51 protein-coding genes and 1 tRNA gene (1 of these 52 running past the window's edge) are annotated in these 56,714 nt (G+C 69.5%); 26 read left to right on the top strand and 26 right to left on the bottom strand.

Features of this window, described 5'->3' with window-relative positions:
• On the bottom strand, positions 1-1,194 hold a 1,194-nt coding region (locus QHF89_RS07845; RefSeq protein WP_284720211.1), incomplete at its 3' end, for a squalene/phytoene synthase family protein.
• A gap of 298 nt (positions 1,195-1,492) precedes the next feature.
• Here QHF89_RS07845 and QHF89_RS07850 point away from each other — a divergent pair.
• A complete protein-coding gene (locus QHF89_RS07850) occupies positions 1,493-1,939 on the top strand; it encodes a hypothetical protein (protein ID WP_136967506.1) in 447 nt (148 codons plus the stop codon).
• Between the two features lie 4 nt (positions 1,940-1,943).
• Here QHF89_RS07850 and QHF89_RS07855 read toward each other — a convergent pair whose 3' ends face one another.
• Positions 1,944-2,321, bottom strand: coding sequence for a sensory rhodopsin transducer (locus QHF89_RS07855; RefSeq protein WP_136967507.1), 378 nt, complete (start codon positions 2,319-2,321; stop codon positions 1,944-1,946).
• A gap of 108 nt (positions 2,322-2,429) precedes the next feature.
• On the opposite strand from QHF89_RS07855, the gene QHF89_RS07860 reads away from it, so the two are divergent.
• Positions 2,430-3,332: a hypothetical protein gene (locus tag QHF89_RS07860; RefSeq protein WP_136967508.1), complete on the top strand. Its 903-nt coding sequence runs from the start codon at positions 2,430-2,432 to the stop codon at positions 3,330-3,332.
• 8 nt (positions 3,333-3,340) lie between these two features.
• Here QHF89_RS07860 and QHF89_RS07865 read toward each other — a convergent pair whose 3' ends face one another.
• The 3 genes from QHF89_RS07865 to QHF89_RS07875 all read right to left on the bottom strand — a co-directional run bounded on the left by QHF89_RS07865 (position 3,341) and on the right by QHF89_RS07875 (position 6,152).
• Positions 3,341-4,222, bottom strand: coding sequence for a DUF4241 domain-containing protein (locus QHF89_RS07865; protein ID WP_284720212.1), 882 nt, complete (start codon positions 4,220-4,222; stop codon positions 3,341-3,343).
• Between the two features lie 86 nt (positions 4,223-4,308).
• On the bottom strand, positions 4,309-5,160 hold the full coding sequence (locus QHF89_RS07870; protein ID WP_136967510.1) for a BtpA/SgcQ family protein: 852 nt from the start codon (positions 5,158-5,160) through the stop codon (positions 4,309-4,311).
• Positions 5,157-6,152 (bottom strand): carbohydrate kinase family protein, encoded by a 996-nt coding sequence (locus QHF89_RS07875; RefSeq protein ID WP_136967511.1) that lies wholly within the window; start codon positions 6,150-6,152, stop codon positions 5,157-5,159. The genes QHF89_RS07870 and QHF89_RS07875 overlap by 4 nt, the downstream gene beginning before the upstream one ends.
• Before the next feature lie 167 nt (positions 6,153-6,319).
• Here QHF89_RS07875 and QHF89_RS07880 point away from each other — a divergent pair, with 167 nt between their 5' ends.
• The 3 genes from QHF89_RS07880 (at position 6,320) to QHF89_RS07890 (ending at position 8,617) form a co-directional block, all read left to right on the top strand.
• Entirely contained in the window at positions 6,320-6,976 is a 657-nt protein-coding gene (locus QHF89_RS07880) for a glutathione S-transferase family protein (RefSeq protein WP_136967512.1), read from the top strand.
• Positions 6,977-7,043: 67 nt separating this feature from the next.
• The gene (locus QHF89_RS07885; RefSeq protein WP_136928385.1) at positions 7,044-8,123 is read left to right on the top strand and encodes a phosphotransferase family protein; all 1,080 of its coding nucleotides are present in this window, start codon (positions 7,044-7,046) and stop codon (positions 8,121-8,123) included.
• Between the two features lie 26 nt (positions 8,124-8,149).
• Positions 8,150-8,617 (top strand): hypothetical protein, encoded by a 468-nt coding sequence (locus QHF89_RS07890; protein ID WP_284720213.1) that lies wholly within the window; start codon positions 8,150-8,152, stop codon positions 8,615-8,617.
• Here the strand turns inward: QHF89_RS07890 and QHF89_RS07895 are convergent, their stop codons facing one another.
• A complete protein-coding gene (locus QHF89_RS07895) occupies positions 8,618-9,211 on the bottom strand; it encodes a superoxide dismutase (RefSeq protein ID WP_136928383.1) in 594 nt (197 codons plus the stop codon). It abuts the gene before it with no gap.
• 173 nt (positions 9,212-9,384) lie between these two features.
• On the opposite strand from QHF89_RS07895, the gene QHF89_RS07900 reads away from it, so the two are divergent.
• A complete protein-coding gene (locus QHF89_RS07900; RefSeq protein WP_136967514.1) occupies positions 9,385-12,489 on the top strand; it encodes a serine/threonine-protein kinase in 3,105 nt (1,034 codons plus the stop codon).
• On the opposite strand, the gene QHF89_RS07905 is transcribed toward QHF89_RS07900, so the two are convergent.
• The 6 genes from QHF89_RS07905 to QHF89_RS07930 form a co-directional block, all read right to left on the bottom strand.
• Positions 12,459-13,310: a hypothetical protein gene (locus QHF89_RS07905; protein ID WP_136967515.1), complete on the bottom strand. Its 852-nt coding sequence runs from the start codon at positions 13,308-13,310 to the stop codon at positions 12,459-12,461. The two genes, QHF89_RS07900 and QHF89_RS07905, sit on opposite strands and share 31 nt — an antisense overlap.
• A 105-nt stretch (positions 13,311-13,415) precedes the next feature.
• Positions 13,416-15,332: a cellulase family glycosylhydrolase gene (locus QHF89_RS07910; RefSeq protein ID WP_284720214.1), complete on the bottom strand. Its 1,917-nt coding sequence runs from the start codon at positions 15,330-15,332 to the stop codon at positions 13,416-13,418.
• Positions 15,333-15,565: 233 nt separating this feature from the next.
• Positions 15,566-17,314 carry a sigma-54-dependent transcriptional regulator gene (locus tag QHF89_RS07915; RefSeq protein ID WP_136967517.1) on the bottom strand — a complete coding sequence of 583 codons (1,749 nt, stop codon included), beginning with the start codon at positions 17,312-17,314 and terminating at the stop codon, positions 15,566-15,568.
• 1 nt (position 17,315) lies between these two features.
• Entirely contained in the window at positions 17,316-19,346 is a 2,031-nt protein-coding gene (locus QHF89_RS07920; RefSeq protein WP_136967518.1) for an SUMF1/EgtB/PvdO family nonheme iron enzyme, read from the bottom strand.
• Positions 19,347-19,455: 109 nt separating this feature from the next.
• The gene (locus tag QHF89_RS07925) at positions 19,456-20,046 is read right to left on the bottom strand and encodes a hypothetical protein (protein ID WP_136967519.1); all 591 of its coding nucleotides are present in this window, start codon (positions 20,044-20,046) and stop codon (positions 19,456-19,458) included.
• An 8-nt stretch (positions 20,047-20,054) separates the two neighbouring features.
• Entirely contained in the window at positions 20,055-21,119 is a 1,065-nt protein-coding gene (locus QHF89_RS07930) for a PAAR domain-containing protein (RefSeq protein ID WP_136967520.1), read from the bottom strand.
• Positions 21,120-21,305: 186 nt separating this feature from the next.
• On the opposite strand from QHF89_RS07930, the gene QHF89_RS07935 reads away from it, so the two are divergent.
• Positions 21,306-22,073: a hypothetical protein gene (locus tag QHF89_RS07935; protein ID WP_136967521.1), complete on the top strand. Its 768-nt coding sequence runs from the start codon at positions 21,306-21,308 to the stop codon at positions 22,071-22,073.
• A 341-nt stretch (positions 22,074-22,414) separates the two neighbouring features.
• On the opposite strand, the gene QHF89_RS07940 is transcribed toward QHF89_RS07935, so the two are convergent.
• The 4 genes from QHF89_RS07940 to QHF89_RS07955 all read right to left on the bottom strand — a co-directional run bounded on the left by QHF89_RS07940 (position 22,415) and on the right by QHF89_RS07955 (position 27,545).
• The gene (locus tag QHF89_RS07940; RefSeq protein ID WP_284720215.1) at positions 22,415-22,858 is read right to left on the bottom strand and encodes a hypothetical protein; all 444 of its coding nucleotides are present in this window, start codon (positions 22,856-22,858) and stop codon (positions 22,415-22,417) included.
• A gap of 123 nt (positions 22,859-22,981) precedes the next feature.
• Positions 22,982-23,686, bottom strand: a complete 705-nt coding sequence (locus QHF89_RS07945) for a hypothetical protein (RefSeq protein ID WP_136967522.1) — start codon at positions 23,684-23,686, stop codon at positions 22,982-22,984.
• A gap of 157 nt (positions 23,687-23,843) precedes the next feature.
• A complete protein-coding gene (locus tag QHF89_RS07950) occupies positions 23,844-24,665 on the bottom strand; it encodes an STAS domain-containing protein (RefSeq protein ID WP_136967523.1) in 822 nt (273 codons plus the stop codon).
• Positions 24,666-24,737: 72 nt separating this feature from the next.
• Entirely contained in the window at positions 24,738-27,545 is a 2,808-nt protein-coding gene (locus QHF89_RS07955; protein ID WP_284720216.1) for a PAS domain-containing protein, read from the bottom strand.
• Between the two features lie 282 nt (positions 27,546-27,827).
• On the opposite strand from QHF89_RS07955, the gene QHF89_RS07960 reads away from it, so the two are divergent.
• A complete protein-coding gene (locus QHF89_RS07960) occupies positions 27,828-28,391 on the top strand; it encodes a YybH family protein (protein ID WP_136967525.1) in 564 nt (187 codons plus the stop codon).
• On the opposite strand, the gene arfB is transcribed toward QHF89_RS07960, so the two are convergent.
• Complete coding sequence (arfB, locus tag QHF89_RS07965; protein WP_284720217.1) at positions 28,392-28,847, bottom strand: alternative ribosome rescue aminoacyl-tRNA hydrolase ArfB; 456 nt, start codon at positions 28,845-28,847, stop codon at positions 28,392-28,394.
• 111 nt (positions 28,848-28,958) lie between these two features.
• On the opposite strand from arfB, the gene QHF89_RS07970 reads away from it, so the two are divergent.
• Complete coding sequence (locus tag QHF89_RS07970) at positions 28,959-32,531, top strand: nucleotide-binding protein (RefSeq protein ID WP_136967526.1); 3,573 nt, start codon at positions 28,959-28,961, stop codon at positions 32,529-32,531.
• 5 nt (positions 32,532-32,536) lie between these two features.
• On the opposite strand, the gene QHF89_RS07975 is transcribed toward QHF89_RS07970, so the two are convergent.
• Together QHF89_RS07975 and QHF89_RS07980 are read right to left on the bottom strand one after the other, a co-directional pair.
• Positions 32,537-33,334: an NlpC/P60 family protein gene (locus QHF89_RS07975; protein ID WP_136967527.1), complete on the bottom strand. Its 798-nt coding sequence runs from the start codon at positions 33,332-33,334 to the stop codon at positions 32,537-32,539.
• 53 nt (positions 33,335-33,387) lie between these two features.
• Complete coding sequence (locus tag QHF89_RS07980) at positions 33,388-33,876, bottom strand: GAF domain-containing protein (protein WP_136967528.1); 489 nt, start codon at positions 33,874-33,876, stop codon at positions 33,388-33,390.
• 158 nt (positions 33,877-34,034) lie between these two features.
• On the opposite strand from QHF89_RS07980, the gene QHF89_RS07985 reads away from it, so the two are divergent.
• Positions 34,035-34,517, top strand: coding sequence for a hypothetical protein (locus QHF89_RS07985; RefSeq protein ID WP_136967529.1), 483 nt, complete (start codon positions 34,035-34,037; stop codon positions 34,515-34,517).
• Positions 34,518-34,682: 165 nt separating this feature from the next.
• Here the strand turns inward: QHF89_RS07985 and QHF89_RS07990 are convergent.
• The 3 genes from QHF89_RS07990 to rpsU form a co-directional block, all read right to left on the bottom strand.
• Positions 34,683-34,757 (bottom strand) — tRNA-Pro (locus QHF89_RS07990).
• Between the two features lie 117 nt (positions 34,758-34,874).
• On the bottom strand, positions 34,875-35,942 hold the full coding sequence (locus QHF89_RS07995; RefSeq protein ID WP_136967530.1) for a glycosyltransferase family 4 protein: 1,068 nt from the start codon (positions 35,940-35,942) through the stop codon (positions 34,875-34,877).
• Positions 35,943-36,058: 116 nt separating this feature from the next.
• Positions 36,059-36,283, bottom strand: a complete 225-nt coding sequence (gene rpsU, locus QHF89_RS08000; RefSeq protein WP_136928365.1) for a 30S ribosomal protein S21 — start codon at positions 36,281-36,283, stop codon at positions 36,059-36,061.
• A 335-nt stretch (positions 36,284-36,618) separates the two neighbouring features.
• Here rpsU and QHF89_RS08005 point away from each other — a divergent pair, with 335 nt between their 5' ends.
• The 7 genes from QHF89_RS08005 to rpiA all read left to right on the top strand — a co-directional run bounded on the left by QHF89_RS08005 (position 36,619) and on the right by rpiA (position 41,480).
• The gene (locus QHF89_RS08005) at positions 36,619-37,119 is read left to right on the top strand and encodes a Fur family transcriptional regulator (protein ID WP_284720218.1); all 501 of its coding nucleotides are present in this window, start codon (positions 36,619-36,621) and stop codon (positions 37,117-37,119) included.
• Positions 37,120-37,173: 54 nt separating this feature from the next.
• Entirely contained in the window at positions 37,174-37,596 is a 423-nt protein-coding gene (locus QHF89_RS08010; RefSeq protein ID WP_136928364.1) for a rubrerythrin family protein, read from the top strand.
• A 118-nt stretch (positions 37,597-37,714) separates the two neighbouring features.
• Positions 37,715-39,094 carry a heterodisulfide reductase-related iron-sulfur binding cluster gene (locus QHF89_RS08015; RefSeq protein ID WP_136967531.1) on the top strand — a complete coding sequence of 460 codons (1,380 nt, stop codon included), beginning with the start codon at positions 37,715-37,717 and terminating at the stop codon, positions 39,092-39,094.
• 20 nt (positions 39,095-39,114) lie between these two features.
• On the top strand, positions 39,115-39,690 hold the full coding sequence (locus QHF89_RS08020; RefSeq protein ID WP_136928362.1) for a DUF3501 family protein: 576 nt from the start codon (positions 39,115-39,117) through the stop codon (positions 39,688-39,690).
• A gap of 4 nt (positions 39,691-39,694) precedes the next feature.
• Positions 39,695-40,120, top strand: coding sequence for an acyl-CoA thioesterase (locus tag QHF89_RS08025; protein WP_136967532.1), 426 nt, complete (start codon positions 39,695-39,697; stop codon positions 40,118-40,120).
• Positions 40,117-40,791, top strand: a complete 675-nt coding sequence (locus QHF89_RS08030) for a phospholipase D family protein (protein ID WP_284720219.1) — start codon at positions 40,117-40,119, stop codon at positions 40,789-40,791. The genes QHF89_RS08025 and QHF89_RS08030 overlap by 4 nt, the downstream gene beginning before the upstream one ends.
• Positions 40,788-41,480: a ribose-5-phosphate isomerase RpiA gene (rpiA, locus tag QHF89_RS08035; RefSeq protein WP_284720220.1), complete on the top strand. Its 693-nt coding sequence runs from the start codon at positions 40,788-40,790 to the stop codon at positions 41,478-41,480. Before QHF89_RS08030 ends, rpiA begins: the two co-directional genes overlap by 4 nt.
• On the opposite strand, the gene argH is transcribed toward rpiA, so the two are convergent.
• Positions 41,464-42,762 carry an argininosuccinate lyase gene (gene argH / locus QHF89_RS08040; RefSeq protein ID WP_136967534.1) on the bottom strand — a complete coding sequence of 433 codons (1,299 nt, stop codon included), beginning with the start codon at positions 42,760-42,762 and terminating at the stop codon, positions 41,464-41,466. The two genes, rpiA and argH, sit on opposite strands and share 17 nt — an antisense overlap.
• On the bottom strand, positions 42,759-43,721 hold the full coding sequence (locus tag QHF89_RS08045) for a hypothetical protein (protein ID WP_136967535.1): 963 nt from the start codon (positions 43,719-43,721) through the stop codon (positions 42,759-42,761). Before QHF89_RS08045 ends, argH begins: the two co-directional genes overlap by 4 nt.
• A 102-nt stretch (positions 43,722-43,823) precedes the next feature.
• Between QHF89_RS08045 and fni the strand changes: the two genes are divergently transcribed.
• From fni to trpA, 8 genes are all read left to right on the top strand, one after another.
• Positions 43,824-44,921, top strand: a complete 1,098-nt coding sequence (gene fni / locus QHF89_RS08050) for a type 2 isopentenyl-diphosphate Delta-isomerase (RefSeq protein ID WP_136967536.1) — start codon at positions 43,824-43,826, stop codon at positions 44,919-44,921.
• An 85-nt stretch (positions 44,922-45,006) separates the two neighbouring features.
• Positions 45,007-45,861: a GAF domain-containing protein gene (locus QHF89_RS08055; RefSeq protein WP_136967537.1), complete on the top strand. Its 855-nt coding sequence runs from the start codon at positions 45,007-45,009 to the stop codon at positions 45,859-45,861.
• Between the two features lie 3 nt (positions 45,862-45,864).
• Complete coding sequence (locus QHF89_RS08060; RefSeq protein ID WP_136928355.1) at positions 45,865-46,242, top strand: response regulator; 378 nt, start codon at positions 45,865-45,867, stop codon at positions 46,240-46,242.
• Positions 46,239-46,910, top strand: a complete 672-nt coding sequence (locus QHF89_RS08065; RefSeq protein ID WP_136967538.1) for a phosphoribosylanthranilate isomerase — start codon at positions 46,239-46,241, stop codon at positions 46,908-46,910. Before QHF89_RS08060 ends, QHF89_RS08065 begins: the two co-directional genes overlap by 4 nt.
• A gap of 43 nt (positions 46,911-46,953) precedes the next feature.
• A complete protein-coding gene (locus tag QHF89_RS08070; RefSeq protein WP_136967539.1) occupies positions 46,954-48,351 on the top strand; it encodes a right-handed parallel beta-helix repeat-containing protein in 1,398 nt (465 codons plus the stop codon).
• A 138-nt stretch (positions 48,352-48,489) separates the two neighbouring features.
• A complete protein-coding gene (locus tag QHF89_RS08075) occupies positions 48,490-50,592 on the top strand; it encodes a M13 family metallopeptidase (protein ID WP_136967540.1) in 2,103 nt (700 codons plus the stop codon).
• A gap of 83 nt (positions 50,593-50,675) precedes the next feature.
• The gene (trpB, locus tag QHF89_RS08080) at positions 50,676-51,878 is read left to right on the top strand and encodes a tryptophan synthase subunit beta (RefSeq protein ID WP_136967541.1); all 1,203 of its coding nucleotides are present in this window, start codon (positions 50,676-50,678) and stop codon (positions 51,876-51,878) included.
• Positions 51,878-52,714: a tryptophan synthase subunit alpha gene (gene trpA, locus QHF89_RS08085; protein WP_136967542.1), complete on the top strand. Its 837-nt coding sequence runs from the start codon at positions 51,878-51,880 to the stop codon at positions 52,712-52,714. The genes trpB and trpA overlap by 1 nt, the downstream gene beginning before the upstream one ends.
• Here trpA and QHF89_RS08090 read toward each other — a convergent pair.
• Together QHF89_RS08090 and QHF89_RS08095 are read right to left on the bottom strand one after the other, a co-directional pair.
• Positions 52,711-53,640 carry a GGDEF domain-containing protein gene (locus tag QHF89_RS08090; protein WP_136967543.1) on the bottom strand — a complete coding sequence of 310 codons (930 nt, stop codon included), beginning with the start codon at positions 53,638-53,640 and terminating at the stop codon, positions 52,711-52,713. The two genes, trpA and QHF89_RS08090, sit on opposite strands and share 4 nt — an antisense overlap.
• Before the next feature lie 137 nt (positions 53,641-53,777).
• Positions 53,778-54,443, bottom strand: coding sequence for a metallophosphoesterase family protein (locus tag QHF89_RS08095; protein WP_232379432.1), 666 nt, complete (start codon positions 54,441-54,443; stop codon positions 53,778-53,780).
• A 189-nt stretch (positions 54,444-54,632) separates the two neighbouring features.
• Between QHF89_RS08095 and glnE the strand changes: the two genes are divergently transcribed.
• Positions 54,633-56,714, top strand: the 5' portion of a protein-coding gene (gene glnE / locus QHF89_RS08100; RefSeq protein WP_136967544.1) for a bifunctional [glutamate--ammonia ligase]-adenylyl-L-tyrosine phosphorylase/[glutamate--ammonia-ligase] adenylyltransferase. The gene runs 894 nt beyond the window's last position; the window shows 2,082 of its 2,976 coding nt (coding positions 1-2,082); the start codon lies at positions 54,633-54,635; its stop codon lies beyond the right edge, outside the window.

The raw sequence follows: 56,714 nt of genomic DNA on the forward strand, positions 1-56,714 counted from the left end.
CCTCCGCGCGCGGAGCAGCGGCATCGTCGCGCGCCCGGACACGCCCGCGGGCGTGCTCGGCCCGGCCTCCGCCGCGCGGGCGAACAGGGCGTGGAGCGCCGCGTCGCTCTCGGCCGCGCGCCGCGCGCCGGCGAGCACCTCGGCCACGAGGCGTTTGTCGATCTTGGGCTCACGTCCGCGGACGAGCGTGTTCTCGCCCCGCTCCACCTCGCGCAGCGTGGCGATCGCCAGCGCGAGCGGCACCGCGCAGAACGCGCGCACCTCCGCGCCCTCGCGGCCGGGCCAGCAAAGCGTGTACTCGACCGCGGCGTCGAGGTGCCCCCGCGCAATCGCGCACACCTCCGACACGGCCGCGAGGCCGCCCGCGCGCGCCTCGGGCGAGAGCAGGACGTCCCGACGAACCCCGTGCCGGGCGAGCACGTCCTCCGGCAAGAAACACGCGCCGCGATCGAGATCCTCGGCGACGTCTTTCAGCACGTTCACCATCTGCAGGCCGAGCCCGAACCGCGTCGCGCGGCTCCGGGCCGCCTTGCGGACCTCCTCGCTCGCCCCGGGCACCGTGCGCTCGAAAAGCGAGGTGAGCAGCTCGCCCACCGTGCCGGCCACGAAATAACAATATCGTTCGAGGTCGCGCACGTCGCGGATGCGCGTCTTCCCTTCGGCGTCCGCGCGCCCCGCGTACTCGCGCATCCCCAGGCTCATCTCCAGCACCCACGGCCGGATCGCCTCCTGATCGGCGGCGGGCAGGCCACGGAACACGCGAAACACCGCGCCCGCGCCCTTGCAGAGCGCGCGATCCGCCTCGGCCATGCCGAGGGCCTCGTCCGCGAATCGAGCCTCGAATTCGGACAAGGACCCCGCCTCGCCTCGCATGAGCGCGTCGAACGCGTCGAAGAGCGATACGCGGGTCTCGGGCGGGATCGGATTCGCGTCCTCGATGCTGTCGACGACCCTGCACAGGAGATATGCGGCGCAGAGGGATTCGGAGAGCGCCTCGGGCAACGACAGGATCGAGAGCGCGAACGTCCGCGAGACGCGCGGCAGCGTCTGCACGCAGAAATCGCGATCGGCGACCCTCTGCGCGGCGAGCGCCTCCAGCGCGGCGGCCATGGCCCCGCTCCCGTCCTCGGACGAACCAATCCACCGCCCCGCCGCGCCCGCGTCGCGGAGCCCAGAAACGTCATGCCTCGCCATTCCGTGCCGCTCCCTGTAATGCCGGCGCCTCGTGGTCTCGGCTGTCAACGAAGTAATCGAAGAATCAGTCTCAAGTGTTTGTGTACTGCATTGCCGTCTTCACGGTTCGGTCCGATCGTCCGACTTTGCAGAGAGGCCGTACATGGCGCATGGAGGGCAATCGTGTCAAGGGGACGTGGCCTACGTTCGCGCGCTTTTTTTTGCTCAGGCGGTACGAGCGCGAAGTCTTTTTCGCATCGGCCTGCCTTTCCGGCGCGGCCGATACGCGCTCGCCCGACCATTGCATGCGTGGACGGACATGAGCACGAGGAGCGCCTTGTCGTGGGCTGCGCTCGTCGCCTCGCTCGCTGCCTGTGAGCGCGACGCGCCCACCATTTCTAGCGATCCCCGCGGCGCGCGCCTGCAAACCGCGGGGCTCGTCCCGGTCCAGACGGAGGAGGAGTTTCCCGCGCTCGGCTGCTACGAGCGCGCGCGGGATCGCACGCTGCTCGCGCAGAACGATGCGTATCTCCTGTGCATCGGCGCCACATCGGACGCGCCGATCGCCTGCTACGAGCGGGCCTCGGCCGGGCTCCTGCTCTCCGCGCAGGCGATAGAACTCTGCCGTTGCGCCGAGTCACTCGCGCCGATCGCGTGTTATGAACGCGCCACGCAAGAGACCACGCTCACGCAGCCCGCCATCCTCGCGCTTTGCAGCGCGACCGCGATGCAGCGGCTCTACCCGAATTGCACCCCCGTCCGCTGACGGCTCACATGCCGCAGCGCTCGGCGTGCGCGATCGTCGTCATCGCGCCCGCGCCGCCGGCGCCGACGCGCGTGTATTGCACGACGATAGGCACATCCGACTCGATCACGCTCGCGAAATCCGTTCCGATCGGCAGCGGCTCCGGGCCTTCGAGGTCCTGCCAGCGGACACGCCGGCTCCGTTCGGGCAGCAGCGTCAGGCGGTAGGGCCCGGCCGGCACGCGGTGCTCGAAGTACACCATGATCTCCACGTGCGCCTCGTGCATGGAGGCATTGAGCAGCCAGAGCACGTCGTTCGCGCCGTCGCTCTCCGCGCCGCCCGCCCGCCTCGCCACATGCCCCTCCGCGACCGACCACCGTTTGCACCCCGCCGGCTTGCTCATCCAGGTCCCCCTCGTCCGGGCGCTCCCGCCCGAGAAAGGCCGCGTGCAGCGCCCGTGCCCGCGCCCCCGCGTTCCCTTCCTCCGAGCTTGCCTGTATGCTGCGTCGAAATGTTCGTCCGCGTCGGGCTCCTCGTCCTCTCGTTCGTCCTCGGCGTTGGTTGTCGGGACGAAAGCGCGTCCCCGACGAAGGACCCGGAGGCCACGCCGTCCGTCTCCCCTCCCGCGAGCGTGGCCATCGCGCCGCCGAGCGCCGCGCCGTCGCCCGCCGCGCCGACGCTCCCCGTGCTTCCGCCCCGCAAAGTGGCGAGCAAGACGCTCGTGGACGGGAGCCTCCTCGGGGAGTTTTCCTTCGAGCGCGCCGCGGGCGACGAGGGCATGGCCTGGCTCGCCGCCGAGGATGCTTGCGTTGCCGCGGGCAAACACCTCTGCACGGCCACGCAATGGCAGGCCGCTTGCGAGGCCGATCCGGCCGTCGCCGCGGTCGAGACCTGGACCCTCACGCCCGAGCGCGACGCGGGGTTTTTCGTGCGCGGTGGCGGGGCGGGGTGCGGCCGAAAGACCGTCGCCCCCGGAGCCCAGGCGAGCCCCTTCCGCGCCGGCGCCTGCTGCACGCCCGCGCTCGCCGCGGCGGGCCGCGATATCCAGCCGGCCATGCTCCGGGCCATGGCGAAAAACGTCCTCGACCTCGAACGGACGTTGAATGCGCGTCGCGCCTCCGCGCTCGCGGGTTTCTTCGACGAGCGCGTGCGCGTCTTCCTCAAGGAGAAATCACGCGCCGAGGCTGTCGGCGTCTTCGAGCACGAGTTTGGCAAATACGAAGATTACGCGACGGTGCACGAACTGTGCGATTTCTCCGCGGACGATACGACATACACCGCCGATTGCCGCAAGATCACGCGGTTCGGCGGCAAGATCGGCCTCGTGCTCACGCGGTACCTCTTCGTGGGCGGCTCGGGCAAACTGCGCTCGATCACCGATCCTGCCGTGTACCGCGCATTCGCCGAGCCGTAGCCGGTTTCTCAACCCTCCGGCCAGCGCACGTCCGGAAACCGCTTTTCCGAGAGGTCGATCACCGACACGATTTCCACCGCCGCGCCGCTCGCGTCGAGCCCCCAGTACGTCGGGACCACCTGATCCCCGCCGAGCCCGAACGCGACGATGTTTCCGACGGTCCCTTTCCATTCCGCATGACCGAGGCTCCCGCCTTGCGCGCCGCGCGTCGCCCGGAGCGCCTGGATGAGCTCGCCGCTGTTTCGCTCGGCGCGGCCGTCAGGGATGGAGTCCTCATGGACGACGCCGTTGCGCACGGACCTTCGTACCTGGGCCGGCGGCGTGTATTCGGCGAACACGCTCGCATCCATGAAGCAGCCCGTCGCGGCGTCGGACGGATACCCCGTGCGCGCGCCGGGGCGGGACGGCCTGGGAGTCTCTCCCGCGACCGCCGCCGTCTCCCATCGCGTCGGGCGGCCTGGGCCGAAGACGACACGCGCGAGGAGCAGCTCATGGGCGCGGCCTCGCTCGTCGTCCTGGAGGAGCAGCTCGACGGGGTAACGCCCCGGCGGGACGGCGCGCGAAAGCACCTGGTTGGCCGAGAGGTTCGCGAGCGGATCCCCCGCCATGAGTTTTCCCGTCGGCACCACGAGCATTCCGATGCCCAGGCGACGTGTGGGCACGGGGACGAACTCGTCGGTCTCCTCGTCACGCTCGCGCAGCGGCGTGCCCGTGAAAAGGTCGTGGAAATCGATTTGCGACGGCGCAGGGACGCTCGCCTTCGGGCGCTCCTGCGACGCCAAGGGATTGCCCGGAGGCGTGGGCGCCGCGGTCACGACCGGCGAAGTTTCCCGAGGCGCAGGCGGCGCAGGCGTGGACGAGGCGCTGCACCCGGTAAGCGGGATCAGCATCAATCCCGTGGCCAGCGATAACGTCGATGGACCTAAGTGTCGAGGGGGGCGCACGGCGGGCGAGGGTAGCTCGAAACGTCGTGACATCAACCAGCGGCGCGCGCGGCCTGCACGAACCTCCGCACGCGCTCTGGATCGACGGGCTCCTCGATGCGCCCGTTCTCTTTGATGCTCGACCCCACGATCACGCCGTCGGCCGCGCCGAGGAAAGCGGTCACGTTCTCCTCGGTCGCGCCGCTGCCGATGAGCACCGGCGAATCCCCGGCGAGCGCCTTGGCCTCCCGCACCTTCGCGAGATCCGGCGCGTCCCCGGTCATCTTCCCCGACACAATGAGCGCGTCGGCCCCGGAAAACCGCGTCCATTCGATGTGCGTTGCGAGATCGATGCCGGGGAACCTGACCGAATGTTTCTTGTCGACGTCGGCAAACAGCTTGATGTGCTCAGCGCCGAGCTCCTTGCGCCGCCGCAAAAGCTCCGCCGCGCACCCCTCGTCCCACGAGCCCGCCTCCCACACGCCCGCGCCCGCGAGCATGCATACCCGGACGAACTTCGCGCCCGCGGCAATCGCGATTCCGAGCAGCGCGACGCCGCCGTTGTGCACGAGGTTGATGCCGAGCGGCAAGGGCACGGCTTGCCCCACGGCCCGCGCCACGACGGCGTGCGCCGCAATGCTCTCGGGCGCGACGTGGGATCCGGCCCGGAAGGGGACGTCCCACATGTTCTCCACGATGATCCCGTCCACGCCGCCGTCGGCGAGCGCGCGTGCGTCGCGGATCGCGCTCTCCAGGATGACCTCCATCCCGTAGCCCGCATACCCCGGCGCGCCGGGCAGCGGCCAGCAATGCACCATGCCGAGGACGGGCTTTTTCGTGCCGAAGAGGTCCCCGAGATCCCGGAGCTTGAGCGCGTCGAGGCGCGCCTTCCACGGAGGCGTCATGTCTCTCTCCCGATCGATGGTTTTTCGTCCGTGAACAATGTCTGCAAAACTGCAAGCTCGCCGTCGTGCGTGGAGAGCACTTGCAAGAGCTCCTCCCGCCCCGGCAGCGATGCCGCCGCGCCGAGCCGGCTCACGACGTGCGCGCCCGCGGCGTTGCCCATCCTGCCCGCATGTTCGAGGGTGGCGCCGCGGCGCCACGCGTAAAGGAATGCCGCGACGAACCCATCGCCGGCGCCCGTCGTGTCGCGCACGTCGGCGGGGAATGCAGGCAGGAACGTTCGTGCGGACCCTTCGGCCACGACGGCGCCGTTCGCCCCGAGCTTGCCCACGACGAGCGGCACGCCCGCCGCGAGGAGCGCTGTCGTGGCGGCCTCGTGGGAGGCATGATGATCCGGCGGGGCGAGCGCGCCGAGCTCGCTCGTATTGCCGAAGAGCACGGAGAACCGCGAGGCGAGCGCGAGGAGGTCCGCGGCGCGGGTTCGGACGAGCGGCAGGCAAACGTCGAGCGAAATGGGGATTTGGCGACGGCGTGCTTCTTCCATCAATGTGAGCGTCGTCGTCCCCTGCTCACCTTCGAGGAGCGCGTGCCCCGCCACGTGCAGGTGCACGACCTCCTCGAACACCGCCGCGAAATCGGGGCACGCGACCGCGGTGTTCGCGCCGCGGAAGCTCAAAAATGTCCGCTCGCCCCCGGGGGAAATGGCCACGATGCAGTGCCCGGTGGCCTGCGTGGGGTGTGTCTCGACGAACGAAAGATCCACGCCGGCTTGCTTCGCCGCCTGGAGCGCGACGTCGGCCCCCGGATCCCGCCCGACCGCCGTGACGAGCCGGGCGCGCGCGCCGAGCTTGGCGAGCGCCGTCGCCACGTTCGCGCCCGAGCCGCCGCTGCTGTACCCGAGCGCCGTCATCGCCACGTCGTCGCCCTCGTCCGGGAAACGCGCGAGCGTGCTGCTGAGGTCTGCGTTGGCGTCGCCGACGACGAGAAAAACCATGGGGGCGGCGAGCCTAGCGCGGAACCCATCCCCCGACCATCCCGTTCAAAAGAGCGAGCATCCGCGTGGTTTTCGCGCGCCCCCTTCCCACGAACCCACCCTCCGATCCATCCTGCATGCGTCCCCCGGCATTCATCACCTGCCAAACCCAAAGAGGATTTCGACGCATGAAGCTCTGCGGCTTTCGCATCAGCAACTACCACAACAAGGTTCGCCTCGTCCTCCTGGAGAAGGGCATCCCCCACGAGGAGGATCCGAGCTGTTGGCCCTCCCAGGAACCCGCATTTCTCGCGCGTTCCCCCATGGGCCGGGCGCCCTTCCTGGAGACGCCCCACGGCGTCCTCTGCGAGTCGCAGGTGATCTGCGAGTACCTGGAGGAGGCGTACCCGGACAACCCCCTCTATCCACGCGATCCATTCGCCCGCGCCAAGGTCCGCGAGCTCATCCAGGTCTTCGAGCTCAACGTCGAGCTCGTCGCGCGCCGCACCTACCCCGCCGCGTTCATGGGCGGCACGCTCACCGACGACGCCAAGGCTGCGATCAAAGCCGATCTCGCCAAGGGCATCCGCGCCTTCTTGCAGCTCGCGACCTTCGATCCGTTCCTCGCCGGCGCCGAGCTCACCGTGGCTGACTGCGCGGCCGCCATGCACTTCCCGCTCATCTCGCTGGCCACCGCGCGTGTGTTCGGCGCGGACGTCTTCGCCGACGTTCCCCAGGTCGCGGCGTATGTCGAGCGGATCCACCAGCGCCCCCACTTCGCGCGGGTCCTCGCAGACAACCGCGATGCGTTCGAGCGGGCCATGGCGAACGCGCGCCGCGGCTGAGCCCTTCGCAGCGAACCGCCTTTCCAATCGACGACGGCGGGGGCGTTCGTGTTATAAGCCCCCCGCCATGCCCCTCGTGCCGCCGAAGAGCGCCCGCCCTCCGCGTGAAGCCCACCGCATCGACGAAGCCTCGCTCGCGCGCTGGCTCGTGGCAAACGTGGACGCTTGTCGTGGCGGCGGCTCGGTCACCGCGCTCCAGTTCCAGGGTGGCCAGTCGAACCCCACGTACTGGATCGGTTTTTCGGGCCCGGACGGCGATCAGGAGCTCGTCCTGCGCAAGAAGCCCCCGGGGGACCTCTTGCCGTCGGCGCACGCGGTCGAGCGTGAATACCGCGTCATGCGCGCGCTCGCCGGCTCGGACGTGCCCGTGCCCGAGGCCATCGCGCTCTGCGAGGATGCGGCCGTGATCGGCACGCCGTTTTTCGTCATGCGCCACGTCCCGGGCAGGATCTTCTGGGATCCGCAGCTCCCCGGGACGAGCGGCCCGGACGAACGCCGGGCGATCTACGACGACCTCGTCCGGGCCCTCGCCGCGCTCCACCGCGTGGACTACGCCGCCGTGGGCCTCGGCGATTACGGCAAGATCGGCGGATTCGTCCCGCGCCAGGTGCAGCGCTGGTCGCGCCAGTACGAGGCTTCGCGCACCGGCGACGTGCCTGCGATGGAGGCGCTCATGGCCTTCCTCGGCAAGAGCGCGCCGAAGCACGACGAGACCACGCTCGTCCACGGCGATTACCGCATCGACAACGTGATTTTTGCGGGCAGCGAGCCCCGGGCGCTCGCGATCATCGACTGGGAGCTCTCGACGCTCGGGCATCCGGTGAGTGATCTCGCGTATCTCTGCATGGGGTATCACCTCGCGCTCCCGGGGCGCGGCAGCCTCGTCGGCGCGGATTTCGGGGCACTTGGCATTCCGGACGAACCGGGGATCGTCGAGGCGTATTGCAAGCTCACGGGACGGGGCGCGATCGAGGACTGGCCTTATTTCATGGCGTTCGGAATTTTTCGGCTGGCGGCGATCGCGCAGGGCGTCTACAAGCGGAGCCTGCAAGGCAACGCGAGCTCCGAGAGCGCGGGCGCGTTCGGGGCCGCGGTCTTCGCGCTGGCCGATCTCGGATGCAACATCGCCGGGGTTCGCCCGGGCTGATCACCATGGGAGCACGGAGGAACATCATGCGGGGGTTTTTCGCGGCAATGCTCGGGCTCGGTCTCCTCGGATGCGGAGCCTCGACGGAGGCCACGCTGGACGGCCCGGAGGCGCCCACGCAGGCGTCGATGGAATGCGAAGGCCCGCAGCCGCCCGTCGTGCAGAACGTGCGCTGGCTCGGCCCCGCGTCGGCCCCGGGCAAGGCGCCGCTCGCGGGCGTGGGCGTCGAGGTGAACAAGGCGCTCGCCTTCGAACAAGGCGTCGAGATCACGGTGCGGGAGGTGAAATACACGCCCGTCGCTGCGGATCGGAACCTCGCCATGGCCCGTGTCACGGTGCGCAAAGGGAGCGAGACGAAAGACGTGAGCCTCGGGCGCGAATTGCCGGGCGGGAAGGTGTGTTATCAGCAGGCGACGGGGGTATGGCTGGGCCTCGTGGAGACGGTGCCGAACAAGGCCATGCTCCGCGTGGGGTTGCCCCCGGCCGAGCCCTGATCAGAGCCGCCCGTCGACGACGCTCCAGTTCACGTTCGCGAAGAAGTCTTCGAGGTATTTCGCGCGCTCGGTGGGCTTGAGGTACGCGCTCCACGCGTGCTCCCAGAGGTCGAGCACCACGATCGGGCGGTGACCGGCGGGGTGGCCGACGTCGTGACGGTCGATCCAGTAATTGTCGAATTGGCCACGCGTGGGGTCGAAATACGTGATGGCCCAGCCGACGCCCGGCATCTTGGCGACGCCGAGGAAATCCTTTTTCCAGTCGTCGAAGCTTCCGTACTGGCGCGCGATGGCCTCGGCGAACCGCGTGTCCTTGCCGTCCGTGGCCTTCGCCGCGAGGTTGTCGAAGTAATACTCGTGGAGCAGGATGCCGTTGATCTCCCAACCCGCGCGGCGCTTCAGCTCGTTGTATTCGAACGTGCTCGCCTTGTTCTCGGCGACCATCGACGCGAGCGTCTCGTTCAGCTTGTTCGAGCGCGTGACGTACCCATTGTAAAGCGTCAGGTGGACCGCCACCTGATCGTCGGTGATGCCTTGCAGGCCCTTGAGCGCCGAATAGTCCTTCGCCGTGTACTTCGCCGGGATGATGGCCATGGTTGCCTCCTCTTTCGCTTCTTCTCGTAGGTGCGAAAGCAATGCGGCGCAAGGAAGCCTCCAATGCGTCGGCAGACCTCCAACGCCTTGGCAGGCCTGCCGAGGCGCTGGAAGGTCGGTGCTGCGGATTGACGCGGATCCGTTCGGCGCTCTAGGCTCGGCCCGATCGGCGTATGTCCCTGCACGCCTCGGCTGACCGTGATCCCGGCGTAGGTTTTCAACCGCGGCCCGCCGCCCGGATCGCCGATCGTTACGAGCTCGTCCGTGAGCTCGGGCGCGGCGGGCACGGCGAAGTGTGGGAGGCGCGGGACACGCTCGCGGGGGAGATCGTGGCCGTGAAGCTCCTGCGCGCGGGGGCTGCCGCGGATCCGGCGCGCGCGCGGAGGGAAATCTCCACGCTGCGGCTCTTGCGGTTGCCCGGCGTGGTGCGCCTCTTCGACGAGGGGACGGAGGAGGGATGCACGTTCCTCGTGATGGAGCGCGTCGCAGGGTTGCCTTTCCCCGGAGCCGATCGCCCCGTCCCGTGGTCGGCGATTGCCAGCACCACGGTCGCCGTGCTGGAGACGCTCGCGCGGATCCATGCCGCGGCGATCGTTCACCGCGACCTCAAGCCCGACAACGTGCTCGTCGGCGCGGACGGGAGGCCCACGATTCTCGATTTCGGCCTCTCCTCGGGGCGTTTGTCGGACGAGGACGTCATGCCCGCCGGCTACATCGAGGGCACGTTCCCGTACCTCGCGCCCGAGCAGCTCCGCGGCGAGGCGGCCTCGCCGGAGACCGATCTGTATGCGCTCGGCGTGCTGCTTTACGAGGCGCTCGCGGGGCGACTGCCGCACCGCGCAGGGAGCCTCCAGGAGCTCATGGTCGCGCGTCTCACCGAGCGCCCGGAGCCACTCGCGCGGATCATTCCCGGCGTCCCCGAGGAGGTCTCCGCGCTCGTCGAGCGTATGCTCGCGATCGAGCCCGAGGATCGACCGCGCAGCGCGGCGGAGGCGCTCGGGAGCCTCGGAGGGCAAAAAGCCGCGCAAGGGACGGCCCTGCCTCGCCTCGGGGGCGACGGTCCCGTGCGCGCGCTCGTCGAAGCTGCCCGGACAAACCAATTCCTGCACCTCGCGGGAAAGCCGGGCACGGGTCGCACCCGCGCCCTCGCCGAGGCGGCCGAGGCGCTCTCCCGCGAGGGACGTGTGGTGCTCCGCGCCCCGCCTTCCCCCTGGCCTTACGAGAGCCTCACGCCCGTGATCGGGCCGCTCCCGCGCGAAGGTGCGCTCTGCGTCGTCGCATCGTGGGTGGACGAGCGATTGCGCTCCTTGCTCCGCGAGGGCGTGGTCCTCGCCGTCGACGACGTGGAGGCGCTCGATCGCTGGTCCCGCGAGGCGATCGAGCGCGCGCGCGGAAGGGGCGCGATCCTGGTCACGGGCCGAGGGCATTGGCGAGATTTCGAGGCGCTCCCGCTCCGGCCGCTGGACGAGGCCGACCTTCGCCCGCTGTTCGCCGGGCCGGAGCGGCTCTTTCACCTGCAAACCGACGCGGCGCGCGTGCTCGACGCGCGGACGGGGGGCGTGGCCGCGCGTGTCGTGAACGAGCTCGAAGCCTGGACACGCGCGGGGCTCGCGCGTTGGGATGGCGCCGTATTCGTGATCGATCGAGACGCGCTCGATCGACTCGAAGCCATGCCGCCCGCGCCCTCGCCTCCCTCGGCCGACAAACCCCCGGCGATTCCTCCCCACCTCGAAGAGCTCGTGGCCTCGATCGAGCTTGGGTTGCCCGAGTATCCTCCGCTGGAAGTCGCCATCGCAATGGGCAAACCGCCCTGGGCCGCGGAGGCGCTCGTCGCCGAGGTCAGGGGCCTCGGTGTAGGTCCGCATCAACGGGGAGAACGCCCTTTCGAGATGCACCTCGGCCTCGCGCCGCGCCTGCCGACGGCGCGCGTGCGGGCGATTCATCGCGCCCTCGCCGCGCGTCGCGCGCGTGGCACCGAGGGACGGCTCTTGCGCCTGCTCCGCGGGGCCGAGGGCGGCTCGATCGACGAGTGCCTCGAAATCACCTTCGAGGCCGAGGCCAGCGGGCGCCGGTCTGCCGAAGAGGGGCGGCTCGGCCACGCGGTGACGGCGATCCGCGAGGGGCTGCTCTTCGTCCGGCAAAGCCCCTTCGCCGAGGATCCCCGCGCCGTCGCGCGCGAGCATTCCTTGCTTTCCTCGTGGACCGAAATCGCGCTCTCCGAGGGGACGCCTGCCGCGCTCGATCGGATTCTTTATGAGCTCTGCCGCACGCGCCCGCGCAGCTTCGACGTGGCGCACCTCGAAGCGCTCGTGCGCGCGGCGCTCGCCCTCGCGGCGGGCGCCGATCGCGCCTTTGCCATGGCCGACGCCGTCGCTCCCTTCGCCGAGGTTCGCCTGGAGGCATGGCGGCAGCGCCTGCGTATTGCGAGCGCGCGGCGCGGGCCGGATTCGCCGGAGCGGCTCGCGGCCGTGCTCCGGGAGGTCGAGGCGTGGGCCGCTTCGTCCGGGGAGCACGCGGCGCGCGTGGTGCTCGACGCGGGGCTCGCGCGAAAGGCGTACCAGGACGGCCATTTCGAGGACGCGGCGCGGCTGCACCTCCGTGTCGCCGCGGCGGAGCCTTTCCTCGCCGCGCGGATCGCCGCCCTCGACCATGCGGCCTCGGCGCGCATGGAGACCTTTCGATTCGACGAGGCCGCGGCGTACGCGACGGAGGCGCGCGCGCTCGCGCAGAGGTGCCGGCATGCGCACCTCGAGGCGCGGGCGGAGTGGCTCTTGCGTGCGGTCGGCTATCGCGCGTGTCGGGTCGAGCGGCCCGATCGGGAGTTGATCGACGCCGTCGAGCGGCTCGGTGTCCCGGATCTCGAGGGGCTCGTTTGCATGAACGAGGCCGCGGTCGCTTTTCGCGGCGGCGATCAGGACCTCGCGCGGACGCTCGCCGGGCGGGCGGATCGCATCTGGACGGGGATGGGCAAACGCTGGGCGTCGCTCCTCGCGCGTTGCCTGGCCATTGCATGCGGCCGGCGCGTGGGGGAGGGGGAGGCGCTGGATCTCGCGGCGCAGGTCGCCGCGTGCCCGGTGCCGGGCCTCGGGATCCAGATGCTCGGCATGCTGGCCCTCGTTTTCCAAGACGTACGCGATCGTTATCGAGGGGCCCTGGCCGAGCTTTGCGAAGGGGTCCCGCCGGCCCATGGGTCGATGCGAATGGAGGTGCTCTCGGTGGACGAGGCCCGCGCGGCCATCGAGGGGGATCAGGCGTCGACGGGCGGCGCGTCGAGATAAGCGCAACTGGCGATTACATAGGTCGAGCCTTCCTTCCAGACCGCGCTGGAGAACGCCTGGAAGGTCCCCACGCTGTTCACCGCCCTGGGCAAGATCCGGCTGGGATCGACGACGACGACCCCGACGAGCCCTGCCTCGTCCTGCTGCACCTTTTCGAGCGGCATCTGGCTCGCGCCGGTCCGGCTCCCCGGGGGGGCATACCCCGGCAGGAGCGTCCAGTGTTCCTGGTTGGTCCGATAGCCGCTCGTCGCGGGGATGGCCGTGCCGAAGACATACCCATGGATTTGCCCGTAGGTCGCGGCGTCGTACGCCGCGATGGGCACCCCCGACTGGAAACGATAATCGATCTGGCCGGGGTCGTCTTCCCCCGTCGGCCACCCGCCTGCCGGCTCCCTCTCCGTTCCTCCGGCCACACCTCCCGCGAGCGGTTTCGCGGGCAAGCGCGTCGGCATGCCCTTGCCGATCGTATCATCGATCCTTCGCTTGCCGGAGAGGACCGGCGCCGGGGGGGGCTCCGCCGAGCCGATGGAGTCGTAACTCGCGCTGTACACCTTCACGTAATGGGCCCCCTCGCGCCAGAGCCCCGGCCATGTTGCATTCCACGCCGCGAGGGTCGTGACGGGCTCTCGCAGGGTGAGCGGCGTGCGAAGCACGATCCCCGTGGGAGGCAAGGGCAGGGCGCCTGCATAAAGCACCCAGTGCTGCTCCTGGTGCACGCGCTCCTCGCGAAGGCTCGGCGGGCATGCGAATACATACCCCACGACGTTGCCCTGGAGGACGACCTCGAGGGTGGTGTTGTTGGCAAACGGTCCGTTGAGCAAGGAATCCTCCGTCCGGGTGATGATCTGCCGAGATGAGCGTTCGATTGCCTGTTTACTCCGAGCCGCGGGCGGCGTCCATGGAGGGCCGCCGCCCGCCCTCGACGGTCACGGAGACACCTGCACGCACCAGGATTGGTTGCTGCTCTGGTACGGCGAGAGCTCGATGATCTCCGTGCCGGGGAAATGCTGCACCGTGATGTTCGTCAGGTCGTTGTTCCCCTCCAGCACGAGCCCGTGGCCGGAGGCGGCGGCGCCGTCGATCGTCGTGCGCCCTCCCGAGCAAACGCCCTGCGCATAGGGCGAATTTCCGACCATACGCACGCCCCATTTCATGGGCGGGAGGTTGCACCTGGTATGCATGGTCGTGCTTCCATTCGTGTCGCGCGGCACGGCGAAGCGCACCCATTGCCCGGGGAGCGCGTGCTTCATCGCCCACGTGAGCGTGCCGGGCACGTTCGGGTCACAGGTGAAATCGTTCAGCACCGTCACCTCGGGCCAGATGTATTGCGTGGCCTTCAGGAACTCGAGCACCCCGCGCCCGAGGATGCTCGCCCCCGGCGCCCCGCCCCCCGGACCACGCCAGCCGTCGAGGATCGAGCTGTAATAGCCACATCGCAAGGCCTGCGTCTCGGGGAAGAACCACGACCAGGCCGCCCACCCGAACTGCCTGTTCGGGCGCGTCGCATACAGCAGCACGGAATGCAGGAAATCGACCTCCTGATCATTCGTGCAACCGGTCGGCTCGCCCGACGCGAACTCCGTGATCACCACCGGGGACAGGCGCGCCTGCGTCGCCAAGTAGCCGAAGTACTGATCGAAGAGGGCCTCGAACCCGGCGAGGTTCTCGACGCCCGCGACGCTGTTCTCCTCCGCGAACCGGAAGGACGGCTTCGCCGCATAGGCGAGGTTCGTCGCGCCCGTGATCTGGTATTGCGGCTGCCACACGCGCCGCAGGTCGACCCCGTCGATCGCGGGCACGAGCACCACGTTTTGCGCGCCGAACTCCCGCACGCGCTCGTACAACACCCGCATCCCGGCGTACGTGAAGCTCTTCGTGACGCTCCCGCTCCCGTCCGCCTTGGGCAACGTGCAGCTTTTGGTCCCGTAGGACCCGTCCGGGTTCTTCGTGCCGTCGAGCCAGATCCGCCACACCTCGTCCTCGGACCAATCCGCCGTGTTCGTGCAAGGCACGTGCGGGGCGTCGAAGATCTCGAAGACCACGCGTGATCGATCGATGCCGTCATTCGGCTGCCCCGGTTTGTGCCCGAGCTCGTGCCCGAGCCGCCGCAGAAAGTTCCCGAGCCCGACATTGCCGTAGAGGTTTTGACCTTGCAGGTTCCGGCCAATGAAGACGTTTTGCGCCGTCCCGTCCTCGGCCGTCCACACGTGCGGCATGTGATTCCAGACGTCTTCCTTGATCCCGTCGGAGCCCCGCACGCTCGCGTCGGAGCGCACGTCGAGGATCACGTCCATCCCCTGCGCCTGGATCTTCTTCACGTTGTCCTTGAGGATCTGCCAGTAGATCTCCCACACCGCGGGGTTGTTGCAGGGCAGATCGGCGTTGGGATCCACGCTGAGGGCGTCCGCGAGGCGGTCGCCATAACAACGGTAATCCCAGGACACGGGCAGCCGGACGGTATCGAAGCCCCATTGCTTCATGTGGGCGTACTCGTCCGGGTGGATGCCCGGTGTCCAGCGCACGCCGCCAGGGATCTGCGGATCCGGGACGGGAATGTAGAGGCTCGGCTGGCTCGGCCCCTCGCCGTGCCACGTCGATTCGAGGCCGGGCCGCGAGACCCCGTGGAAGACCACGCGATTGCCATTTCCGTCGACGATCGCCGGCGTCCCGTCGGCGAGCTTCGCCACCCCGTAAGGGCCGACGCGGCTCGGCGCGCTGATGACCGCCGCAGGGGCCTCCGCCGTCTCCCCCTCCTCCACCTCGGCGCACCCCGGCCCGACGACAAGCGTCCCCGCCACGAGCAGCAACGCCGTCCCGCCCCACGTCGCACGCGCACGACCCATCGAAGAAGAATGATTCTTCATGACAAACGTATCTCCCTGGACGCGTCGCGCGATTTCCTTGGCGCCGACGCGCTTCGACAGGGCCCTATCGCAAGGGTCGGGCCAGCCCCGCCCGGCTGGCATTCCTGCGGCCCGCCCGCAGGTTTCCCCGGTTCCCGTGAGGCCCCCGCTTCCTCTGGCGTTCGCGGCGACGCGCCCGCGTTCCTGCCGACGCGCCGCCGTCGCCCGCGACGTTACGTCTCGTCCTTCTCGACGAGATCGTCGAAAGGCCCCGCTCCGTCCTGCCCGAGCGCGCGGACGAGCGCGTTCACCTTCTCGATTTCGCGCCGGAACGCCTTCTGGTGGTTCCGGTTCTGCACCACGCCTGCCTTGCCGAGCAGCCGAAAGGCCGCCTCCTTGCTGCCCTTGCGGCGCGCCGCCGTCCCGAGCACCACCCCGCGGAACGCCTCGGCCAGATCGAGATCCAGCACCTCCCCCGCGGCCTCGCGCCGCTCCGCCTCGTCGACGACCGCCTCCGCGGCCCGCCGGATCGACGCGAACGCCGAATCCTTGGCCCCGCCGCCTCCCTCGTATCCGAGCGCGCGCTCGACGTGCCGCGCCTCCAGCGTGATTTCGCTCGTCGCCCCCCCGTGCTCCACCAGGGCGAGCGCGTACGCTCGACGGATGATGTTGTCGAGTTGTCGTAGGTTGCCCGGCCAGCGCGCCGCGACGAGCGCCCGCTCCGCCAAAGGCGCGACGCGGGCCCGCCCCTCGGCCGCGCTCTCTGCGTGCCGTCGCTGGAGCATGTAATGCGCCCATTGCGGAATCTCGTCCGCGCGCTCGTCGAGCGGGAGGAGCTTCACCGGCAGCACATTGATTCGATAATAGAGATCCTCGCGAAATTTTCCCGCGAGGACCGCGGCGCCGAGGTCCGCGTTCGTCCCGACGAGGAACCGCACGTCCGCGCGCCGCTCGCCCGAGCCGTCGCCGAGCGCGCGATACCGGCGCTCCTCGAGCACCTGCAAGAGCCCCGCTTGGGCCTTCAGCGAGAGTTTGTCGATCTCGTCGATGAAGAGCGTCCCGCCGTCGGCGCGCGCCACGGCGCCTGGATTTTCGGTGACGGCGCCGCTGAAGGCGCCCTTCTTCCACCCGAAGAGCTCGCCCATTTGCAGCTCGTCGGGCACGGTCATCAGATCGAGCGCCTCGAAGCGCTTGCCTTTGCGGCGCGAGCGCGCGTGGCACCAGCGCGCGATGCGTGATTTCCCCGCGCCCGTCGGGCCGCCGAGCAGGATCGTCTCCTCCTGCTCGGCGAAGACTCGCGCCATCTGCACGAGCCCGGCCATTTTCGCCCCGAGCACGGGCAAAAGCTCGTCCGCAGGCGCGGCGGGCGGGGGCGCCATCGGCAGCGCGGCGAGGTGCGGCGCCGCGACGTCTGCGAGGAGCTGCAGCGCCCCGAGCATTTCGGGCCCCCAGAACGGCCGGCCGATCGCCGCCTGACAATCGGCTTCGAGGGAGATCATCCCAATCACCGAACCCGGCAACCGCAGCGGCACGACAGCCAGGTGGGTTGCCGCGCGTTCGAGCAGCCTCGCCGCGCTCTCGCGCCCGAAGGTCACGTCCGGCCCGGCGAGTTTCTCGCGCACCACGACGCCGCCCTCGCCGAGGTGTGGCTCCACCTTGCCGAGCGTCACGTCGATCGTCACCGCGCAGCCATACGTCGCGACCCATCGCCACGCCGAGGCCGAAGGCAGGTGCGCCGGCGTGCCCGCCTCGATGGGCCGCGCCGCGGCCGCGCCAACCTCCATCACCACGAGGCCTCGATACCCGTCGCCGGGGCGCAGGTGCACCATTCCCCGCAGAATGCGCCCACGGCCCGCGTGACGGCCCGCGCCGAGGGCCTCGGCCGCGCGGCCGAGCATGGGCGCGAGCGTCGCGCCCGCGGCCCCCTCGAACGTCCGGGCCGCGAGGAGCGAGGCACAGAGCGCGGCGAGAAGCTCTTGCATGTTAGTCGGCCGTCTTCGCGCAGCGCACGCCTGTGCTGACGTGGCCCGTGGCGCGGTCGAAGGCGTAACGTGTCGTCGCCTTGGCGGCGCTCGACGCGAAATCCCACGATCCGCCTCGGATCACGCCCTTCGCGCCCGTGGTGACGAGCGGATCCTTCCGCTCGTTTTTCGTGTAGGCGCCCGGATCAAAGCCGTCCGCGACCCATTCCCATACGTTGCCGGCCATGTCGAGCGCGCCGAAGGGACTGCCGTGATCGGGGAACGAGCCCACGGGCATCGTGCCTTTGGCGCGCCCCGGGCACTGGCCCGCCGCGCGTGCGAAATTGCCCAGCGTGCAGGTGATAGGCGCCTCGCCCCAGGGAAAAAGCCGCTCGTCCTTGCCACGCGCGGCGTACTCCCATTCGGCCTCCGTGGGCAATCGTTTGCCGAGGAACGCGCAGAGCTTCGCCGCCTGCCCGTGGTCGATGCAATTGATGGGATGACGCGCCCTCGCCGGATCGTGCTCGGTGCAGAACGGCGCGAACTTCGTCGACTCGGCCTCGTCCACGCCCGGCCCGTGCACGCCGCTCCGCGTGCACTTCCCCGCGGCCACGCAGCGTGTATAGTCCTCCGCCGTGACCTCGGTGCGGTCGAGGTAAAACGGCTTCGAGATCGTCACGGTGTGCGCCGGTTTTTCGGTCTTCCCTTCCTTCGTGTGCCCCATCGTGAAGCTGCCCGCGGGCACGAGGACCATGTCCGGCGTCGAGCTCGGCAGCTCCACGTGGCCGAACTCGGGGCCCACGCGGGCGAGCGACGGAATGGGCTCGACCTCGCCGCGATGCTTGATCACGACGGACGCGGCGAGGGCGGCCGCGACGAACGTGCACGCGCCGATCGCCGCGAACAACGTGCGCCGCGAGGAAGCCGGTTTGGCTGGGCGCATTTCGGCGATCTGCGGGGCGGTCGTCAGCGGATCGCGGATGTCGTCGCCGAGCGGGGGCGCGGTGACGCCGGGCGCGTCGGTCTCGATGGGCGCGGGGAGCGCCTCGCGCAGCGCGTCCCAGAAGAGGCGCGCCGAGGTGAATCGGCCGCGCGGCTCGATCGCGAGCGCCTTCTGGAAGACGGCCTCGACGGCGTGGCTCGTGCGTACGCCGTGGGTGCGGGGCGTGGGCCGGATCGAGACGTCGGTCGTGGCGATGTAGAGCTGCGTGACGTCATCGCCGACGAGCGCGCTTTTGCCCGTGCAGAGCTCGACGAGCACGAGCGCGAGGGCATACACGTCGGTCCAGGGCCCGGTCGCGCCGAACCTCCGATTGAACTGCTCGGGCGCGCCATAAAACGGCGTGAAGATGGACGGCGCGTGCCCGGTCTGCTCCATCGCGCGGGTGATCGAGGCATTGTCGGCGATGACCTTGGCGATGCCGAAATCGAGCACCTTCATCGTGGGCGCGCCGGCGGCGTTGTAGGGCGCGGCGCCCTCCACGGGGCTGTCGGGGGCTTGTCCCCCCACGGGGGGGGTGTGGGGGGCGCCGCCCCCCACGATAGACGCCAGGAAGAGGTTCGCGGGCTTGATGTCCCGATGCGCAATCCCTTCGTCGTGCGCCGCGGCGAGCGCGAGCGCGGCCGGTTCGAGGAGCGCGAAGGCGTCGGCGAGGGGCATGCCGCCCTGTTTGTCCTCGTTCCGGCGCGCGAGGAATGCTTCGAGTGTCTGTCCGTGCAGCCATTCGAGCACGAGATAGGGCGCCCATACGCCGCTCGGCGCGACGGCCGCGCCGACGTCGAGGGCCTGGACGACCGCCGGCGTGGCGCGCGAGAGCTTGCGGAGCAGGCGCCCTTCTTCGAGGAAGCTGTGCTGGAAACGCTCGCGTTCGTCCGGGGCGAGGGAAGCGGGGATCTTCAGGCACTTGACGGCGACCGGCTCGCCGAGCCCGAGGTGCAGGGCGCGGTACACGATGCCGAACCCGCCCTCGCCGACGACCGCCTCGACGCGGAACTTGCCGTCGATGGTTTGGCCCACCCAGGCGAAGGGATCGGCGAGAGCAGCAGACGCCATGCGCGCGCCGAGCATAACGCGAAGGCGAGCGGAGGGGGAAGGGGGATCGAGGGGCTTTTCGTGGCGGCGGGCGACGCGACGGGCTTGCCGCGGAATCGCCTCCTCTACCCTACCCGCGCGGGGGTCGTAGCTCGGCCATCGCGCCGCGCAGGAACGTGGTGACGTTCTCGGCGCTCCACGTATCACCGGGCAAAAGCCCCGGCGTCTTCGTCGTCAACGTTCCCTGGGCATCGACCTGCGCGCGGCGCCCCGCATCGAAGGCCTCGCCCTTCACGCGGGCGACCGCGATTTCCCCGGGCCACGCGCCCTGCAAGAACGTCATCACCTCGGCGACCATTTCCTCCACGCTCGGGATTTGCGCGACGACGGCTCGATCCGCGGTGAGCACGATCTCGGTGATCTCGTCGCCGGCCAGGTAAAACACGATCGATTTCGCCTGCGCCTCCGAGCGGGCGAGCACGGCAAGCTCGGGCGCGACGGCGACCGCCAGGGATTGCATCAGGTCTTCCTGGAAGTGATACGTGCCCGGTCGTTCCGCCGGCGTGAGCAAGCCGTGCTCGTTCAGCTTGGCCACGAGGCGGGGGATGTTCTCCTCGGTGAACACGCGAAAGATCGCCTCGTCGAGGCCCACGAGCTTCTTCGCGTTCAAAAAGCCGCAGAGGGCCGCGAGCTCCTCGAGGTCGAGTGTATGAGCTTTCATCGTTTGCCCTAATCCCACAGGCTGTTCCAGGTGTCGGAGGCCCAATCCTTGGCGCCCTCGTAGGCATTGGAGACCGTCTCCTTGGTGGCCTCCCAGGCGTTCGAGACCCCGTCGATCCCCCCGACGACCCCATCCATGATCACGTCGCCCGCGCCATCGGTGAACTTCTGCCCCCCGCTGCGATCCGGCAGTTGGTCGCGCCAGTACGAGATCCCGGAGCGCTGACCGGAGAGCGGGCTCGCCGTGTCGCGGCCTTCTTGCCCGAGGTAATCGTATCCCGGGCCCTGGTTGTGATAATTGTACAGATACCCTCCGGCGTCGTGCACGGCGCCGTGGTACCCGATCGCGGAGTCGTTGCCGTCGACCGCCGCATTGCCCGGTCCCACGAGCCCGCCGGTCGGATTGAGCAGCGCGCCGAACACGGGATCCATCCCCAGCGCATCGCCGGCGACCTGGCCATACCGGAGCTGGGAGGTGCTCCCCATGTGATCCCCGTGGAGCCAGTTGACCCCGGGAGGCGGATCGATGCCCTTCTCCGCGGCGATCCGCTCCTGCTCGGCGAGCGCGGCCTGATACCGCTGCCAATCTTGCTGGATCTGCTCCAGCGGCTTGCCACGCGCCTCCGCGATTTGCCGGAGCGCCTCCTGGACATCGGGGTGGTTCGGGTCGTGGCGATGCTCCCAGAGCGTCTCCATCGCCTCCTTCAATGCCTCGGAGTTGGCCCCTTGCCATTCCTTGCCGACGAGCGTGGACAAATATTCGTCAGTGAAGAGCGAGGCCACGGCGTCGCCGGGCGCGAGGGGCCCGATCAGGACGGTGGGAAACCCCATGGCGACGACGCCATCGTGCCGCGTGAGGTCGCCCTTGCGCGCCGCGGGTTTGCCGCCGATGAGCACGGTGGGCGCGCCTGTCTTGATGACGTCCGTCGGGCCCTGGCATTGGCACAGATCATCGATCCGCGCGGCCGCCTGTCCCCCAATGACGACGGTCGTACACCCCGGCGGGAGAATCGGCCCCCCGACGTGCGCCGGACAGGTGTGTGCATCCCCAACACGTGCGGCAAGCTGGGTCATGGATCGGCCGGGAGGATATCAGAGGAGGGGGCGCGGGCGCAGCAAAAAGGAAGTGAATGGTTTCGAGGGGTTGGGGGCGAGGGAGCCCTCCCGACCTCGGGCCCCTCGCTCCCCCGATCCCACCTGATCCTCTCCCCACAAATCCCCCTTCCCTTTTCATGTTCGTATCCCGTATCCTCCCCCACCATGTCCCACGATCCCCCGGATCCTACCCTCTACGTCCGCGCTCCCATCATGACCGCCGAGGCCGGCATTACCCTCTGCCGCGCCCTCTTCGCGGCTTGCCCGAAGGACGCCTCCCCGGCCGTCATGAAGTCCGCCGCCAAGGTCAATGCCGTGGCCGACAAGGCGCAAACGGCCCTCGCCATCCGCCAGAAGACCCTCGGCAAGGTCTCCGACGACGCCGCGCGCCTCATCGATCAAGCCGGTGACGCCTCCTGGGGCGCCTTGCGTACGCGCCTCCTCGCGTATGCCGACCTGCCGGTCGCCAAATACCAGGACGCCAAGCGCGCCGCCGAGCTCGTGACCATTCTTTTTGGACCCGACGGTCTCTCCTTCCTCAAGGAGGCCTATCCCGTGCAATGGTCCACCGCCGATACCATCCTCAAGCGGATCGACGAGGAGGGGCTCGAAAAGGACATCGATCGCATCGCCGGCAAGGTCTTCCTCGACAACGTCCGCGCCCAGCACGAGCAGTATGGCGCCATGGTGCAAGGCACCCTCCTCCGCGAGCAGGCCGAGGGCGTCAACCTCGCCGATCAGGTCCGCGCTATGGGCCGCGCCATCGTCGAATACGCCACCAAGGTCTGCGCCTCCGTCGACGAGGATGACGCATCCAGCATCGCCGCCGCCCGTTCCGCCCTCCGCCCCCTCGATGCGTATCGCGAAGCCGCCGCCCGCCGCGGCAGCAACGAAAAACCGCCCGCGGGAACCGAAACCATCCAGCCAGGCTGATCAAAACCACCCGCGCGAGGTCGATCGACCTCCGCGAACTGGTTCGAACCACCTCTTTGCCCCTTTCCCGACCGTAGATTTGTAAGGTAAACAGGATTCGGGGACCTCGGTCACCCGGGGACGGGTGGTTTCATCGACCTTGCCAAGGTCGAGGGACCTGTTCCCTACGCTTGCGAGCTGTTCGGGGAGGTCCATCCAGGAGGCCGATCCCCTTCCTGCCGTCCCTCCTCACGCGCGCGCGTCGCGCCCCCGCGTCGGTGCAGCGTGTTCGTGGCGCCTGCCACGGGGGCGGGACGGCGTCCAGACGGGGGAAAGCGAGGTGTTACTCTTGTCCAGCGGTTTTATCGATTTTCCGCAAGATGGCGAAGCTCAGCCATATGCTTTGGTGGAGCATTCAACCTTTTCATGAGATCGACGAGTCCCCGCTCGTCTTGCCACAGGGCCTTCGGCGGAGTGTATCGCGAGCCAAGAATGCGAGCATGAAACTCGTCCGGAAGTCGAACCTCGTGCTGCACGATGTAGTGAGCCAGGTCATCAGGCCAGTACCATGCACCATCTGTTCTGTAGGCCAGCGCTACCCGCTCGACGTTTCTACAGATCGCACATGCATCTGCGGAGGTCGCCAGCACGTATGGCGACGATTCAAGATACCGGACGACACGGTCGACATCCACGCCGCTTTTCCATTCGGGGTCGATCCAATCGAATACGCTCGGGCACTCCTCGCACCCGTCAGAGCCCTCGCGCCAGAATCCGAACCAACTGTGACGCCATTGTTGCATCATGATCACCTGCGCCCAATGGCTTGGACCTCACCCGTTTCACCCTTCGAGAACAAACAACCATCGAATGCGTCGTTGACGTTCCCATCCGTCACCAGAACATCAACCCAGGTTCCTGGCCAGCTATCATTTCGACCGACTCGGAACAAGCTCCGCTGGTGCCGGCAGATCTCGTTGAGGGGCAGCATCGAGCAGGAGAGGCGCAGAACGTTCGATGGCAATGGATGGTGTTCGGGTCGGGCTGGGAAAGAACTCCAGAATGGATGACCCGTAGGGGAGCTTGGAGTGGTCATCGAGCCACGTCTCGCACGCAGCGCTTTCGTCCGTCCACACAGCGTTTCTCATCGATAGGGAGAGACACGCGGCGAACGCCCTTCGTGCTTTCTTCCATTCAGGTGGCAGATATTCAGGCCATGACTCATCCGCGCCGGTGTACTCGAGGAGCGGGAGGTCGATGTGGACATGAGCAGGCTTGGGCGAGCGCGGGCGTGCAGCCCGGTGGGATGCGACGTAATCCTCCCACATCACCCCAATCTGGTAGGCCGCTCGCACACGTAGCTGGGCGGGTACCTGCGTCGCATTCGTGGAGGTTGGGCACCAGGGCTCCGCGACCTCGTAGTGCGTTTCAGCCAAGCTGATCAGCGCGCGCTTGTGCTTGATCCAGTCGTTGAACGTGTGCCAGTCACGCGTGGGGTCGCCTCTGTATTGGGGCCGCTTCAGCCTGCGTGCCCGTTCCGCAGTGGATTCTGCGATTTCGAGTGCATCCGCGTCGGGATCCGCGAAACTCGTCGCGGCGACGGGCGAGGCAAGGGCAATTATTGCGGTGGCCATCAAACAAGCGGCTGTCCGCTGCGCCGGCCGAGCGTGTCTGAAGAATCTGCTGCTCATCGAGTTCCCCCACGGAGGGCAAGTTGGCAAACAGGTACGACCCGGAATCAGACGGCGCGCTTGGGTGCGATCGGGTCCAGCGTGAAGCCCCGGCGCCACGCTATCGCTTCCGCGCAATGGCAAGCCCGAGCGCATCGAGCGCATCCCGCAGCCCGCTCGCAAGATCCGCGCGGGATCGCAGCCTGCCGAGATCGACGCCCGCTTCGACCATCGTGCGCGCCATGTGCGGCCGTACGCCCACGAGGATCGGCGTCGCGCCGAGCAATTCGACGCCCCGCGCGGCGCCCATCAAATGCTCGGCCGCTTCCGCCCCGACCGCGGGCAAACCCGTCACGTCGAGCAGCACGACGCGGGATTGGTTCTCCACGACCGCCTGGAGCAAGAGCGGCGTCAGGTGCGCCGCGCGCGCGGCGTCGAGCGCCCCGACGAGCGGCAACACGAGGATCCCCGGGTAGAGCGGGAGCACCCGCGCCGAGAGCTGCAAGATTTCCTCGGCCTGCGCGCGCACGAGTTTTTCGCGCGCCCCGAGGTATGCGTCCGCGAGCGTCGCCGCGCCCATGTAACTCACGCGGGCGCGTACACGCTCCCAGTGCAGGCGCGCCTCGAGATCGTCGGCAAACAAGGTCGCGAAGTCCTCGGTGACGACGTCGAAGCCCATCGCCATTCCGCGCAGGATGTCCACGATCCGAACCCCGAGCCCCGATCGTTGCTCGCCGATCACCGCGAGCAGGGTCGGGAACGCTTGTGCTGCCTCCGCCGCGAGGTCGTGGCCCATCGCCTCGAACGCACGCTTGAAGGCCCCGCGCCGCACCTCCGCCGGCAAGCTCCGATAAAACGGGACCTCCGCCGCCTCGACCCGCGCGCACGACTCCGTGACGTTGTCCTCGATCCGCTCCCAGAAGGCATTGATCACGCGCTGCATGCACCTGCTCCGCCTGCCATGTTGCACGAGGGGGGGCGAAGAAGGAAAGGTCGCGTTCGGAGTCCCGTTACGTCAGGCCGACACATCGACCGGGGTCACCCGCGAGGCGATGAGGGAGATCAGTCGGTCGTGATCGACTGGCTTCGTGAGGTGGTGGTCAAAGCCGGCCCGCCGCGCCTGTTTTCGATCCTCTTCCTGCCCGTACCCCGTAAGCGCGACGAGGATCGCCGCCCGTGTCTCGCGTTGCGCGCGCAGGCGGCGCGCGACCTCGTATCCGTCGAGCCCCGGCAGGCCGATGTCGAGCAGGACGACCTCCGGCTTGAATGCCGCGGCGATGTCGATCGTGCTCGGCCCGTCGTGCGCGACGCGGGTGTCGTGGCCGAGGTATCCGAGCATGAGGGCCAGGCTCTCCGCGGCGTCGTGGTTGTCGTCCACGATGAGGACGCGCCGGCGCTCGCTCCGCGACGAAAGCTCGCGCTCCTCGCTCGTCGGCGCGGCGAGCTCCTCCGCCGGCGCGGCGTGGCATATCGGCAGGCGCACGGTGAATTCGGCGCCCTGGCCCATGCCGCCGCTCGACGCGGAGACCTTGCCGCCGTGCATTTCCACGAGCGTGCGCACCAGCGTGAGGCCGATGCCGAGCCCGCCCTGCGCGCGGTCGAGGGTGCGGCTCGATTGCATGAAGAGGTCGAAGACATAAGGCAGGACGTCGGGCGCAATGCCGATTCCATTGTCCTCCACCCGGATCTCGACCGCGTCGCCCCCCACCTCGGCGGAGAGCTGGAGAAGGCCCCGGCTCTCGGTGTATTTCGCCGCGTTGTTGAGCAGGTTCGAGAGGACCTGCGAGAGCCGGCCGAGGTCCCCTTCGAGCACCACGGGGCCCGCCGGTAGCTTGATCGAGAGCGAATGCCCGGCCGCGTCGATGAGCGGGCGGCTCGTCTCCACCGCGCGGCTCACGATCGTGCCGAGGTCGATCCGCTCCTTGCGCAGGATCAGCTTGCCCTGCGTGATGCGACCGACGTCGAGCAGGTCGTCGACCATCCGCGCGAGCTGCTCGGATTGGCGGTCGATCATGGCGTGCAGCCGCTCGACGCGCGTGCTCTCCGAGCGCGTGCTGCGGAGCACGCCCACCGCATTGCGGATCGTCGCCAGGGGGTTTCGGAGCTCGTGCGAGAGCATGGCGAGGAACTCGTCCTTGCGTCGGTCCGCGGCGCGGAGCGTCTCCTCGGTCCGCTGTCGCTCGCTTTGCAGCGCGGCCTCCGCCCGCTTGAACGCCGTGATGTCGACGAACGCGCCAATGGAGCCGCGCAGCTCGCCATTCGGGCCGCGCAGCGGTACGGCGCTGCCGAAGACGGTGATGCGGTCCCCGTCGTCGAAGACGATCTCCTCCTCCCAATCGCGCGTCGGCTCCCCGCGCGCGGCGCGCTGGATGGGCAGCTCCTCGGGGAGGAGCTCGTGGCCGTCCCGGAAGATACGCACGTGTGGCACGGCGTCGCCTTCCGCCGCCGTCTTCGAGATGTTCGTTTGCTCGGGCGGCACGCGCATCATTTCATACGCGGTGCGGCTGCCGGTGATGAGGTGGCAATGCGGGTCGCGCGCGATCCAGATCGCGGCCGGTGTCGCATCCATCAGCGCCTCGAGCTCCTGGGCCCGCGCCCGCGCGCGCTCCTCGCTCTCGCGCAGCGCTTCCTCGATGCGCTTTCGCTCCGTGATGTCCGTCGCCACGGCGCAGACGGCGTAGGGTTTGCCGTGGCGATCCCGCAGGGGAAACTTGAGCGAGAGGAAGGTGTGGAGCTTGCCGTCGACGACCATTTCCTCCTCGCGCTCGAGCACGCGGTCGGTGCGGAGCACTTCGAGGTCGTTTTGGCGGAAGGCGTCGGCGATGGCGGGGAGGACGAGCTCGTGATCGGTTTTTCCGAGGATCTCGGCGAGGGGCAGGCCGAAGTTCGCCTGCACGCGCGGGTTCGCGAGGAGGAAACGCCCGCTCGTGTCCTTGACGAAGATGGAGGCCGCGGTGTTGTGGATCAGCGCCTCGAGCATCTCCTTGGTTTCGCGGATCTCTTGCTCGCTGCGCACGCGATCGGTGATGTCGCGCCACGTGGCCATGATTCCGTCGTCCAGCCGGATCACGCGGACGTCGTAGGCCCTCTGCAGGCGCGTGTCGGGGTCGTCGTTCTCGTCCTCGTAATGGAAGGCTTCCTTGAAGAGGGGCTCGCCCGTCTCGACGACCCGCGCATACTGCTCGATGCCCCGCGCGGCACGCGGGGCGGGGTAGAGATCGCGCAGCGTCCGGCCGATCTGCGCCTCGCCGGACATCCGGACGAGCGCGCAGGCGGCCGCGTTCACGTAATCGGTGCGAAAGTCGACGATGGCGCCGGACGCGTCGCGGACGGCCGAATAAATGCCCACCGCGTCGAGCGAGCTCTCGATGGCCGCCCGGAAGCGCTCTTCACTCGCGCGGAGCCGGGCTTCCTGGGTTTTTTCCGCCGTCACGTCGAGGGATACGCCGACCATGCGCGGCCGCCCGGCGCCGTCCGTGAGCACGCGGCCGCGCGAGCGGATCCACCGGAGGGAGCCATCGGGTCGGCGAATGCGGTATTCGGAGACGAAGTCGCTCCTCTCCGCCCATGCGGCCGCGAACCGCGCCTGCGTGGGCGCGAGATCCTCGGGGTGGAGGGCCTTGCGAAAGGTGTCGCCCGACACCAGGCGCCCGTCCGGGGCGGGGTGTTGCCCGAACATGCGGTACACTTCGTCGGACCAGTAGCCCTCGTGCGCGCCGAGATCCCAGGACCAATGCCCCGCGCCGGACGCTCGGAGCGCGAGGTCGAGGAGCGCCCGGCTCTCGTCGTGCGGTTGGCAAGACGATCCTAACCCCGTGTCCATCCTGTCCTCCCGTGTTCTCCACGGCGTCGGCGCCTTGTCTTCGTGCGCTGACATTACGTGACATATCGGCGGCATGTCAACCGGCCGATGCGACAGGTCTTACCTCTTCGTCGCTTCGGTTTCTTCGACGGGTCGGGGTTCTCCTGAAGTGGTGGCTACGGTTCTCCCGAACGCCTGTTTTTGGTTCTTCTCGGGCTGAAAATTCGTGTTTTCGTCCACGCACCACGGATCGGCGGCCCGCTGCATGCATCGGCTCGCGGCGATTCGCAGGAGGCGACGCTCATGAAAAAGGTTCGCTCTTCTCTCCTCGCCGGACTTTCCCTCTGCGCCGCGCTGGCGATTCCAGCGCTCGTCGCGGCGCCGATGGGCTGCAAGAAAGCCCCGACCTCCTCGCAGGAGCAAAGCGCGCCCGAGAAGCCCACGACGGAGCTCATGCAGCGCACGTGGGACGCGTGGAGCTCGCTCGATCCGCAGAACTCGGCCCCCTTTTACGCGAAAGACGAGGGGCTGGTGTTCTTCGATTTCGCGCCGCTCGAGCACCGAGGCTGGAAGGCCTACGAGAAGGGTGTGAAGGATCTTCTCGCGCAGTTCAGCAGCCTGAAAGCAAAGGTCCGCGACGACGCGCGGATCGAGGCCCATGGAAACACCGCATTGGCCGCGAGCGTCGTGCATTTCGACATCACGTTCAAGGACGGCATGACGGAGTCGTTCGACGCGCGCTGGTCCGTCGTGTGGGCGTGGCGCGACGGGCAATGGCTCATCGTGCACGAGCACGTCTCGGTGCCGATCCACGACGGGCCGGTCGAAGCCGAGAGGCCGCAGGAGGAGATGAACCAGGGCGGTTAATCAGTCCTCGGCGCGGCCGGCGCGAGACCGTTTGCGCTCGCCGGCGCGTTTTTTTTCGTCGAGGCGGCGCTCGACGGCGCCGCGGCTCGGGCGCGTGGGCTTGCGTGCCTTGGGCGCGACGAGCGCCGCCGCGACGAGCGCGCGGATCTTGTCGTGGGCGTCCGCCAGGTTTCTCCCCTGATCCCGCGTCTTCTGGCTCGTGACGCGCAACTTGCCCTCGGCGTCGAGGCGCGTCCGCGCTGCCACGAGCAGCCGCGCCCGCGCGCCCTCGTCGAGGCCGACGATCACGTCGAGATCGACGCGAACGTCGACCTTGGACTCGACCTTGTTGACGTTTTGTCCGCCGGGGCCGGAGGAGCGCGCCGTCGTCACGGTGAGGGCCGACGCCGGGACGTGAACGCGGTCGTTCACCACGATGGCGCCTTCGGGGGTGGCTCGGCTTTCTCTCGGATCCACGGCTCGTCTCCTACCAAAGCGGGGCCTCTATTGCCAGGCGATACCCCGGTCCGGTAGAGTCCGTGCCCCGTCGGATTCCCGGACGCGGGGACGGGACGGGACGAGGGCGGCGTGAGCGATCGGCAGGGCATCATCGTCGGGCTCGCTTCGGCACGCGGAGGCGTCGGGCGCGCGATGGCCGTGGCCAATGTCGGCGCGCTCCTGGCGCAAAAAGGCAAGCGCGTGCTCGTGGTGGATCTGGCCGTCGACGAGCCCGCGCTGGAGCGTTATTTCCAGGGGCGAGGCGAGGGGCGGCGAGGCGCGGGCGTCGTCGATTTCTTCGAGGGCGTGCGCGCCGCCGTGTCCCCGCTCGTGTCGGGGCGCGCGCGGGAAGCCCCGCCCGAGGCCGCCGTTCGCGCGTGGATCACGCAGCTCCTCGACGGCGGCGCGGGGATCCGCGTGGTGCCGCTGCGGCTCGGCGGCGCGCCCGCCGAGATGTTTTACTGGCCCGCGGAGGGGTCGCGATCGGCCGTGACGCGGGCGCGGGTGATCGAGGAGTGTCCGTGGCTGCTCGCGCCGCTCGCCCGCGCGCTGCGCGCCCGGTACGACGAGGTGCTCGTGAACGTGCCCTCGGGCCGGACGGAGGCGACGGCGCTGCTCGCCGCGCACCTCGTGGACAAACTCGTGCTGCTCGTGGACGACGCGTCGCTGGAAGAGGCGATCGAGCTCGGGAGGTTCGCCCACGCGCGGCGCGTGATCGTGGACGCGGGCCGGCCGCTCGCGCTCTTTCCGCTGCTCGTGCGCGTGGAGGAGGGCGCGAGCGGGCGCGCGTTCGTGCAGGAGGCGAAGGAGCAGCTCGAAGGGCTGATCTACGAGACGACGAACGTGATGGGCCGGGATCTCGGGCCCTACCTCGGGCTCGCGACGATCCCCTGGAACGAGCGCGCCGCGCGGGGCGCGATGATCGCGGCGGAGGTGGAGCCGGCCGCGGATCCGAAGAGCCTCGCCCACGCGTATCTGCGCTTCGTGCAATGCCTGCGGCGCCCGAGCCCGCTCGACGTGGGCGAGGCAGCGCGGCCGAGCTCGCGGGATCTCTGGGCCGCGATCGAGGCGCGGCGCGGGCGCGGCGGGCCGGATTCGTCGCCGCCGCCTTCGTCGCGGCTCGTCGTGGAGGATCGGGGCTCGTCGCCGCCGTCCGCGCATACGCCGCAGAGCGTGCGGCTCCTCGAGGGAGATCCGTTCGTCCGCGCGGCGGTGCTGCGAGCCGAGGGAAATTTTCGCGCGGCGCGCAAGGCATACCTGGAGATCGCGCGCGGCGAGATCCGCGACGAGGGCGGCGCACGGGACGCAGCGCGGGCGCTGCTCGCGCTCGGGGATCTCGCGATCGAGTCGGGCGAGACGGGCGGAGCCGATTACGGCGAGGTGATCCGGCGGTTTTTCCCGCGGCGATTCGAGGATCGCGAGTTCCTCACGTGCGTGCTCCTTTCGTCGTATCGACAAGGAAAGCTGCACGCGGGCCGCGAGGAGTGGACCGACGCGTGCAAGCACCTCGGGATGGCGCTCGAGCTCGCCGAGGAGATGCGCCTCACGGGCGAGCCGCCGTGGCTTTCGGCGGTGCTCGCCGACGCGGCACACGCGGCCGGCATTTGTTGTCAGGAGCTCGGCTGGGACGATACCGCGGCGAACCATTTTGCGATGGCCCGCGCCGCATGCGCAGGCGCAGAAGGGCCCGGCTATCGTGCGCTGGAGGCGGCGTCGCTTTGTGGGGCCGTGTTTTCGTTCGGGCGCATGGGCGCGCACGAACGAGCGCTCGACGCGGCGATGGAGCTTGCGCGTCGGGCGGAGGGGACCGCGGCGGCGCCGATGCCCGCGCTGGTCGCGCTCGGGGCCGCGAATGCGGCGGCGACGCTTTCGCTGGCGGGATACGGAACGCAGGCTGCGGCGGCGCTCGCGGCGCTGCGGGAGCGGCTCGCGGGGGTGACGGAGACGCCGTTGTTCGAGATCGCCGCGGCGGTCGCCTGCAATGAGGTGACGGCGCTCGACGCGCTCGGCCGGCACGAGGAGGCGGATGCGCGGATGGCCGAGGTGCGCGCGCGTTTTGCGGGGACGCTCCATTTGCCGATTCTCGAGGCGCTCTGCGCGGCCGAGTGCTCGTACGCGATCACGCGGGCCGAGCGGGGCCTTGCGCGGGAGGCGAGCGAGGCGCTTTTCGCCCTGCGGGCGCGGCTCGGCCGCGTATGGCTGCGGCTCGACGCGGGGCCGGGCCTGCTCGCGCTCGTGGCGGGCGTGTCGTATTCGCTCGCCCGCGTGCTCGAACGGGAAGGCCGGGTGGACGAGGCGCGCGCAGCGCTCGCGGAGGCGTCGCAACGCGCGCGCTGGGACGATCCACGGAGGCCGCGGATCCTGGGCCGCGCGGGGCTCGCGCTTCTGCGGGTCGCGGCGATGCTGCAAGGGTTTGGCGTGGCGGCGGGCGAGGCCTCGTTCGAGGTGGCCCGGAGAAACCTGCGGGAGGCCGCGGAGCACGGCGGGTCGGATCCGTTCCTGCTCGGCTGCGCGGGCATTCTCGCGTTGATCCGCGCGGACGAGGAAGAGGCGCGGGGCTTTTTGGAGAAGGCGTTCGCGCGGGGCGGGGAGGCGGCGATCGCGCGGGCGTGGGGCGCGGTGCGGGAGGCCATGAAGCCCCACGAAGGGTGGGTCCTCCGAGAGATCGGGGCGCGTATGGAGTCGATGCCGGCGGAGATGCGGGACGCGCTCCAGGCGCTCGATCCTACGGGGTTGGCATGGCTCCACGCCCTCGCGGGGGCCCCGGTGTCTGCGCGGAGAGAGGCCGCGCCGGCGAGCGTGGCGTTCGCGGAGGGCGCGCCCGGCGTGGCGCTTGGCCGGGCAAACACGCGGGCGATCCGGCCGCACATGGCGCCGGTTTGTCGACCTGATACCTCTCTCGCCACGGAGCCCCCGGTGCCGTGGATCTCGTGCCCGCTGCTGCTTTTGGAGCGGCAGGACGAGGGGGGGATGGCGAAGGCGGGCGACGTCGCGGATCGGCTGCGGGCCGAGGTGCCGGCGCTTTCGCCGAGCCTCGAGTTTCCGGCGCCGATCGCGGCCCTTTCGGGGGACCTCGCCTCCGAGCTTGCGGCGCTTTACAAGGGCACGCTGGCGCTCCGCGCGGCGTTGCGCACGACCCGATCACGCGCGGGGCGCGCGGAGGAGGCGGCAGAGCTCGTGGACGCGTGGCGGGGCGAGGACGGCGCGTCGGTCTTGCGTATCTTCGTGGATGATCCGGCCGAGGAGATTCTGCTCGCGCATGGGAGCGAGGCCTCGCTCGTGCGCCGCGGCTACGTGATTGCGAGGTCGACGATCGAGGATACGCCGTACGTCGCGCTCGCCGCGGTTCTCGCAGAGGGCCTCGGCGCGGCCTTCGACGTCGTGGTGCGGGCGGACGAGGCGCGCGCGTGGATGGCGGTGATCGAGGCGACGCCGCGAAAGCCGCGGCCTGGCTGCGTGCGCGTGCGAATCGAGGTCGATCGTGTCCTCGTGGCGCGAGGCGATCTCGCGGCCCTCCGGCGCGTCGTGGTGTGGGACGCGCAGGGGAGCGAGCACCCGTTCGTGGTGGAAGGGATCGCCCGGGTGGAGCTCTCGCCCCGCGATTGTCGTCCGCCCTCGCGCTCGCTCGACGAGACGCTCGGCGGGCCCGCGACGAAGCGGTGAGAAGGTCAGGACGGCCAGCGATAGGCCTTGAGCCGCCATTTCGTCTTGGGGAAGCTCGATTCCTTGACGGAATTCGACTGGTTGCCGCCGAGGAGCACGTAATGGGTGCTCGTCTCGCGGACCAGGAAGCCGACGTGATTGCCGGAGGTCGAGAGGGACGAGTTCGCGGCGCGGGCATTGTAGATGACGCAGACGGCGCCCTGGCGCGCGGTCGTGGACGCGCCCCATTTCACCCAGCTCGCCGCGGCGGCGGAGTTCGTGCCCTTGATGCCGGCCTTTTTGAGGACCCAGTTCACGAAGGAGGCGCACCAGGCGATCTCGTCCGACTGCGCGCGGAGCGTGGTCGTCGCGTGGTACTCGACGATGCGCGGATTGGCCGCCCGTCCCGAGGTTTCGCGGATGCCCTCCTCCTTGCGCGCGATGGCCATCCACGCGGCCCCGCCCGCGCCGGGGTTCACCGGGGCCGGCTCGGGCGCGGGCGTCGCAGGTTTGGGCGCGGCGGGCGTGGAGGGCGTGGGATCCGCGGTGCCGGCAGGTTGATACTGGAAGCTCGCGCCAATGGCCTTCGCGTCGGGATCGAGGACGGCGTCCCACGTCCGGGGTCCGACGATGCCGTCGTCCTTGAGGCCACGCTTGCGCTGGAAATGGCGCACGGCGGCATCGGTGCGCGGGCCGAACTGGCCGTCGGGGCTCATGGAATACGCCCAACGCTTGAGCTCGCGTTGCAGGACGCGGACCTCGTCGCGGAGATGCGGCGCCGCGTCGGGATATCCGGACGGCATTCGCAAGGTGGGGCGGAGCATGCGGCCAAGTGTAAGCGAGGCCGGAAGGGCTGCGAAGAGGGAAGATGCGCCTTTCAGGGCACGCGGGCGAACCAGCCGACGAGGGCTTCGAGGCGGCGACGGTCCTCGTCGTCGAAGGTGGCAGGGCGGTCGGAGTCGATGTCGAGCACAGCGAGGAGCGCGCCCGAGGCATCGAGGACCGGGACGACGATTTCGGAGCGAGAGCGGGCGTCGCAGGTGATGTGGCCGGGGAAGGCGTGGACATCGGGGACGACGACGGTGCGCAGGTCGCGGGCCGCCGCGCCGCAGACGCCCTTGCCGAAGGGGATTTCGAGGCAGCCGAGCGTGCCTTGATAAGGACCGACACGAAGGAGGTCGGGGGCGACGACGCGGTAGAAGCCGGTCCAGAGATGGCCGAAGCCGTGATGCAGGAGCGCGCTCATCGTGGCCATGGCGGCGATGGGATCCGCGAGGCCCGCGAGGATGGCTTCGAGCGTGCGTTCCAATTCGTCGTAGGCGCGGTCCTTGGGCAGGTCGCGCAGATCGAGGGTGGATTCGGCCATGGGACGCGAACGATACTACGACGCGCAGAGGGCGGTAGCGGTGAGCGTGAAAGAGTGGATCTTCCGCGCGACGTCGTTTATACGCGAAATGGTAGCCGCCGATCCGTACCGGCATGGGCGCGGAGGGGGCCGGCCGGCTCGCCATGGAGGCGCTTGTCATGTCGAAGAAGGTTTCCGCGATTCTCTCCGGGGCCGCGCGTGTCGCGACGCTCGGTCTCCTCGCCGCGGCGTCCACGGGTTGCATCGTGGTGAAGATCCCGCCGCCGAAGAAGGGCGACGCGTTCCAGCCCCCGACCTCCGCGGCGCTGCCCATCAAGCGCGGAGAGACGCACCGCTTCCGCATGGACTGCGGCGCCAAGGCGACGTTCCGCTCCGACATCGCCAACGCCGAGCGTCTGGTCATCGAGTTCAAAGGCGAGAACCTGAGCCCCGTCGATCAGTTGACGGCGGCGACGCTGCACCTGACCTGGAAAGGCGCGGGCGCGGCCCTCGACCTGCCGATCGGCGTCGGCGACAAGGGCGACCGCAGCACGGGCGGCAGCATCACGGTGACGGGCGACCCCGGGCGGCACGAGGCGACGTTGTCGATGGACGGCGCGCCCGACTGCGGTCCGGTCAACTTCCGCATCGGCTTCAATTGAGCCTCGCGCGGCACGAACTGCCGCGCGCTCCTTCTTCCCACCCCGAGACCAACGGACCCTGAAGGCACGACGCGCCGAGGCGCGAACGTGCCTTCGTCTGCGCTTCGCTCGTCACGAGGCACAAAAAACCGAAAGGTCCGGAGGACGTTCATCCTCCGGACCTTGTCGGGGCGAGTGGATTTGAACCACCGACCCCTTGACCCCCAGTCAAGTGCGCTAACCAGGCTGCGCTACGCCCCGGGCCGCTCTGCGTGGTGTTTGCCCCGCATCGCGAGGCGGCACCCTAGTCGAATCGTCGAGGATTGCAAGAGCCTCGTTCGTCGCTTTGTACGTCTCGCACGCGCTCGGGGGGGCGCCCTACGAACGCGCAGCCACGGCAGCCTGAAGCGCGGCCGAAAGGGCCCGGACGTCGGGCGCGGCAACGACGAGGCCAGGGTCGCGCCGCGCCCACACGGAGACGTCCCCCGCCGCGCACGCGACGACAGGCACGCCGAGCGCGCGCGCCTCGCGCACGACGGTGGGCGCAGCCTCTTCCGCCGAAGCATGCAGGAGCACGTCAGCCGCAGCGATCCACGCGAGCGCCTCGTCCCGCGGCACGAGGCCGACGAACCGCGCATGCGCAGGGCGGGCACGCGCGAGGGCCTCGAGCTCGGCGCGCAAGGGGCCGTCGCCGACGACGACGATCGACATCGACGCGGATGTCGCAGCCTCGATCGCGAGGTCGACACGCTTCGATGGGACGAGGCGGCCCGCGGCGACGACGAGTTTGTCCGCGGACGCGTGTGGATCGAGCGAGGCGCGGAGGACACGGGCGCGCGTCGTGACGTCGGGGAGGTCGAGGAGAACGGGCTCGACGCGGGAGGCGCGTTCGAGGCGCTCCGCGAGCGGCGTGGGCAGGGCGCGGGCGAGGGCGTCGAGGGAGGCGGCGGCAGCGAAGCGGAAGGAGGCGTCGCGATCGAGGAGGGCGCGCACGATGAAGAGGCGCGCCGCGGCGGGCATGGCGCAGAGCATGCGCACGTCGGCGCCGTGGCCGACGACCTCGATCGGCGCAGGCAAACCGAGGAGGAGCGGGACGGCCGAGGGGACGATCCAGTGCGCGATGGCGCGATCGACGGGGCCGATCGCGGAGGCACGCACGCGCGCGGCGATGGCGAAGGGGAGCGCATGGAGCAAGCGCGTGGGATCCCGGCGCACGCGCGCGAGCGCGCCGGGCCAGCCGAAGAGCGCGCCGCCGCCCGCGGGGTGCACGTGGAGCGAGGGCGCCGCGGGATCCCGCGCGGGTTCGTCGAAGGGCGATCCCCCGGGCGCGACGACGTGCACGTCGTGGCCTTGCCGCGCGAGCGCGCGGGCCTCGGCGCGGACGAAGTGTCCCGAGGGATCGGCGTCGCTCGCCGGATAGGAAGTACTGAGGATGAGGAGCTTCAAGGTCGAACAAAACGACGAAACGCCGGACTCCGCGGAGCGGCCGGCGTCATCGTCGGTGGCCCGAGGCGCGCGAACGCGCGCCGGGTGACCAGGAGGCGCGCGGACGCGCCGCCGGGCTATTGCATCACGTCCATCTTCGACCGCTTGCGGCGGCGGCGGGCAGCCTCGGACGCCTTCTTGCGGCGCTTGACCGAGGGCTTCATGTAGTGCCGGCGCCTCTTGAGCTCACGAAGGATGCCCTCCGCGGCCATCTTCCGCTTGAGGTGCTTGATTGCGCGCTCGATTCCCTTGTCGCCCACGGCGACCTCGAGCGGTTTGCACTGAATGGCGTCGGTAGGCATCTCTGAACGCGTCCTCTCGTTTCCATCGTGCGGGCCCTGTTCCCCCGGGCCGCGCGGGGCGTTGTCGTCCTTCGTTTCCTCGCGGGGCGCAGGTACACGTGTACGTGGACCCGGTTTGCGAGGGGGCGACAGTATGTCAGTGGGATTTTTGTCTGGCAAGGCCGTCCACGCGTGTTCGAGAGGCCGGTGGATCGTGCGCCAGGCAAAACCCGTGAGATTCTCCACGATTTCTCGGGGTCTGCCACCCGAAGAAAGCCGCTGCGTAGGCCGCTGTAGGGATTTTCCTCAACTCAGGAGGACTTGCTCCTGAGAAAAATTCTACGTATCCAGCGGACGTGCCGAACGCGTGCCCAGAGGCTGAAGCACGTTTCGCCGAGATGCTGGCGCGCGTCCGGGCCTCCGGTCTCAAGCTGACGCCACAACGCCTGGCCATCGCGCGTGAGCTTGCCGGTGACCCGGCGCACCCGACGGCCCAGGAGTTCTTCGAACGGCTGCACCCCGCGATGCCGACGATGAGCTTCGCGACCGTGTACAACACGCTCGACGCGCTTGCCGCGGCCGGGCTCTGCGTGTCCTTGAGCTTGTCGCCGGGCGCGGCGCGCTTCGACGCGAACATGGCGCCGCACAACCACGCGGTGTGTGATCGCTGCGGCCTCGTGCGCGACGTGCCGTCGTGCACGAACGGTGAGCCGCTTGCGGAGATCGCGCCTTGCGTGAACGCGGCCGCGCCGGGGTTTTCCCTGCGCGCCGTGGAGCGCATCTACCGCGGCGTGTGTGCGTCCTGCGCCGCGGACGTGCCCACGTCTGGCCGTTCACGCGCGGGCAAACCACGCTAGTTTCACCTCGCAGTTCCTTCCCATCGTTGGCAGCACGAAGGAGACGAGATCACCATGGCGAACCTCGCAGGAACCAGAACCCACCAGAACTTGAAGGACGCGTTTGCCGGCGAGTCGCAGGCGAATCGCCGCTATCTCTACTTCGCCAAGGTCGCGGACGTGGAAGGGCGCCCCGAGATCGCGGGCCTGTTCAAGGACACGGCCGACGGCGAGACGGGCCATGCGCACGGCCACCTCGACTACCTGAAGGCGGTCGGCGATCCGGCCACGGGCCTGCCGATCGGCAACACGGAGAAGAACCTCAAGGCCGCCGTCGCCGGCGAGACGCACGAGTACGAGACGATGTACCCGGGCATGGCGAAGACGGCCCGCGAGGAGGGCTTCGACGACATCGCCGAGTGGTTCGAGACGCTCGCGAAGGCCGAGAAGTCGCACGCTGGCCGCTTCGCGAAGGCCATCGATACGCTCGACTTCTGAGCGAGCGCGGCGCGCGGCGCGCGGGCGAGCGGCACACGTCGCTCTCCCGCGCGCCTGTCGCGTCCGAGGCGCGCCCTCCCTTTTGTTTGCCCGGACGAACCGGAGACGAGAGCCAGCCGTGAGCGTCATCCCCCGCAAGCCCAAGGCCCCGCCGGCGACGAGCCCGCACGATCCGCGCTACTACGACGCGCGGGATCTCGAGACGGAGCTGCGCCGCGCGTTCCAGATCTGCCACGAGTGCCGCATGTGCGTGAACTACTGCGGCTCGTTCCCGGAGCTGTTCAACCGGGTCGACAAGGCGATCGATTCGGGCCGCGCGGAGGGCGCGGAGCTCATCGACGACGCGGACATCAAGGCCGTCAGCGACGCCTGCTGGCAGTGCAAGCTCTGTTATATCAAGTGCCCGTACACGCCCGACGAGGGCTCGTCGGAGTTGCTCGATTTCCCGCGGCTCATGGCCCGCGAGCGAGCGAACCGCGCCGCGCGCGACGGCATCCCGCTCGTCGACAGGATTCTCGGCGAGCCGCAGGCGATCGGCGCCGTGGGCGGGGGCGTGATGGCGCCGATTTCGAACTTCGTGCTCGCGTCGAGCCTCGTGCGCAAGGTGCAGGAGAAGGTGACGGGCATCTCGGCGGAGTTCCCGCTGCCGCCGATGGCAGGGGAGACGTTCCGCGCGTGGCTCGCGGACCACGCACCGGCCGAGAACGCGGGGAAACACGGCGAGGTCGTGCTCTTCGCGACCTGCTACGGCGAGTACAACGTGCCGAGCGTGGTGCGCGCGGCGGTGCGCGTGCTCGAGCACAACGGCGTGCGCGTGCGGTACCCGGGCGTGGGCGAGGATCCGGGCGCGAGCCTGACCTGCTGCGGGATGCCGAACCTCGACGGCGGCGACGTGAAGGCCGCGACCGAGAAGATCCGCCACAACGTGGAGCTGCTCCTGCCGCACGTGCGCGCGGGTCGAACGATCGTCGTGCCGGGGCCGACGTGCGGCTACACGATGAAGAAGGAGTGGGCGGAGTACTTGCCGACGCCCGAGGCGAAGGAAGTCGCGGCGGCGACGGTCGATCTCATGGAGTTCTTGGTGAAGCTCGGCCGCGAGAAGAAGCTCGTGCGCGAGTTCCCGGAGAAGCTCGGCACGGTCGCCTATCACGCGGCCTGCCATCTGCGCGCGCAGAAGGTTGGTTTTCCTGGCGCGCGTGTGCTCGGCGTCGTGCCCGACACGGACGTGCGTGTGATCGAGCAGTGCTCGGCCGTCGACGGGACGTGGGGCATGAAGGCGGAGAACTACGAGACGGGGCGTCGTTACGCGCAAAAGCTCGTGCGCGGCGTGTCGGACGTGGCGCCGGACATGGTCGTGAGCGACTGTTCGCTGGCAGCGCTCCGCGTGGAGAAGGAGACGGGCAAGCACGTTCTCCACCCGATCGAGGCCCTCGCGCGCGCCTACGGGCTCTTGCCAGACGAGGGCTCCGAACCCACGACGAAGGCCGAACGAGCCTGATCCTGGAGGAAAGAAGAGCGATGCGACCGATCGATCGGAGCGAGATCCTGCCCATCGGCGACTACGAGCAGATCCGGGCGAGGTTCCGGGCGCGCGTCATCGAAGAGAAGCGGCCGCGCCGGGTGAAGCTCGGCGAGCAGATGTCCGCGGTGTTCGAGAACCGAGACTCGGTGCTCTTGCAGATCCAGGAGATGCTGCGCACCGAGCGCATCACGAACGAGAGCGGGATCGCGCACGAGATCGGGACGTACAACGAGCTGATCCCGGCCCCGGGCGAGCTCAGCCTGACGATGTTCGTGGAGATCCCGGACGCCGTGATCCGCGACCGCATGTTGATCGAGCTCAGGGGCCTCGAAGGCTGCGTGAGCGTGGAGGTCGACGGCGTGCGCGCGGCCGCGACGAGTGATCCGAAGAGCGTGATGCCGGACCGGACGACGGCCGTGCACTACTTCAAGATCAAGCTCTCCGAGGCGGCGATCGCGGCGATCCGTGGCAAGACGGCGAAGGTCGCAGTGCGCGTGGATCATCCGCGGTACATCGCGCGGACCGAACTCGGGCCGGCGTCGATCACGAAGCTCGCCGAGGATCTCGCGTGAAGCCATGATCGCCTTCGTGCGGCCGATCAAGTTCGAGGAGGTCGACGCGGCGGGGATCGTCTTCTTCGGGCACTATCTCGGCTTCGCCCACGAGGCGATGGAGCACTTTTTCGCGGGTCTCGAGAGGGGATATCCGCACCTCATCGTGAAGCGGCGCGTGGGTTTGCCCGCGGTGAAGGTGAACATGTCGTTCCGCGCGCCCGCGCGTTACGGCGACGTGCTCCGGATCGAGACGAGCACGGCGCATCTCGGCAACCGGAGCGCGACGCTCGTGTACCGGATGCTGCGCGAGGAGGGCTCCGTGCTCGTGGCGACGGTGGAGCACACGATCGTTACGACGAACCTCGACGTGATGGCGTCGTGCCCGATGCCGGACGACGTGCGGTCGATCCTCGCGGCGCACCTCTCGGTCGAGGCGACGTCGTCTTGAGCCTGGGCGGCCGGCGCGTCGAGCTGCGGCTGCTCAGGGATCGCGCGCATTACGACGTGCTCGTGCAGGGCGTGCTCGCGAAGGCGCGCGTGAGCGTGTGGATCGCGACGGCGAACGTGAAGGAGCTGCGCGTGGAGGCGCCCATGGGAACACGGGCGCGCGCGCGGGGCCGGTACGTGTCGCTGCTGGAGGTGCTCCGGGGGCTCGCGCGGAGCGGGGTGGAGCTGCGGTTGCTGCACGCGGGCGTGCCGTCACGCGCGTTCCGTGAGGAGCTCGCGCGGCACGACGAGCTTCGCGCGGGCGGGCTCGCGATGCGTCGTTGTCCACGCGTACACCTCAAGATGATCGCGGTCGACGGCGCGGCGCTTTACCTGGGATCGGCGAACCTGACGGGCGCCGGGCTCGGCGCGAAGGGCGAGGGGCGTCGCAACTTCGAGGCGGGGATCCTGACGGACGACGACGTGCTGCTCGACGAGATGCAGGAGACGTTCGATCGGATCTGGTCCGGGAGAGAGTGCAAAGGCTGCAGGTTGCGCGACGTCTGCCCGTCGCCGCTCGACGGTGCGGGAGGCGGCGCGAAGCCGAGCGCAAAGGCGCCGGCGAAGAAGGCCGCGGGGAGAGGTCGTTCGCGGTTGCCGCGCGGGCCGCGATCGAGCAAGGGCGGGGCATGACGATGTCTCAGGGTCCGGATCCGGCCGCGCTCGAACGGGTGGCGCAGGCCGCGCTCGCGCATGTGGCCGATGGAATGACGCTTGGCCTCGGCACGGGACGCGCCGCAGAAGCGTTCATCGAGCGCCTGGGCGAGCGTGTGCGTCGAGGGCTGCGCGTGCGGGGCGTGCCGACCTCGAAGCGCTCGGAAGAGCTCGCGAAGAAGCTCCAGATCGAGTGCGTTGGGCTCGACGAGATCCACGGCATCGACGTGGCGTTCGACGGCGCGGACGAGGTGACGCCGGAGCTTGGGCTGACGAAGGGCCTCGGCGGCGCGCTCTTGCGCGAGCGCGTGGTCGCATACGAGGCCGAACGGCTCGTGATTCTGGTGACGCCGGAGAAGCTCGTGAAGAAGCTCGGATCGAGGACAGCGATCCCGATCGAGGTGGTGCCGTTCGCGGTGGCGACGGCGTCGAGGCACCTCAAGAACCTCGGCGGCGAGCCCGTCGTGCGCAAGAAGGCGGACGGGTTTCCCTTCGTGACGGACAACATGAACTGGATCGTCGACACGCGTTTCGCGCCGCTCGACGATCCGGCGCGCACGCACGCCGAGGCGCGGGGGATCCCCGGCGTCGTGGACACGGGGCTCTTCCTCGAGATGGCGGACGTGGTGCTGGTGGGCGGCGCGGACGCGGTTACCGAGATGCGTTGAGCGAGGCGATCTGCGCTTCGAGCAGATCGAGGCGCAGGTCGCCCGGCGCCCCCGGCGAGACGCGCGCGGCGAGGCTCGCCGGCGCATCGCCCTGGGCGAGCGCTTTGATCTCGTCGGCGACGCGGCGATAGGCCTCGCGGAAGGGGATGCCGGAGGCGGCGAGCTCGACGGCTCGGTCGGTCGCGAAGCACTCGGGCGTGATCGCGGCGAGCATTCGTTCGTGGTCAAAACGAAGGCCCTCGACGAGGCGCGGCAGGAGGCGGACCGTGGCGAGCGTCTCGTCGAGGCCGCGCAACACGGGCGACTTCGTGAGCTGCAGATCGCGGTGATACCCGGACGGGAGCGCGACGAGGGTCTGCACCTCGGTGAGCGCACCCTGCACGATCGAGCAGGCGGCGCGCATGAGCTCGACGACGTCGGGGTTGCGCTTCTGCGGCATGATCGACGAGCCCGTGGTGAACGCGTCGGGGAGGCGCACGAAGCCGAACTCGCTCGTCGTGAAGAGGGAGAGGTCCCAGGCGAGCCTGCGAACGATCGCCATGACCTGCCACGCGGCGGCGAGGAGCGTGGCCTCGACGATGCCCCGCGAGGTCTGCGAGCCGAGCGGGTTCCACGCGACATCGGAGAAGCCGAGCTCGCGCGCGACGCCCTCGCGATCGAGCGGGAGGTTCACGCCGTAGCCAGCGGCGGCGCCGAGCGGGGAGCGATCGGTGAGCGCACGCGCGGCGCGAACGATGGTGACCGCGTCGAGCAGGCCCTCGGCGAAGGAGCCCGCCCACAGGCCGACCGAGCTCGGCACGGCGCGCTGGAGGTGCGTGTAGCCGGGGAGCGGCGTCTTCTCCTCGCGACGCGCGAGCGCGACGAGCGCGGAGGCGGCGGCGAGCACGAGGGCTTCGAGCTCGTCCATCGCGTCGCGCTCATAGAGGCGCATCGCCACGAGGACCTGATCGTTGCGGCTGCGGCCCGTGTGCACCTTCTTGCCGGTGTCGCCGAGCATGGAGACGAGCGCGGATTCGATCGCGGTGTGGCCGTCCTCGTCGGCCTCGGTGAGGACGAGCTCGCCGGCGTCGTTTCTGCGGACGAGCTCGGCGAGCGCGCGCTCCATGGCGTCGAGCTCGCCTTCCGAGAGGACGTTGATGCGACGGAGCCCGCGCACGTGCGCGCGTGTCGCCACGAGGTCGTAGGCGAGCAGGCGTTGATCGAGCTTCCAGTCGTCGCGGGAGGTGTAACGGAGCATGGCGGCGTCGGTGGCGCCGCCCTTGTCCCAGAGTCGTCCGCTCATTGTCCTTCCAGGGTCTCGTCCACGAGCGCGCGGAGCTCGGCGAGCTTCTTGGCGCGCTCGGGATCAACAGTCTTCTTCGGCGTGGTGGCGCGCATCGATCGTTCGAGTTCGGAGAGCGTCTCCTCGGCGGTGGGCGCGCGCTTGCCGCGGCCGAAGCTGAAGAGGCGCGATATCCAGCCCTCGGCCTGATCGAGGACGAACGCGTCGCTGCGGATGCCATCCGGATCTTCGCGCAACCTGCGCACGACGGCCGCGTTCGCGCGGGCCCAGGTCTCGGACTCCGCGAAGCGCTCGCGCGGGACGGGATCGAGGTGGCGCGCGGCGATTCTGCCGTCCGTGCCGAAGAGCTTGCAGAACATCGCGAGTGCGAGCGTGAGTTCGTTCGTGGTGAGGCGCGTCGCGGAGTGGATCTTCGCGCCGCCGCAGCCTTTCACCACGACGTGGGATCCGTTCGCGAGCAGGACGCCGAAGCCGAGCAGCACGCCCGCGAGATCCGTGACGGGCTCGCGCTCGGTCGCGGAGAGCCCGTCGTACGCGTCGGCCTCGGTCATGAACATGCAGGCCACGGAGCGGACGAGGGCCGTCGTGAGGACCACGGGATCACGCACTTCGCCCGTGCCCACGGCCACGACGTACGAGCCGTCGGGGCGGCGACCGACACGATCGAGGCGCGCCTCGATCTTACCGCCGGGGCCACAAGCGCCGCTGCCGCAACCCGTGCTCATCGTCTCGCCTTCGGGCGTGACGAACGTGAGCTCGACCGTGAGATCCGAGAGGCCCGCGAGGGCCTGCACGCGCGCGAGGAGCTTCGCCACTGCGTTCGGCGATCCGTCGAACGGATCGGGGAAGGAGTCGGCGTTGGGGAGCACGAGGCCACGCACGGGCTCGGCGCCTTGTTCGATCAGGGCCGCGGCGCGATGGAGGATCCAGCGGACTCTCGGTTCAGCGGGGAGATCCATGCGATCAGTCTAGTGCGGGAGCGGCGCGGCGTCGAAAACGTCGGGGCGTCTTTCCCTTGATTCGTGGACCGCCAAGCCTCATGGAGGGGGCGGACGGATCGAATGACCGAACTCCAGACACTCCCGCACCAGTCCTCGCCGATTTCCTCGCGCAAGGCCGACCACATCGATTTGTGCGCCACGGGCGACGTGGGGTTCCGCGCGAAGACGACGCTGTTCGAGGGCGTCGAGCTCGTGCACGACGCGCTGCCCGAGCTCGTGGTCGACGACATCGACATGTCGGTCGAGTTGCTCGGCAAGAAGCTCCGCGTGCCGCTCGTGATCGCGGCGATGACGGGAGGCACCGAGCGCGCGCGGGGCATCAACCGGGAGCTCGCGCGGATCGCCGAGGAGCGCGGGTACGGCTTCGGCCTGGGCAGCCAGCGTGCGATCCTGAAGGGCGAGCCTCGCGAGACGTACATGGTGCGCGATGTGGCGCCGACGACGCTCGTGCTCGGCAACATCGGCGGCGTGCAGGCCAAGAGCCTCGAGACCGCGAAGGTCCTGGAGCTCGTCGAGGCGGTGGGCGCCGACGCGCTCTGCGTGCACCTGAACCCGGCGCAGGAGACCGTGCAGCCGGGCGGGGATCGAGATTTCGTGGGCGTGGTCGGGGCGCTCGAGCGGCTCGTCGCGGAGCTCCCCGTGCCGGTCGTGGCGAAGGAGACGGGCTGCGGGATCGGGCCGCGCACCGCGAAGAAGCTCGCGAAGGCGGGCGTGCGGCACGTGGACGTGTCGGGCGCGGGCGGCACGAGCTGGGTCGCGGTGGAGACGGCGCGCGCCGCGGGGCAGGAGCGCTCGCTCGGCGTGACGTTGCGGGAGTGGGGCGTGCCGACGGCGGCCTCGGTGCTGATCACCCGCGAGGCGCGGCCGCGGTTCAAGAGCATCATCGCGACCGGCGGCGTGGCGAGCGGCATCGACGTGGCGAAGGCCCTCGCGCTCGGCGCGCACGCGGCAGGCATCGCTCGTCCGGTGTTGCAGGCGCTCCATTCGGGGGGCCGGGATGGTGCGCTCGCCTTCCTCGACCAGGTGGAGTCCGAGCTGCGGGCTGTCATGTTGCTCGTGGGCGCGCGGGACGTACGAGCCCTTCGGCGGGTGCCGACCCTTCTTTCCCCGGATCTCGAGCGTTGGGCGGCCCTCGCCTCCAGCGCTCGGAAGAAATGAGCTTGGCCCGGCCATATTGAAGGGGCCTTCCTGCCGGCGAGCCGGGCGTGCTACCGTCCGGGTCGCTGGAGATCCCAGGGAGACGATGAGCGACAACGAAGGGCGATCCAAAGCGCCCAGCGAACAGCCTCCGGAAGACCTGAAAAGGGAGCGGGATTTGTTCATCCAGCAGTTCTTCCGCAAAGGCGCTCAGTTGACCGAAGAGGTCCTGAAGGAGAACGAGCGTCTCCGTGATCGGCTCTCGGAGCTCGAGAGCGAGAACGGCAAGCTCCGCGCGCACCTCGCCAGCGATACGGCGATGCGGGATCTCGTGCGGAAGATCGAGGCGCTCGAGGGAGAGAAGAACGCGCTGCTCCAGCGCTCGGTGGCGATGGAGGCGGTGAGCGATCGCTACACCTCGCGCCATCAGGAGGTGGAGTCGGAGCTCGCGAGCCTCGCGAACCTCTACGTCGCGACCTCGCAGATCCACTCCTCGACGAACGTTCGCCACGTGCTCCGCAACATCAAGGAGCTTTTGGCGCAGCTCCTCGGCGCTGCTCGGTTCGGTGTCTACATCGCCTCGGACGACAAGAAAGAGCTCGTGGCGGTGGCGACGGAAGGCCAGAGCTTCGCCGACATCGCGACCCTACCGGTGGACGGGGGCCCGATCGGGCGGGCTTTTTCCACCGGCAAGCTGTACTACGACGCCGAGAATGACGTCTCGAAGGGCACGGTCGAGCGCCCCGCGGCGGTGGTACCGCTGCTCATCGATGGCCAGCCCATCGGCGTCATCGCCATCTTCGGGACGCTTTCCCAAAAGACGGCCTTCGACGACCAGGACGGTGAGCTGTTCCGGCTCCTGGGCGCGCAGGCCGCCCTCGCGCTCGTCAGCGCGCGGCTGTTCACCGATGCAGGTCGCAAGGTGCCTGGTGTACAGGCGTTCCTCGACCTGGAGGACTGATCGATGGCCGAGTACTCCTGCCTGATTGTCGAAGATTCGCCCATGATGCGGCAGCTCTTGGTCTTCGCGCTCGCGCGGCTCAAGAACCTGCGCGTCACGGAGGCGGACGACGGCGTCGACGGCCTGCGCAAGCTCGCGTCGACGAAGTACGACGTCATCATCACCGACATCAACATGCCGATCATGGACGGGCTGAAGCTCGTCAAGCGTGTCCGGTCGGATCCGGTACACAAGGACACGCCGATCATCATCATCACGACCGAGGGCTCGCAGGAAGACCGGCAACGCGCGCTGCAGCTCGGCGCGAACGCGTACATCACCAAGCCCATCCAGGCGCCTCAGGTGATCGCCAAGGTCAAAGAGCTCCTCGGCATCGAGTGAACCGGCCGCCCCCGGCCCTCCACGTCAAGATCTGCGGTTTTACGCGGGTCGACGACGTGGAGGCTGCCGTCTCCGCGGGCGCCGACATGATTGGCCTCAACTTCGTTTCTGGATCGCCGCGTCGCATCGACGTGCCGCTCGCGCGTGCGCTCGTGGCCGCGGCGCGTGGGTGCGTGGAGATCGTCGGCGTCGTGGCCGATCTCGATCCGGCGCGCGCCCTCGAGTTCGTCGCGGAGGTCGGGCTCGATCGCGTGCAGCTTCATGGCGACGAGCCGCCCGAGGCGATCGACGCGCTCGGGCCGCGTGCGTTCAAGGCGCTGCGCATCGGAGGCGCGGAGGACGTCGCGATCGCGGCGCGATACGGCGGGGATCTCTTGCTCGTCGACGCGCGTGTCCCGGGGCAGCAGGGGGGCACGGGCGTGCGTGTTGATCCCGCGCTCGTCGTCGAGCTCGCGCGCACGCGGCGCCTCCTGCTCGCGGGCGGGCTCGGGCCCGACAACGTCGCCGAGGCGGTGCGCGTCGTGCGGCCGTGGGGCGTCGACGTCGCGAGCGGCGTCGAGTCCGCGCCGGGGATCAAGGACGAGCGCAAGATGCGCGTGTTCGTGAGCGAAGCTCGGCGCGCGGCGCAGGAAGCCGCGCGAACGGCGGACGGCGCAGACGAAGCGTGAGGAGGTCTTGGTGATGATGATGCGGAGAATTTCGAGGGGGCTCGTGGCAGTTCTCGTCGCGGCGCCCTGCGCGCTCGCGGCGACGAGCGCGTCGGCGGGGACGATCAGCGTGGGTCCGGGGAAGGACTACGCGATGCCTTGTCAGGCGATCGCAGCGGCGGAGGACGGCGACTGGATCCACATCGACGCGGCCGGGGACTACACCGGCGATGTTTGCTCCTGGTCGAAGAACGGGCTCTTGATCCGCGGCGTGGGTGGGGTCGCGAAGATCGACGCGGGAGGGAAAAACGCGGGCGGCAAGGCGACCTGGGTCATCGCGGGGAACGACACGGTGATCGAGTACATCGAGTTCACCGGCGCCGCGGTCCCGGACAAGAACGGCGCGGGCATCCGTCAGGAAGGCACGAACCTCACGGTCCGCAACAGTTACTTCCACGACAACGAGAACGGCATCCTCGCGGGCGACAACCCGAACAGCACGATCCTGATCGAGTTCAGCGAGTTCGCGAACAACGGCGCGGGCGACGGCCAGTCGCACAACCTCTACATCAACCACGTCAAGAAGTTCGTCTTCCAGCACAACTACTCGCACGGCTCGAAGATCGGCCACCTCCTGAAGAGCCGCGCGCTCGAGAACCACGTGCTCTACAACCGCCTCACGCAGGAGGACGGGACGGGCAGCTACGAGATCGACATTCCGAGCAGCGGCCTGACGTTCCTCATCGGCAACCTCGTCCAGCAGGGGCCGAACACCGACAACAGCTCGCTCGTCGCGTATGGCCTCGAGTCGAACGGGGCGAACCCGATCACCGAGCTCTTCGTCGTGAACAACACGTTCGTCAACGAGCGCCCGAACGGCGGCACGTTCCTCAACATCGGCGGGAACGCCGCCCCGGCGGTCGTCCGGAACAACATCTTCGTCGGGCCCGGGACGCTCACGAACCAGGGCAACGCGAACCTCGGGAAGAACTTCCAGGGCGATCCGATGTTCGTCGACCAGGCCGGGTTCAACTACCGGCTGAAGGACGGTTCGCCCTGCGTGGACGCGGGCGAGGCGCCGGGGATGGGCGGCGGGATCGATTTGACCCCCAAGATTAGTTACGTGCACCCGTACGACGGCGCGATACGCACGACGGTCGGCACGATCGACATCGGCGCCTACGAGCTCGGCGGTGAGGGAGGCGCGGGCGGGAGCGGAGGCGGCGGCGGAAGCGGAGGCGGCGGCGGAAGCGGCGGCGCCGGGGGAAGCGGAGGCGACGGCGGAAGCGGAGGCGCGGGCGGAAGTGATGGCGGCGGCACGGGCGGCGGCGAGGACGAGGGTTGCGGCTGCCGGGTCGTCGGCGGCGCGGGCGAGTCCTCAGGCTGGGTCGCTTGCCTCGTGATCGGCGCGGCCGTCGCGGCACGCAGGGGCTCTCGGCGCGTAGAAATCTCGCGTCGCTGATCGCGGTCTCGAACACCACCCTCCACGTCCTCTCCGGTTCACGCGCGCTCGCGGGTTCACAAGGGCCTCGGAGCGACGTCCATCGTTGCGACCTCGGCGGTTCGTCCTAGGATGCCGCTCCCCCGACCGGAGACTCGTATGCGCACGTTTTCCCTCGCCTTCGCCTCCGTGGCGATGTCCCTCCTCGCTGGGTGTGGCTCGGCCAAACCCGAGCCCATCACCAACACCGCGGGCCCCGTGCCCACCGTCGCTCCGCCCGTCGACAAGGGGCCTCCGCCCGTCGAGGTCTCGCTGGAGAGCGTCGGCCTCGACGGGGCCGCGCTCGACAAGTCCGTCAATGCTTGCACGGACTTCTACCAGTTCGCTTGCGGCGGCTGGCTCAAGTCGACGGAGATCCCCTCCGACGAGGCGAACTGGGTGCGGAGCTTCAGCGAGATCGACAAGCGCAACGAGCTCGCGCTGAAGTCGATCCTCGAGGACGCGGGCAAGGCGAAGAACCCCGATCCGACGACGAAGAAGATCGGCGACTACTACGCCGCGTGCATGGATGAGGCGTCCGTGGACGCCGCGGGCATCACGCCGATCAAGCCGCTCGTGGATCGCGCGCGGAAGGTCGCCTCGGCGAAGGACGTGACCACGCTCGTCAGCGACCTGCACGGAAAGGGCATCTTCCCGCTGTTCTGGATCTCGGGCGAGCAGGATCCCGGGGACGCGACGCGCGTCATCGCCACGCTCGATCAAGGCGGGCTCGGCCTGCCGGATCGCGACTACTACACGAAGGACGACGACGACTCGAAGAAACTCCGCGCCGACTACGTGGCCCACGTCGAGCGCATGTTGAAGCTCGCCGGGCTCGCCGAGGCCGACGCGAAGAAGGCCGCGGCGAACGTGCTCGCGCTCGAGACCGACATCGCCAAGGTCTCGAAGACGCGCGTGGAGCGCCGCGATCCGAAGGGCATCTACAACATGGTGAGCCGCGCGGATCTCGCCAAGAAGGCGCCGGCGTTCCCCTGGGATGCGTACTTCAAGGCGCTCGGGATCTCGGACGTGAAGCAGGCGAACCTGACGTCGATCCCGTTCTTCGAGGGCATCGACAAGCTGCTCGGGTCGGTGAAGGCCGACGTCTGGCAGAGCTACCTGACGTGGATGATCGTGCGCGCGTCGGCCGACGAGCTGTCGAAGCCGTTCGTCGACGAGGCGTTCGCCTTCCGCGCCCGCCTCTTCGGCCTGAAGGAGCAGAAGCCGCGCTGGAAGCGCTGCGTCGACGCCACGGATCACGCGCTCGGCGAGCTCGTCGCGCAGCCCTTCGTGGCGAGCCACTTCGCGGGCGACTCGAAGCGCGCCGCCGAGCAGATGGTGCAGGAGATCAGCAAGGCCTTCGGCGTGCGCGTGCGCTCGCTCGACTGGATGGACGACAAGACGAAGGAGCGCGCGCTCGCCAAGCTCTCCTCCATGGCCTACCTCATCGGGTACCCGGCGAAGTGGCGCAGCTACGACTTCGAGGTCGACCGCAAGAGCTACGGGAAGAACGCGATGGCCGCGGGCACGTTCGAGCAGAAGCGCAGGCTCGCCAAGATCGGCAAGCCCGTCGATCGCGAGGAGTGGCAGATGAGCCCTCCGATGGTGAACGCGTACTACGACCCGCAGAAGAACCACATGGTTTTCCCGGCCGGGATCCTGCAGCCGCCGTTCTACGACGTGAAGGCGGCGATCCAGGTGAACCTCGGCGGCATGGGCATGGTCGTGGGCCACGAGCTCACGCACGGCTTCGACGACGAGGGATCGCAGTACGCGGGCAACGGCAACCTCGAGAACTGGTGGGAGCCGTCCGTCGGGGAGCTCTTCAAGAAGAAGACGACGTGCGTCGAGGAGCAGTACTCGAAGTACGAGCCGCTGCCCGGCGTGAAGCTCAACGGCAAGCTCACGCTCGGCGAGAACATCGCGGATCTCGGCGGCCTCCGGCTCGCGTTCATGGCCTACCGCGAGATGCGCAAGGGCGCGGCGAACATGACCGTCGCCGGCGGCTTCACCGAGGATCAGCAGTTCTTCCTGGCGCACGCGCAGGCCTGGTGCGCCAAGAGCCGCGACGAGTACGCGCGGCTCCACGCGAAGACGAACACGCACTCGGCGCCCCGCTTCCGTGTGAACGGTCCGCTCGTGAACACGCCCGAGTTCGCCCAGGCGTTCTCGTGCGCCGAGGGCACGCCGATGCACCCGGCCAAGGTTTGTTCCGTCTGGTGACGTCCTCGCCACGGGGGGCGCTCGACGCGCGTTTCAGGAAGGACCTGCTCGCCCGGTAACACACGGGCGAGCAGGCTTGTCGCGTGCTTGTCGCAGGTTACTTCGGACCGTTCGGAGGGCGCTTCGTCGCAGAGACGCTCGTGCCCGCGCTCGAAGAGCTCGATCGGGCGCGGCAGGACGTCCTTCCGACGCCGGCGTTCCAGGCGGAGCTCCACGAGCTCTTGCGGAGCTACGTCGGGCGGCCGACGCCCCTGACGGAGGCGAAGCGGCTCGCGCGGCGGATCGATCCCGATGGTGACGCGATCGCGGAGCTCCTGCTCAAGCGCGAGGACCTCTGTCACACGGGGGCGCACAAGATCAACAACGCGCTCGGTCAGCTCTTGCTCGCGAAGGCGATGGGCAAGACGCGGATCATCGCGGAGACGGGAGCCGGGCAGCACGGCGTGGCGACGGCGACGGCGGCGGCGCTGCTCGGCCTTCCGTGCGAGGTCTACCAGGGCGCGCTCGACATGGAGCGGCAGGCGCCGAACGTCGCGCGCATGCGGCTGCTCGGGGCGCGCGTGGTGCCGGTGGAGTCGGGATCGCGGACGCTGAAGGACGCGATGAACGAGGCGCTGCGCGACTGGGTGACGAACGTGCGGACGACGTACTACTGCGTCGGCAGCGCGGCAGGGCCGCATCCGTATCCGACGCTCGTCGCGTCGCTGCAAAGGATCATCGGCGACGAGGCGCGCGCGTCGTGCCTCGATCGCTGGGCGCTGCCGGACGCCGTCGTCGCGTGCGTGGGCGGCGGCTCGAACGCGATCGGGATCTTCAAGGCGTTCGAGGGCGATACGAGCGTGTCGCTCTACGGCGTCGAGGCCGCGGGGCTCGGGCTCGATACGGACAAACACGCGGCGACGCTCTCGCGCGGGCGCGTCGGCGTGCTCCACGGAGCGAAGACGTATGTGCTCTGCGACGACGCGGGGCAGGTGATCGAGGCGCACTCGGTGAGCGCGGGGCTCGACTATCCGGGCGTGGGGCCGGAGCACGCGCGGCTCCGCGATACGGGGCGCGCGACGTACGTCTCCGCGACGGACACGGAGGCGCTGGATGCGGCGCGCGAGGTGGCGCGCGCGGAGGGCATCGTGGTCGCGCTGGAGACGGCGCACGCGTTCGCCGCGCTCGGGGCGATCGCGCGGCGCGAGGCCGAGGCGCGGGGACGGCCCGCGCGGATGCTCGTGTGCCTCTCGGGTCGCGGCGACAAGGACCTGGACACGATCACGGCCTACGGCGGAGGGAAGTGATGCACCGGATCGATCAGCGCTTCGTCGAGCTCCGGCGCGCGGGCCGGAAGGCGCTTTGCGTGTACCTCTGCATCGGAGATCCGTCGCTCGAAGCGTCGGGGTTCCTCGCGCTCGAAGCGATCGACGCGGGCGCCGACCTCCTCGAGCTCGGTGTGCCGTTCAGTGATCCGACGGCCGACGGCCCGACGCTCGCGCGCGCGGCGCAACGAGCGATCGCGGCGGGCGCGACGCTCGAACGCGTGCTCGACGTCGCGTCGCGCGTGCGCGCTCGCTCGGAGGTGCCGCTCGTGTTGTTCACGTACTACAACCCTGTGCTCGTCGTGGGGGAGGCAAAGGTCGCGCGGCTCGCGCGAGCGGCCGGCGTGGACGCGCTGCTCGTCGTGGATCTGCCTCCCGAGGAGGCGGCGCCGCTCCGGGACGCGTGTGCGGCCGAGGGGCTCGGTGTGGTGCCGCTCGTCTCGCCGACGAGCCACGCGGCGCGAATCGAGGCGATCCGGCGCGCTTCGACGCCGCTCGACGGCGCGCCGCGTGCGTTCGTGTATTCGATCTCGATGACCGGCGTGACGGGGGCGAGCCCGTCGGATCTCGCTACGGCTGCACGTGACGCCGAGGGGATGCGCCGCGCGTTTGATCGACCTGTGCTCGTGGGCTTCGGCATCGACAGCGGCGCGAGCGCGAAGCTTGCGGCGGGCGAGGTGTCCGGCGGCGCGGATGGCGTCGTCGTCGGCACCGCACTCGCGCGGCGCATCGAGCAGGCCGCGAGCGGCGACGAGCAACGGCGCGCCGTCCGCACCTTCGTCGGCGAGCTACGACGCGCGCTCGACTTGCCTGACTAGCCTGTCCCGTGCTTCAGGAGGACGCGGTTTCGGCCCGTCCGCTTCGCCTGGTAGAGCGCCTCGTCGGCGGCGGCGATGAGCTGCTCGGGCGTCTCCACCGGCAGATCCGGGCTCGCGGCGACGCCGACGCTGATCGTGATCGGGATGCGCGTCCCCTCGTGCTCGAACGACGCGGTCTCGACCGCCGAGCGCAGCCGCTCGCCGAGGATGCCCGCGTTGCCCAGCGACACGCCACGACAGATCACGCCGAACTCCTCGCCGCCGTAACGCGCGAAGACGTCCTCGGTCCGCACCGTGTTCATCGTCAGCTTCGAGATCTTCGTGAGCACGTAGTCGCCGGCGAGGTGGCCGTACGTGTCGTTCACGCGCTTGAAGTGGTCGACGTCGAACATCACGAGCGAGAGCGGCGCGCGGTGCCGCTTCGCGTAGGCGATCTCGGTCTCCAGGCGGCTCAGGAAGTAGCGCTTGTTGAACGCCTTCGTCAGCCCGTCCCGCAGCGCCGCGTCGATCATCTGCTGCTGGAAGCTGACGTCGAGGTGGTCGTGGTAGGTGAACTTGAGGATCGTGGTCGATCCCAGGCGGATCTTGTCGCCGTCGCGCAGGATGCGCTGGCTGATGTTCTCGCCGTTCACCGAGGTGCCGTTCGAGCTGTTGAGATCTTCCAGCACCACATCGTTGCCGGCGCGGACGAGCCGCGCGTGGCGACGCGAGATGCCGTCGTCGTTCAGACGCACCGTGGCGTTTGCCCCGCGGCCCAGGACGGTCTCCGGAAACTCGACCTCGAACATCTCGCCGACGTTCGATCCGACGAGCACGATGAGATAGGCGCGATCACGCTGCGATCGAGCCCTGAGCTCGTCCTGGAGCTCCTTCACGTGGGCGACCCGCGTGGCTTCGATATCGTCGTCAGGCGGCCCGCTGTTCATGCTGCCAAACTACATCATAGCGCTGCACGCCGTCGCTTGGGAACGGTGAACCGTGCAGGCCTGGGTGGTTTCTCGGAGTTCCAAGGGATCGAAAGAAAGCCAGCCGACCGGAGGGGGGCTCGTTTGCCACGCCCGCACTAGGCCGCCTTCCCGAGGGGGACGGCGATTTGCTCGACCTCGACGCCGGCGATGCTGGTTTCGAGGAGCGTGACGTCGGCGTGCGAAAAGCCTTGCCCTGCGCCCTCGCCGCCCGGGGCTTCGCCGACGCTGCCCACGTTCACGATCCGCACGCCCTGGACCATGCGATCAAAAGGCACGTGCGAGCCGCCGCAGACGATCACGTCGGCCGGATCGTCGCCGAGCAGGGCCGCCATCTCCTCGTCCGTCATGTCGTGGCAGAACGGCTCGAACGGATCGACCGGGGATCCGTGGACGAGCAAGAGCTCGCTGCCGTCTTCGAGGTTCATTCGATGGGTCGTCGGCAGCCTGCCCAGCCGCGCGAGGATGAGCTGGCCGAGCTCGGTGCGCACCGCGGAGAGGCGATCGAGCCGCGAGCGCTCGTGGGGGCTCTTCGGGACGACCTTGCTGATGTCGAGCGTCGCGAGCGCGCGATCGCCGGTGCCCTGGACCAAGATGGCCTGGATCTGCGTGAGCCGACGCCACGTCTCGAGCGGATCGGGGCCGGGAAAGCAGAGGTCCCCGGCGACGAGGATCTTCGAATAGCCGCGGCGCTCGGCCACCGCGAGTACGGCGGAGAGCGCATCCGCGCGTCCATGAATGTCGGACAGGCAGAGGAGACGCACGCCGCGGAGCATAGGAGGTGGGCGGAGCCTCGCCAAGGCGCATCGAGGCCGAGGGTCGGGAGATCCGTGAACACGTCCGCCCCGCCTGCTCGGCGCGGGCCCGAGGAAGGAAAAAACGCAGATCCGCGGGTGTGCCGCGCGTCGCTCCCAAGCGTTTGACGCGCGTCGCTGCTACGTTGCGGCCTTCCGATGCTCCGCCGCTCCCGGCTCCTCGCCCTCGCGCAGCGGATCGATCGTCGCCGCGCCGAGATCTACGCCGCGCGCCTCGCCGAGCGGATCGAGCCCGGCACGGTCGGGTTTGCGCTCGCCGTGCTGCTCGCGAGCGCCTATCCGGCCCTCGCCCCCGCGCTCGAAGTGTCGCCCGAGATCGTCGAGACGATCGCCGCCGAGGGGCACCAGGCCGCGCGGGATCGCGCAGGGCTCGCCGCGCGGCTCCGGGCGCGGCTCGGGGACGGCGACGACGGCGATCGGGTGGCGCGGGAGCTGCGGCGGTTCGCGCGGGAAGAGCGGATCCGCGTGGCGCTGCGCGAGCTCTTGCCACCTTCGCTCGGGGGCGCCGACGTCGACGTGACGTCGCAGGAGATCGCGGCGCTCGCGGAGGTGACGATCGACGCGGCCGTGAAGGACGCGATCACGCAGCTCGCGTCGCGGTTTGGTCCTCCGCGGCGCGAGAGCGGGGCGCCCGCGCGGTTCGTGGTGCTCGGCATGGGCAAGCTCGGTGGGGGCGAGCTCAACGTCGGATCCGACGTCGATCTCGTGTTTTTTTACGACACGGACGAGGGCGGATGCGCGCAAGGCGGCGGCGAGACCTTGCCGCTGCACGACTTCTGGACGCGCGTCGCGCGTCGCGTGACGGCGACGCTGGAGGACGTGACCGCGGACGGCTTCGTGTGGCGCGTGGATCTCCGCCTGCGGCCCGAGGGGCGAGGCGGGCCGCTCGTCAACTCGCTCGCCGCGGCCGAGCGGTACTACGAGTCGTTCGGGCGGACGTGGGAGCGCGCGGCGCTCGTGCGCGCGCGGCCCATCGCAGGGGATCTCGATTTCGGCGACGAGGTGCTCGCCGCGCTCGAGCCCTTCGTGTGGCGGAGGCGCGTCGATCCGACGATCGCCGTCGAGATGACGAAGCTCGTGCAGCGCGCGCGGACCGAGCTCTCCCGGGAGCCGGGGCGGGATCTGAAGCTCGGATCGGGCGGCATCCGCGAGGCAGAGTTTTTCGTGCAGACGCTCCTCCTCGTATGGGGCGGGCGCGAGGCGCGCCTCCGCGCGCGGGGCACGTTCGACGGCCTCCGGCGCCTGCGCGCGGCCGGGTTCGTGACGGATCGCGAGGCGCGCGAGATCGCCGAAGCGTACCTCGCGCTCCGCCGCGCCGAGCACGCCGTGCAGCTCGCCACGGGCCAGCAGACGCACGTGTGGCCCGCCGATGCCGAGTCTGCGGGCAGGCTCGCGCGGGTGCTCGGCTTCGCGTCGGCCGAGGCGTTCGAGGCCGACCTCGCGAAGCACCTCGGCCGCGTGGAGGCGCGCTTCCGTTCGCTCGTGCCCGACGGCGCGCTCGCGCCCTCGCGCTGGGCCGAGGCCCTCGCCGCGCTCGACGACGGCGACGCCGCGGCGTTCGAGGCTGCGTTCCGCCGCGTCGCCGAGCTCTCGTTGCCCGTCGCGACGCCCGAAGCGCCGGACGCGCTCGAAGCGGTGGAGCGGTGGGGCGACGTCGCGCGGGATCTCTTTGATCTCTCGCGCCGCCCGGACGCGGCGCTCGGCGCGCGCAGCCGCGAGGCGTATCCGCGGCTCGGCGAGGCGGTCCTCGACGCCGTGGCCGACGCGGCCAATCCCGAGCAGGCCGCGCGCACGCTGCGCAGGCTCTTCGCGCGGCTCCGTCATCCCGGCGTGTACCTGCGTTTCCTCGGCGACGAGCCGCGCCTCGTGCGCAGGCTCGTCGAGGCCATCGGCGGCAGCGCGTTCCTCGCCGAGGCGCTCGTGCAGCACCCCGAGCTCGGCGATCGCATCCTGTTCGCGCGTGGCGTCCCGACGCCTGCGTCCGCGCGCGCGGAGCTCGACCAGGCCAAGCGCGAGGCCGCGGCGGTGGACGAGGATCCCGACGAGCAGCTCGTCGGCGCGCTCCGCCAGGCGAAGGCGCGTGTCGTGATCGACGTGGGCCTCGCAGATCTCGCGAGTGAGCTCGGCCCGCGCGAGGTCGGGTACGTGCTCTCGGCGCTCGCGGATGCGTCGCTCGAAGCGGCGACGCGGCACGCGCTCGGCACGCCCGACGGCGAGCCC

The organism is Polyangium sorediatum (genome assembly GCF_029946465.1).
GTDB classification, from domain to species: Bacteria; Myxococcota_A; Polyangia; order Polyangiales; family Polyangiaceae; genus Polyangium; species Polyangium fumosum.

Coding starts and splice junctions, on each gene's coding strand:
- QHF89_RS07850 (WP_136967506.1), top strand. CDS start 1,493: ATGAGCACGAGGAGCGCCTTGTCGTGGGCTGCGCTCGTCGCCTCGCTC.
- QHF89_RS07855 (WP_136967507.1), bottom strand. CDS start 2,321: ATGAGCAAGCCGGCGGGGTGCAAACGGTGGTCGGTCGCGGAGGGGCAT.
- QHF89_RS07860 (WP_136967508.1), top strand. CDS start 2,430: ATGTTCGTCCGCGTCGGGCTCCTCGTCCTCTCGTTCGTCCTCGGCGTT.
- QHF89_RS07865 (WP_284720212.1), bottom strand. CDS start 4,222: ATGCTGATCCCGCTTACCGGGTGCAGCGCCTCGTCCACGCCTGCGCCG.
- QHF89_RS07870 (WP_136967510.1), bottom strand. CDS start 5,160: ATGACGCCTCCGTGGAAGGCGCGCCTCGACGCGCTCAAGCTCCGGGAT.
- QHF89_RS07875 (WP_136967511.1), bottom strand. CDS start 6,152: ATGGTTTTTCTCGTCGTCGGCGACGCCAACGCAGACCTCAGCAGCACG.
- QHF89_RS07880 (WP_136967512.1), top strand. CDS start 6,320: ATGAAGCTCTGCGGCTTTCGCATCAGCAACTACCACAACAAGGTTCGC.
- QHF89_RS07885 (WP_136928385.1), top strand. CDS start 7,044: ATGCCCCTCGTGCCGCCGAAGAGCGCCCGCCCTCCGCGTGAAGCCCAC.
- QHF89_RS07890 (WP_284720213.1), top strand. CDS start 8,150: ATGCGGGGGTTTTTCGCGGCAATGCTCGGGCTCGGTCTCCTCGGATGC.
- QHF89_RS07895 (WP_136928383.1), bottom strand. CDS start 9,211: ATGGCCATCATCCCGGCGAAGTACACGGCGAAGGACTATTCGGCGCTC.
- QHF89_RS07900 (WP_136967514.1), top strand. CDS start 9,385: ATGTCCCTGCACGCCTCGGCTGACCGTGATCCCGGCGTAGGTTTTCAA.
- QHF89_RS07910 (WP_284720214.1), bottom strand. CDS start 15,332: ATGGGTCGTGCGCGTGCGACGTGGGGCGGGACGGCGTTGCTGCTCGTG.
- QHF89_RS07915 (WP_136967517.1), bottom strand. CDS start 17,314: ATGCAAGAGCTTCTCGCCGCGCTCTGTGCCTCGCTCCTCGCGGCCCGG.
- QHF89_RS07920 (WP_136967518.1), bottom strand. CDS start 19,346: ATGGCGTCTGCTGCTCTCGCCGATCCCTTCGCCTGGGTGGGCCAAACC.
- QHF89_RS07925 (WP_136967519.1), bottom strand. CDS start 20,046: ATGAAAGCTCATACACTCGACCTCGAGGAGCTCGCGGCCCTCTGCGGC.
- QHF89_RS07930 (WP_136967520.1), bottom strand. CDS start 21,119: ATGACCCAGCTTGCCGCACGTGTTGGGGATGCACACACCTGTCCGGCG.
- QHF89_RS07935 (WP_136967521.1), top strand. CDS start 21,306: ATGTCCCACGATCCCCCGGATCCTACCCTCTACGTCCGCGCTCCCATC.
- QHF89_RS07940 (WP_284720215.1), bottom strand. CDS start 22,858: ATGATGCAACAATGGCGTCACAGTTGGTTCGGATTCTGGCGCGAGGGC.
- QHF89_RS07945 (WP_136967522.1), bottom strand. CDS start 23,686: ATGGCCACCGCAATAATTGCCCTTGCCTCGCCCGTCGCCGCGACGAGT.
- QHF89_RS07950 (WP_136967523.1), bottom strand. CDS start 24,665: ATGCAGCGCGTGATCAATGCCTTCTGGGAGCGGATCGAGGACAACGTC.
- QHF89_RS07955 (WP_284720216.1), bottom strand. CDS start 27,545: ATGGACACGGGGTTAGGATCGTCTTGCCAACCGCACGACGAGAGCCGG.
- QHF89_RS07960 (WP_136967525.1), top strand. CDS start 27,828: ATGAAAAAGGTTCGCTCTTCTCTCCTCGCCGGACTTTCCCTCTGCGCC.
- QHF89_RS07975 (WP_136967527.1), bottom strand. CDS start 33,334: ATGCTCCGCCCCACCTTGCGAATGCCGTCCGGATATCCCGACGCGGCG.
- QHF89_RS07980 (WP_136967528.1), bottom strand. CDS start 33,876: ATGGCCGAATCCACCCTCGATCTGCGCGACCTGCCCAAGGACCGCGCC.
- QHF89_RS07985 (WP_136967529.1), top strand. CDS start 34,035: ATGTCGAAGAAGGTTTCCGCGATTCTCTCCGGGGCCGCGCGTGTCGCG.
- rpsU (WP_136928365.1), bottom strand. CDS start 36,283: ATGCCTACCGACGCCATTCAGTGCAAACCGCTCGAGGTCGCCGTGGGC.
- QHF89_RS08010 (WP_136928364.1), top strand. CDS start 37,174: ATGGCGAACCTCGCAGGAACCAGAACCCACCAGAACTTGAAGGACGCG.
- QHF89_RS08020 (WP_136928362.1), top strand. CDS start 39,115: ATGCGACCGATCGATCGGAGCGAGATCCTGCCCATCGGCGACTACGAG.
- QHF89_RS08025 (WP_136967532.1), top strand. CDS start 39,695: ATGATCGCCTTCGTGCGGCCGATCAAGTTCGAGGAGGTCGACGCGGCG.
- rpiA (WP_284720220.1), top strand. CDS start 40,788: ATGACGATGTCTCAGGGTCCGGATCCGGCCGCGCTCGAACGGGTGGCG.
- argH (WP_136967534.1), bottom strand. CDS start 42,762: ATGAGCGGACGACTCTGGGACAAGGGCGGCGCCACCGACGCCGCCATG.
- QHF89_RS08045 (WP_136967535.1), bottom strand. CDS start 43,721: ATGGATCTCCCCGCTGAACCGAGAGTCCGCTGGATCCTCCATCGCGCC.
- fni (WP_136967536.1), top strand. CDS start 43,824: ATGACCGAACTCCAGACACTCCCGCACCAGTCCTCGCCGATTTCCTCG.
- QHF89_RS08055 (WP_136967537.1), top strand. CDS start 45,007: ATGAGCGACAACGAAGGGCGATCCAAAGCGCCCAGCGAACAGCCTCCG.
- QHF89_RS08060 (WP_136928355.1), top strand. CDS start 45,865: ATGGCCGAGTACTCCTGCCTGATTGTCGAAGATTCGCCCATGATGCGG.
- QHF89_RS08075 (WP_136967540.1), top strand. CDS start 48,490: ATGCGCACGTTTTCCCTCGCCTTCGCCTCCGTGGCGATGTCCCTCCTC.
- trpA (WP_136967542.1), top strand. CDS start 51,878: ATGCACCGGATCGATCAGCGCTTCGTCGAGCTCCGGCGCGCGGGCCGG.
- QHF89_RS08090 (WP_136967543.1), bottom strand. CDS start 53,640: ATGAACAGCGGGCCGCCTGACGACGATATCGAAGCCACGCGGGTCGCC.